Below are 57,671 nucleotides of genomic sequence, written 5' to 3'. Positions count from 1 at the left end.
TGCCTGCATAACGCCATTGGCTAAAGGCTTTTGCATATCTAACATCTTGTTGACCACTTTGCTCAAACGCTTTGTAAGGTAAGAATAGATAGCCCTCTACACGCAAATCGAGGTTTTTTTTCAGTTGAAAAATATTTTTTAATCCGCCAGCAAGATAACTGGAAGCTCTAAATTTTTCTAAAAACAATGATCTGCTGTCTTGTAAAGGGTAAAATGCAGGTGCAGCCAACAAAGTCGAATAATAGTTGGCCAGCAGTGGCTGATTTGAAATTACGCCCTCAACCAGGTAACCTAAAGTATATCTGTTAGAGTGGAAGAAATAGTGTTCATCACTTAGTTTGATATGGCCCCATTCTCTAAATTTTCTAAAAACAGGAAATTGACTAATGTCAGCTTTTCCAGTATACGTATTGCCAGGAGTATAATTTTCTTTACCAGTAGAATAATTAACACTTAACAAAAAGCTATGGCCCCTGGTAGGGTATTGTTTACGGTTCAATGAATTTTGCTCAAAAACCAAGCTCCCTCTTAATCCATTGTAAATTGTCTTGTCTAAAATATCGCCAATGGCGAAACTATTGGTAGGGCTATATTTATCATTGTTGTTGATAAAGGATGTGCTTAAAGTAATTCTTGCATTGCGATTTAAAGGCATACCCAGTTTAATGTCTATTTTCCTGTCGGCCTGTTCAATATAGGTAGGGTGTGGGTTCTCTAAAAAGATCTGACTAGTATTGTAATAATTCCAGTGGTTGTAGGTAACATCGGCGCCAAGAAAAAGAGGTAGACCAGATGGGTAATCTACACGACCACTCAATTGAACAGATTCGTAAAATCTGCCCGAATAAAAATTGGTTCCAAATGTATAGGCCTTTTTATTGAGGTAATTGTATTGTAACCCTAAATAAACATTGCTAATTGGTCTCGACGAAATATTACCTCCAAAATCGATCTTCAAACTTTTTTTAGGTTGAGCTACAATTTCGAAGTTGTAACTGTCTGTTTCTGGTTGATAGGATATTTTAGGATAAACCGTTTCAAATGTTTCATCAGCTACCAATTTATAATAACCACGCCTAATATCTGCCAAGTTAAAAGTAGGATTGTCGCTTTTAAACAATCTTTCTATGTATTTTTTCTGTTGAGAGTTTACACCTGTTACCGTTACATTGCTAAACATGAGGTCTGGTTTACGCTCATTAAATTTATTGCGTTTGGTTAACAGTTCCTTAGGGTCTACTCTTCTGGCAATTGCTTTTTTGATATTGTTCATATCGGCCATTGTAGCATCATAACCTCGTTTAATCAGTTCTTCTACAGGTGTAAAATTGGTTACACTAAAATTTGCCAGGTTAGGTTGGATGTAGATGCCATTTTCGCCAACCAAGGTAGAATCTGATTTGGATAAGAACATATAGACCAAAAATCTGTTCATTAAGCGGTCATCATCTTTTGGGTATTCGTTAAACGTTTTTGAAGATACATTTGCACCAATAATGAAGTCGGGCTTAAATTCGTTTTTCATAATGTCTGCCGGGAAATTATTATATAAGCCTCCGTCAAAAACATATTTATCTTCTAGTTTAATGGGTCTGTACACAAGGGGTACGGTCATAGTTGCCCTTACAGCCTCGGCCAAACTGCCTTTGCTTACCGTAATGCTTTTTTGCGAAAGCACATCAGAAACCATACAACGGTAAGGAACAAAAAGCTCATCGAAATTGTCTTTTGAAATAGCAGAAGCCTGCGAAAACAGTTCTAACAAAGCGAAATTTAAAGGAATATCATTTACAATGTTTGGTCTAAAACTTAACCTTAAACCTTGGTCAATTGATAATTTTGCCGTGAGAATGGAAGCATTGGCATTATTTTTCTGGAAGTAATAACTGTAATCGCTTTTGTACTTTCCGCCCACCCAATCTTGAAAATCAGAACTCAAAGCAATTTTTTCTATTTGGGTAGGAGAATAACCAGCGGCATACATGGCACCTACAATGCCGCCCATAGATGTTCCGGTAATGTAATCTATCGGAATATTGTTTTCTTCCAATGCCTTAAGTGTACCAATGTGTGCCAAGCCTTTGGCACCACCACCGCTTAAAACCAAGCCAACTTTTTGTGCCTTAACCTGTAGCACAAAAAGTACCAAGAACAAAACGAATAGCTTTTTAGGATAACTCACACCATAAAAATATCGTTTTCTTTTGTAATTAGTTTAAAATAAAAATAGAATAGGTTAAATAAGACGCAAAACTGACCCAAAGAATATAAGGTAAAAATAACCAACCCGCTACTTTATCAATCCTGAAAAAAATAAAGGCATTAATGATAATGGTCAATAATAATACCCCAATTTCTACCAAGGCGAAACCAATTTGGTGCTGATAGAAAAACAAAAAAGACCAGGTTAAATTTAAAATTAATTGCAGTACATAAATGCCTACGGCCCACCAATAGCCCGAAACAATTTTGCGTTTGCTCCATATCAGATAAGAAGAAATACCCATGATGATATAAAGTGCAGACCAAACAGGACCAAAAATTGAATTGGGTGGATTTAATGCAGGTTTATTTAAAGTGGGATACCAAGTTCTAACAGAATCGAAGGTTAAGAAACCACCAATTGCACCAATACTAAGGGGAATGATTAAGCAGAGCAGAAAAGGAAAAAATTGAAATTTCTTGTGTTGATTTGGCATCGAGCTTCTAATTTATTTGAACAATAACAATTAATCGTTACTGTTGTTTTTAGTGAAGTTCAATTTAATCACTATAACCAAATTAATGGGTGCCTAACAGGTAAATTTCTTATTACTTCCTCATTTTTTGGATCATGCTCAGCCTTTTTCCAAGTATTGAGCCAATCTTTTTGATGGAAGGCCACAGCGGAAAATAAAAGTGCTGGCTGTGCTACTGGCCAACTGTTCCAATGCATCACATCTTTTGCATAAGGCCATTTATTTTTATCAGCAAGAAATGGATAAAGGAAGCTCACGCCCTTTTTTATCCCTTTTCCGTCTGCAGTTTCAAATTTCCAAAGATTATCTTTTGTAGTGCTCAACAGCTGACAAATGGTGGCTAGCGCATCTAAATTAAAGATCGAATAACCAAAAGGTTTGGTGCGTTTAAGTTCTAAAGGCAAGCTGCCGTCTGCATCCATTTGTTGAGGTAACAATATCGTTTTGTAACGGTCAACACAAAAATCGATCAACTGTTTATTGTCGGTAAATTTGGCAAAACAAGCTACCTGCATTACCCAACAGGTACCATGGTTGTTTTTGGCGTTCATTTCGTCCTTGCCATATTGATGTGTAGTTAACCAAGTTAAATACGCCGAGAACCATGTTTTGGTACCATCAACTGTCGATTTTGCCATTGCCTTAGATTTCTGCATGGCGATTATTCCCTGCACTACTTCCATGAGTTGGATGGTGTCTATAATGCCTATTCCTCGCCCTGTAGCAATTCCTTTTATCGCTTGGGCATATAAGAGATTGGGGTTCATTTTTGTAGCTGGATCAATAAACCAAGCATTGAGATGTACCAATGCCTGTTTCACATATTTATCGTTACCCGTAATTTGATAAGCAGAGGCCAATGCACCAATAATCTGACTAAAACGGATCATTGCCAAACGGTGTGCTACAAAGTTTTGTGGATTGGTTAGTCCGTCTTTTTGGATATATGGACCATCTGGTTTTTCTGGATTTGGCCACCAATAATCGCCTTCAGAATAAAAATCGTTTTTACCTCCAGTACTTCTGCTCGAAGTTTCGGCAGTTACCGTAATGGGTTTTTGTTGCATGGCCCAATTTGCTTCTGCAATAACTTGCTTTCTAATTGTTGCTGTAATTTCTGCTTTAAAAGGATCATCAGTTTTCCAACTGCTGAACACAACGATAAAAAAGGTAACAAAAAGAAGCTTAAACAAATTCATTTTTTATTGATCTATGGTAATGGTAAGTATTGGAATTGATGAGTAACATTGTATGATAAAATAATGTAGATCAAAATTCATTTTAACAAGGTTGATAAGATCGCCCTCAATAAAAATTCTTATATTTCGTAAATATGTAATTAATTACCTAAAGTTGAAAATTGCTATCATTTTATGAGGTAATTAAATTTTTAAAACGCCAAAACATCCATATGAATTACAAACAATTGCAGGAAGAAGTGAAAGCGCATGTATTGGAATATTTCCATACCCATCACGATGCAAGATTGGTTTATCATAACTTAGAACATACGCAAAACGTGGTGAATGCCACCATGCAAATTGCCAATCATTATCAGTTAAACGATAAAGATTTTTTTATTGTAACTACTGGAGCTTGGTTTCATGATACAGGTTATTTTGAAGATGCCCAGAACCATGAAGCCAAAGGCGCCGATTTAGCAGTAGAGTTTCTGAAAAATAAAGCAGTGCCAGCAGAAATGCGAGACGCCATCATGCAGGTGATCCTTTCTACAAAAATGCCGCAAAGACCAACCAATCTTTTAGAGAACATTTTATGTGATGGAGACCTTTTTCATTTAGGTACAGCAGAATTTAAAGACAAGCGAAAACTGATGCACAAAGAAGTGGAGCTGCTTTACAATAAAGATATTGGTAAAAATGAATGGCGTAAAAAAGATATTGAGTTTTTAGAACAACAACACTACCATACCGATTATTGCATGTTGCTGTTAAATGAACAAAAAGAAAAAAACATTGAATGGTTAAAAAGCAGGGTTAAAGAAGAAAAGGAGATTGTTGTAGAAGAAGTAAGTAACACTGATGATGAAAAAACTGAAAAGTTACTGAAACAGAAAGACAAAGAGCGACCAGATAAAGGCATTGAAACGATGTTTAGGATTACTTCTTCTAACAACCAGCGTTTAAGCGATATGGCCGATAATAAAGCACAATTGCTGATTACGGTAAACTCCATTATCCTATCTTTAATTGTGAGTTTGGTGTTACGGAGATTGGAAGACAACGCCTTTTTAATTGTACCTACCTTTATTTTGTTAATGGTGAGTTTATCTACCATCATTTTTTCAATTTTGGCTACCAGACCATCCATTCCAGATGGGGTATTTACCGATAATGATTTGGAACGCAAAAAAGTAAATCTCTTGTTTTTTGGCAATTTTTATAAAATGGCCTTAAGCGATTATGCCAAAGGAATGGTAAAAGTGATGAACGATAATGAGTTTTTATATGGCACCTTAATTACCGATGTATACTCTCAGGGCGTAGTATTGGGCCGAAAATATAAATTGATCAGGATTGCTTACAACATTTTTATGTTTGGCTTAATTGCCGCAGTTTTAGCTTATGTAACCTCTTATATTGCCTACGGAAAACTAAATTAAGATGTCGGGTACAACAATTGAAAACGAATTTTTTGATAGGGATCTAAGTTGGCTGTCGTTTAATGAACGGGTTTTACAAGAGGCCGACAGCGCAACTGTGCCTTTGCTAGAAAAGATTAAATTTCTATCCATTTATTCTTCAAACTTAGACGAATTTTATAGGGTAAGGATGCCTGTGTTATTGGCTTTGGCCAAATTGAGCAAAAAAGAGAACAATGCCATCGCTGTAGCTGATGATTTGTTAGAAAAAGCAAATCAAGCCATTCAAAGCCAACAACAAGCTTATGGACGCATTTTAAAAGAGACCATTATTCCACAGCTTCAGCAGCAGCAGATCAATTTTGTATATGGTACGGCTATTCCAAAAGAATTGGAGGAAGAAGTTTGTAGATATTTTTTAAGTCAGGTGTTGGCTTTTCTACAGCCTGTTAATTTGGGCGAAGCCAAATCCTCATTTTTTCCAGATAATAACGAACTCTATTTTTTAATCGACTTGGTTCAAAATGGAGCACCGCAAACCATTATTTTAAATATCCCATCTAGCCATTTACCACGATTTTACAAAGTGATCAAAGGTAAAGAAACTTTTGTACTGCTTTTAGATGATATCATTAGGGCAAACTTAGCGGTACTTTTTAAAGATGCAGCGCTTAAGGGCTGTTATAGTTTTAAGATAACCCGCACTGCAGAAATTGACTTAAAGGACGAATATGCTGGCAATTTGGCAGAACAAATTGAAAAACAATTGCAGAAAAGAGATTTTGGCTTGGCTACCCGCTTTCTATATCAACCAGGTGTTCCGCAAGAAACCATTGCCTTGTTAACTGATAAATTGAATTTACAAAATGCCAATTTGGTGGCTGGTGGCCAATATCACAACCTAAAAGATCTATCGTCATTTCCAGTAAATATTCCAGACCTTTCCAACCCATCGTGGCCTAAAATATATTATCCTGCTGTAACAAAAGGAAAATCGTTGTACGAGGAGATTTTAGAAAGAGATATCTTAATTAATCCTCCGTATCAATCGTATGATAGTGTATTGCGCTTTTTTAATGAGGCCGCAACAGACCCTAGTGTAGAAGAAATTTATGTAACACTATACCGAGTAGCTTCCGATTCAAAGATTGTAAATGCCTTAATCAGTGCCGCCAAAAACGGCAAAAAAGTGTTTGTGCTGGTAGAGCTAAAGGCACGTTTTGATGAGGCCAATAACATTAAATGGGCAAAAAAGATGAAAGAGGTGGGGGTTGAAATTAGTTACAGTGTTACTGCACTAAAAGTACATGCCAAAATAGCACTGGTTAAACGAAAAATAGGTTTACGTAAAGTTTACACAGGATTGTTTGCTACAGGTAATTTTAACGAAACTACGGCCAACTTTTATACAGACCATATTTTAATGACAGCCCATCAGGAAATGTTGAGAGAAATGGAATTGCTCTTTATATTCTTGGCTAAAAGAGTAAAGCCAACTGATGCCAATCTCATTCAGTTCAACTATCTTTTAGTGGCCCAATTTAACCTGCAACAAAGATTTATCGAATTGATACAACGAGAAATTGAGCAGGCACAACAAGGAAATAGTGCAGCAATAACCATTAAACTAAATAACCTAGAAGAAAAAGTGCTGATTGCCAAATTGTATGAAGCATCGCAAGCTGGGGTTAAAATCAACCTGATTATTCGAGGTATCTGCAGGTTAATTCCGGGTGTAAAAGGAATGAGCGAACACATTCAAGTAAATAGGATCGTAGACCGCTATTTAGAACATGGCAGGGTATTTGTCTTTCATAACCAAGGTAAGGAAGAAGTGTATTTGGGATCGGCAGATTGGATGAATAGAAATATTTATAGAAGGATTGAAGTGTGTTTTCCAATCTTAGATGCACAGATCCAAACAGAAATTAAATCTATTTTAAAACTTCAGCTTGCAGATAATGTTAAGTCTGTAGTAATAAATGACAAAATGATTAATGTTCCAATCGTAACAAAACAGGAACCGATCCAATCTCAATATCGTATTTATGAATTGTTAAAAGCTAAATCAGATGATCAACAGCTCAAAAACTAAAACCCGGAAAAATTATGTGCTATTACTTGTGGTATTGGCATTTTTGGTCACACTAACCGGACTGTCTTGTGTAGAAAAGAAATCAAAGGGCGAAACAAGTCCGATGGGCTACAATTTAGATAAACCTTTAAAATACAGTATGCCCGATATTCTACAAGAAATTTCGGGTATCGCATTTGATAAAGGCGACAATAAAATCGTGTACGCAGAGATGGATGAAGATGGAAGTGTATTTAAATTACCATTGGGTACAAAAAATGAAACAGTTACCAAATTTGGTAAAAAAGGCGATTACGAAGATATCTCGATAGCGCAAGGTTGGGTAATTGTATTAAAAAGTAATGGCGACCTCTATTCATTGCCAATAAGCGAAACTAGCAAACCAGAGACTACAAATGTGCGAGAAACCAAAGGTTTGGTACCCAAAGGAGAGTACGAAGGAATGTTTGCTGATGAGGTTTCTGGAAATATCTATGTGCTTTGTAAAAACTGTAAACAAGACAAAGGCACCAAATTAACTAGTGGTTATATTTTGAGCTTACAAAAGGATGGTTCTATAAAACCAAAGGGAACATTTAGTGTTGATGTGAGCCAAGTAGATAAATTATCTGGCAAGAAAAAAGGCACTTTCCATCCATCAGCATTGGCTATTAATCCATTAACCAAAGAATGGTACATTGTTTCGTCGGTAAATAAGGCTTTATTGGTAACAGACCAAAATTGGAAAGTTAAAAATGTATATCATTTAAGTTCCAACACCTTCAATCAGCCAGAGGGGATTGCATTTGATAAAAATGGTAACCTCTATATTTCTAATGAAGGCAGCGAAACGCAACTGGGAAATATCTTAAGGTTCGATTATAAAAAACCATAAATTTGTTAAACATCAAACTATCAATATGTTAAAAAAGCTACTCTTTATTTTATGTTTACTTCAGGCTTTTGCTGGTTTTGCGCAAGACTCGATAAAGTATAGGGTAATTTTGATTGGTGATGCCGGAGAAATGAACGATGGCCAGAAAGAATCGCTAAAAAATGCCGCCAAACATGTCATCAAGGGTAAAACAACTACACTTTATTTGGGCGATAATATTTATCCGGTTGGTATGGCCATTCCGGGTTTTGGCGATTTTAAGGAAACCAGCAAGATTTTACAATCGCAGTTTCAGCCTATGCGAGATGCTGGTGCAGCGGTTTATTTTATTCCGGGTAACCACGATTGGGATAAATCGGGTCCGAATGGTTTGGCAAAAATACAAGCACAGAGTGATTATTTAGCTTCTTTTAACGATCCGCTTTTAAAACTCATTCCATCAAATGGTTGCCCAGATCCAGTTGCCATTCAACTGAGTGATAAATTGACCGTAATTGCTTACGATAGCGAATGGTGGTTATTTCCCTACAACAAAGCCAATCCAGGTGCAGATTGCGACTGCCAAACTAAAGACGAGGTACTTTCTAGAATGGAAGATTTGATGGAGCAGAATAGAGATAAAATTATCTTGTTGGCTTCGCATCATCCATTTCAGAGTTATGGTTCGCATGGCGGATATTTCACCTGGAGAAACCATTTGTTCCCATTAACCTTATTGAACAAAAACCTATATATCCCATTGCCAATAATTGGTTCACTTTATCCTTTTTTACGCTCTACCATGTTAAGTCCTGAGGATTTAAAACACCCACTTTATAAGGACATGATCAAGAGTATCAATGGTGTTTTTGGCAATAAACCAAATGTAATTTATGTGGCAGGGCACGAACATGGGTTACAGCTTATTAAAAGCAAACAATTGCAGATTGTAAGTGGTTCTGGTTCAAAAATGAATCCTAATAAATTGGGTAAAAATTCATTGTTCAATGAAATGAGACAGGGTTATGTCATTGCCGATCAGTTGCGCAATAACAACATGCGTTACGAGTATTACATCTACGCAGATACAGGTGTGGTAAAGGTATTTACGTATGTGCAACCTTATAAAGAGATCATGGCCAAGCAAAAAAGCGAATACAAGGTCATCAAAGCAGACAGCATTAGCATCAAAATCCATCCTTCTTATGATAGTGTAGGTAAATTTCACCGTTTTCTTTTTGGCGAAAACTACCGTAAAGACTACGCAATGGATACCAAAGTGCCTGTATTGCGGATTTCTGAAATACATGGAGGTTTAACACCCACACAATTAGGTGGAGGGAACCAATCCAGATCATTGCGTTTGAAAGATAAAAAGGGCAAAGAATGGGTATTAAGAAGTGTAGAGAAATATCCTGAAGTATTATTGCCGCAGGGATTGAGACAAACCTTTGCCAAAGACATTTTAAAAGACAACATGTCGGCCCAACATCCTTTTGGTGCATTGGTGGTACCTACTTTGGCCAAAGCTGTTGATGTTCCGCACAGTACACCAATTATTGGTTGGGTTTCTCCAGATTCTAACCTTGGCGATTATATGGGCGCTTTTGCCAATACCCTTTGTTTGTTAGAAGAACGTGAACCCATTGGCGATTCGGATAATACCGCCAAAATGTTTAAGAAATTAGATGATGACAACGACAATACCTACGATGCAGCCTTATTACTTAGGGGAAGGGCTTTAGATGTTTTATTGGGCGATTGGGATAGGCACGAAGACCAATGGAGATGGTTCCCTGAAAAGACCGAAAAAGGAAAGAAATATTTAGCTGTACCTAGAGACCGCGATCAAGTTTTTTATAGTTCTGATGGTTTTATCCAACGTTATGCCCAAGGTTCTTCATTGTTACCAATGATGCAGGGCTATGAGAGAGGGATTAAAAATATAGATTGGTTTTTGTGGGAAGGAAGAGCGATGAACAGCAGGTTAATGTCGCAGTTTACCGAAGCCGAATGGGATAAAGTGATTGCAGATTTTTGTGCAAAATTAACAGACGATGTTTTTGAAAAAGCTTTAAAAAGACTACCAGAACCTAATTACAGTTTGCGTCACGATCAGTTTTTAATAAGATTAAAAGAAAGAAGAGCATCATTGCCAAAATTGATGAACGAGTATTACCATTTCTTTAATCGGGTTGTAGATATCCAAACCAGTAATAAAAACGAACGTGTTTTAATTACAGATTCTGCCAACCAACATTTAAAAGTACAGATCAATAAAATTTCTAAAGAAGGCAATATCAAAGAAGAGATTTTTAGTCGAAATTTTGATCCGGCCATTACCAAAGAAATCCGTTTGTACGTAAAAGATGGAAATGACAGCATTTTAATAGACAACAAAACGGCTAACATTAAGCTGAGAATAATTGCTGGAGAGGGTAAAAAAGTTTATGATGTGCCAAATGCTGCAAGAGGTGTTCAGTTGTTTGGTAGAAAAAATGGCAACTCCACTTTTGCTGGCAATGATCAAAATAAACTCCGTAAAAAACTAGAGGTAGATACCAGTAATGTATCTTATTTAGGGAAAGACATGTATAGCAGAACTTCTACTTTGCTAAATGCGGGCTTTAATGCTGATGATGGTTTATTGTTGGGTTTGAGCTTTAAGATTACCAATCCGGGTTTTAGGAAACAACCTTATGGCAATTCGCAATATTTTTCGTTCTTACATTCATTTGCCACTACAGCATTCAGGTTTAATTATCGTGGCGACTGGTTAAATGCAGTAGGCAAAGCAGACATTACCTTAAAAGCAGATGCTTTTGCACCAGACAATACCCAAAATTTCTTTGGCGTAGGCAACGAAACCAAATTTGACGATCGGATCAAGTATTATCGGGCAAGGTTTAACATTTATCAAGTAGAATCTACATTGAGGTGGCGTAGACCAAAATCGACATTTAGCATTGGTCCGAGTTTTCAATTGTATAAATACGACCGTGAAGATAATGAAGGCCGCTTCATCACCAATACGGCTCAATTACATTCGTACGATAGTTTAACCGTAGCCCAAAATAAATGGTATGGAGGGGTTGTTGTTAACTTTATTAACAATACCAGAGATAACGAAATACTGCCAACCTTAGGCAGTTATATCGATTTTAAATGGTCGGCCTTTAAAGGTTTAAATAAATATGCCAGCTCGTTTGGTCAGTTTACAGGAAGTATAGCACTCTATAAAAACCTAGATGGCAGAGCTAAGTTTGTATTGGCAGATAGATTTGGTGGTGGAGTTACAGTTGGCAAACCAGCTTTTTATCAGAACCAATTTCTAGGTGGGCAGGGCAATTTATTAGGTTACAGACAATTTAGGTTTGCGGGGCAACATAGTTTCTATAATAATTTAGAGTTAAGGGCCAAATTAGGCGATTTTGTGAGTTATGTGTTGCCGGGACAAGTTGGGTTAATGGGATTTTATGATGTGGGTAGGGTTTGGAATAATAATGAAGAGTCTGACAAATGGCACCATGGCGTTGGGGCTGGCATATATTTTGCACCTGCATCTTTAACAATATTCCGTTTTGTGATGGGGCATTCGACAGAGGGATGGTATCCTTATGTGTCGATGAATTTTAGATATTAATTAGAGAAAGAGATGAATACTACGGTTGTTCAGATTAATAAAAACGAGCATATCAATTGCGAGATCAAGTTTACTTTGTCTTTTAGGCCATTGATTGCTTATTTAAAAGGTAGACTTAAAACAGAGCAGACCTTAAAGGTTGAGTTTTATCGCTTCTTGTTAGAAAAGATAGAACGAGAAGAAGCCTTAAGAAATGACATTGAAGTTGACGATCTGGCAAAATATAAGGATACCTTAGAACTGATCTTTACCATTTTAACGCCTTTAATGGCCAACGAAAAAGAATTGTACTGGGCATTAAGCACGCCTATTCCGAATAAGATATTTTTTAGTACCGATAGCTTTTATGAGTTTTTATTGTTGCACAAAGAGCAAAAAGAACGCAGTAATATGCCAGAGGACGAAAATAAGGAAAGGCAGCAGTTGCAGTTCATCTACAGGATGATTTTAGAGAAGTTCTATAATTATACCTCTATAGATAAGAATGATATCCTCTATGCCTATACCAATCCAGAAACAAACCTAACTACCTATTATAACATCAAAGCCTATAGCCAATTTATAGATATTAAATACGAGGGAAAAATACCAGCACTGAATTTCGAGCAGGTTGCAGCCGCTATTCAAGAAGGAAATGAAGTAGAATTGCTCCAAACGATCATTCCGTTATGCAATTTTAAGTTTGATGGTTTTAGTGTAATTACATTAACCGATGTTACCTTACAACATGCCATTGATGGAATTAGGAATGCTTTGGTTAACCATACCTATCAAGATGAAGCTTATGAGCATGTTATTCAGGCTTTAAAAACCTTAACCGGAAATGGCCGTATCGAATTTGGTTTATTCCCCTTTTTAAAGGTCAATAATAAATTTGTTTTCGATGATGAGCAAGACACCCAAAGTATCCTTTTAAACTCTAGTCGGAAATATAACCTACAACAAGAAGCTTTTGAGAGTTTGGCCAGTGAGTATGCAGAAAGTCCTAAACCAGTTTTCTTTAATAACCTTACAGATGATAAGATAGCGCAATTCCCATTTTTAGATGTACTGAGAAAAGAAGGTGTTCGTTCTTATTCTTTCCTACCTATCTATTACAACAACCAATTGGCTGGTATACTCGAGATTTATTCTAAAGAAGAGCTAGAAGTTGACGAAAGGTTATTGTCTAGGTTACATTCGGCCATGCCTTTGTTAGGGCAGCTGTTACAATACCGGATAGAAGAATTTAATGCGGTAATGGACGAAGTGCTGAAAGATAAATTTACGGCTTTACAACCTTCAGTGCAATGGAAATTTAACCAGGTGGTATGGGATTTTCTAAAAAGCAGTAAAGGCAAAAAGAAAGCACAAGATATAGAAATGGTAACCTTTAAAGGACTTTATCCCTTATTTGGTGCAATAGATATCCGCAATTCAACTATAGAGCGAAACTACGCCTTAAAAGAAGACCTAAAAATACAGATTGCCCTTTTATGTCAAACATTAAATGAGCTAAGGGTAATTATTCCACTAGATCTGATTGATAAAATTTTGTTCAATTGCAGAGATTGGCTCAAAAGGATTGAAGATTTTATCAGTTCAAGTGAAGAGGCATTATTGAATGAGTTTCTGGAATTGGAAGTTTACCCAATGTTAAAACACATTGAAAAAGGACATCCGCAAACCAGTGGGCTTATTCAATCTTATTTTGAAAGCATCAATACTGAAAATGGGGTAGCTTTTGAAAATAGAAGAACGCTAGAAACTTCGATGCAGTTTATCAATACCGCTGTGAGCGAGTATTTAGAGGATGCCCAACAAACTTTACAATCATCATACCCTTGTTATTTTGCAAAGTTCAGAACAGATGGGGTAGAATACGATATTTATATTGGTCAGGATATTGCGCCAGACGTCCCTTTCGATCTCTTATACCTCAAAAACATTCGCCTTTGGCAATTAACGGCCATGGTAGAAGTAGCCCGTTTAACCAATAGTTTGGTGAGCCAAATGCCAAGAGCTTTATTAACCACACAATTGATCTTTATCCATTCTAATCCAATAGACATTAGCTTTAGAAATGATGAGCGGAGGTTTGACGTAGAAGGGGCTTACAATATTCGCTATGAGGTGGTAAAGAAAAGAATAGACAAAGTGCTGGTTAAAGGAACTGATGAGCGTTTAACCCAACCAGGTAAAATTGCATTGGTGTACTTTAACAATTACGAGGCACTAGAGTATAGAGAATACATTAAATATTTACAGGAGCAAGGGTTTTTACAAGACGATCTGGAAACATTAGACTTAGAAGAGCTACAAGGTGTAAGTGGATTAAAGGCATTAAGGGTAGGTGTAAATTATATGGCTTGCGATTTCTTTGACGAACAGTGGACCAAGTTGAAGAAAACAATTAAAAAGAATCCAGAAAAAAGCATCAAGAAATCAATTAAAAGCACTTTATAAATTATCTGACAAATGGATGATATGCTTTTTTAAAAGTGTTTATACATTTGCTTAACAGTGTTAGATTATTTTATATCATTTAACAAATCATGGGAAGTAAGGAAAGAATACAGCGTCAGAAAGACGAAACCAGAAAAAGTATTTTGGACGCTGCTTTACAAATCGTAAAACAAGAAGGATGGCATGCCCTAAGCATGCGCAAAATTGCAGATGTAATCGAATACACTGCTCCAATTATTTACGAATATTTCTCTAATAAAGAAGGTATCCTAATTGAATTGACCAGACAAGGTTACATCAATCTAGGTATCAAAATTAAAATAGCAAAAGAAAGCGAAACAACAACTGCTGCACAATTAGAAGCCATGTGGGTTGCTTACTGGAATTTTGCTTTTGAAGAAAAAGAATTGTACAAACTCATGTTTGGCGTAGACATGAACTGTTGTGAGTTGCAAAAATCGTTACCAGAAGCAGAGTATACCACTAGGCTTTTTAATGAGGAAATTGCAAAATTGATTACCAAAGATCCAGTACCAGAAAATATTGTTTGTTTAAAGTATTATACTTTTTGGTCTGTTATTCATGGTTTAATTTCTATTAACCTGGTACAAAAGGGAACAGGCGAAGAGATCAATCAGCAAATCTTAATAGGAGCGATCAAAGCAATTATTGCTACTATAAACGATTAAAATTTTTTTCAATTTCTATTTAACACTGTTAGATTAATTTATTAACGTAAAGTAAACATTAAAATCCCCAATAATTATGAATAATATATCCAAATTTCTCTCATTATCTAACAATGTTAAATTATTTAACGAGTGGATAATCTTAGTTGCTATTACTATCGTTTTATTCTTGGCCAGTTGCAGCAGCAAACCTGAGCAAATGGCAGCAGCACCTGCACCAGCGTTACCGGTAATTACGGTAAGCGAAAGTTCAGAAAAAACTTTTGTAGACTATCCGGCAGCTATAGAAGGTGCTGCAGATCTAGAAATCAGACCACAAATTGCTGGTACAATTGATCGTATATATGTTAACGAAGGTCAATTGGTAAGCAAAGGCCAATTGCTGTTCCAAATTTCTGAATTGCCATTTAGAGCACAATTAAATAATGCCAAAGCAGCATTGCAAGCCGCACAAGCTGCAGTTTTAAATGCACAATTAGAAGTAGACAAGTTAATGCCATTGGTACAAAATAAAGTAGTATCAGCTTTTCAATTACAAACCGCCAAAACCGCTCATCAAATTGCGCTGGCAAATGTAGAGCAAGCCAAAGCCAGTGTAAATAGTGCACAAATCAACCTGGCCTATACCCAAATCAAAGCGCCAATTGCTGGGTATATTGGTAGACTTCCAAAAAAACAAGGAAGTTTAGTTGGCCCTGCAGATCCAGAAGCATTGACACAACTTTCTGATGTGCATGAAGTACATGTGTATTTCTCTTTGGCAGAAAACGATTTTATGAACTTTAATGCTAAATATCAAGGTACATCGGTAGCCGATCGAATTAAACATTTGCCTGCAGTATCATTGGTACTAGCAGATCAGACTTTATACCCGGTTGAAGGTAAAATTGACATGATTGATGGTCAGTTTGATAAAACAACTGGTGCCATTACTTTAAGAGCAAGTTTTACCAACAGCAAAGGTTTATTGAGGTCTGGTAATACAGGTAAAGTTAGATTAGCCCTTGCACACAACAACATCATGTTGGTTCCACAGGCATCAACTGTTGAAATTCAAGATAAAATCTTTGTGTTTGCCCTGGCAGATAGCAATAAAGTTAAAAAACAGGCCATCACTATTGTAGGTAAAAGTGGTATCAATTACTTGGTAAAAGATGGTATAAAAGCAGGAGAACAGATCGTAGTAAGCGGATTAGACCGTTTGCAAGAAGGTGCTGTTATTGTTCCTCAAAAAGCAATTGAGAAAGTTGCTAAAAATTAATCCCCAATTATAATCTAATAACGATCATGTTTAAAATATTTATACAAAGGCCAGTGTTGGCAACCGTAATCTCCATTATATTGGTGATTTTGGGTGTACTGAGCCTTACCAAATTACCACTCCAACAGTTTCCAGATATTGCACCACCTTCGGTTCTGGTTACTGCAAATTATCCTGGTGCCAACGCCGAAACCGTTTTGCGTTCGGTAGCCCCATCATTAGAAGAATCAATCAATGGGGTAGAGAACATGAGCTACATGAGCTCTACTGCAAGTAACGATGGTACATTGGCTATCACTGTTTACTTTAAATTGGGTACCAATGCAGATCAGGCTGCGGTAAACGTACAAAATCGTGTGGCACAAGCCACCAGTCAATTGCCAAGTGAGGTAGTGCAACAAGGGATCATCACCGCAAAACAACAAAATAGCTTTATCATGGCTATTGGCATGTACACCGAAGATGAGGCCAAATACGATCAAACATTTGTGGCCAACTATGCACAAATCAATATCATTCCAGAGATTAAAAGAATTCCAGGAGTAGGTGCGGCCAGTATTTTTGGAGGGGTTAAAGATTACTCAATGCGAGTTTGGCTTAATCCGGCTCAAATGGCTACCTATAAAATTTCTCCAAACGAAGTAATGGCTGCCATCCAAGATAAAAGTTTGGAAGCGGCTCCAGGTCGTTTTGGTGAAAAAAGCAATGAAGTTTTTGAATATGTAATTAAATACAAAGGAAAACTGACCAAAACTGATGAGTATGAAAATATTGCGATCCGTGCAAATGCCGATGGCTCTATTTTACATTTAAAGGATGTGGCAAGGATCGAATTTGGTTCTTACTCGTACAACAGTTTAACCCGTTTAAATGGTAAAAAAGGGATTGTAATTGGAATTATTCAGTTGGCAGGTTCAAACGCCAACGAAATTCAGATTGCCATTAATAAATTGATGGAAAAATCGGCAAAAGATTTTCCAGTAGGCATTAAACAGAATATCTTTTACAGTACAAAAGTTGCTTTAGATCAATCTATTGAGCAAGTAGAGCATACGCTAGTAGAAGCCTTTATATTGGTGTTCTTAGTGGTATTTGTTTTCTTACAGGATTTTAGATCTACCTTAATTCCTGCCATTGCCGTTCCTGTTGCTATTCTAGGTACTTTCTTCTTTATGCAGTTGTTTGGTTTCTCCATCAATTTGTTAACCCTATTTGCCTTGGTATTGGCCATTGGGATTGTGGTAGATGATGCGATTGTAGTAGTGGAGGCCGTTCATGCAAAAATGGAACACAAACGCTTAGACGCAAAATCGGCAACCCACGAGGCCATGCACGAAATTAGTGGAGCAATTGTGTCCATTACCTTGGTCATGTCGGCCGTATTTTTACCAGTAGGATTTTTAGAAGGTTCTACAGGTGTATTCTACAGACAGTTTGCCTTTACCATGGCAACTGCTATCATCATCTCGGCGATAAACGCATTGACCTTAAGTCCGGCGTTGGCTGCCTTATTTTTGAAAAGTAATCATGCTGGTCATGAAGATCAGCCAAAAACAAGCTTCAAAGAGAAATTCTTTGCAGGTTTCAATAGAAGTTTCAATGCCATGACAGGTAAATACGTTGGTGGTTTGAAATTTTTGATCAAAAATAAAGTAGTGAGTATGGGAGGCTTGGCTATTGTTATTCTGGCTACCATTTGGATGGTGAAAAGAACACCAACAGGCTTTATTCCAACAGAAGATCAAGGTTTTATTGCCATTGCCGTAAACACGCCATCTGGAACTTCGTTAAGTGGAACTTCTAGTGTAATGCAACAAGCAGAAGCAGAGCTCGAAAAATTAGATGCATCGAGATTTGTAACGGCCATTACTGGTTTTAACTTGTTAACCAATTCAACCAGTCCATCATCGGCTGTGGTATTTGTATTGCTTAAACCCGAAAAAGAAAGAGGTAAAGTCAAAGACATCAATGGGGTAATGGATTTAATTAGAGGTAAACTGGGTGCCATTAGCAAGGGCAGTTTCTTTGTGTTCAGTTTCCCAACCGTACCCGGATTTAGTAATGTGGAAGCGCTAGATCTGGTGTTGCAAGATAAAACAGGTGGTAAATTAGATAAGTTTAGCGGTATTGCCAATAACTTTATTGGCGAGTTGATGAAACGTAAAGAAATCGCGGTAGCCTTTACCTCGTTCAAAGCCGATTATCCACAACTGCAATTAGAGGTCGACGACAATAAAGCGAACCAATTGGGTGTAAATGTGAGGGACATTCTACAAACCATGCAAGCCTATTTCGGTAGTGCACAGGCCTCAGATTTTAATCGATTTGGTAAATACTACCGTGTAATTGTACAGGCAGATATTGCAGATAGGGCAGATCCAACTGCAATTGAACGTGTATTTGTAAAGAATAGATCGGGAGAGATGGTACCAATCAATACATTGGTTAAATTATCAAGAGTATATGGTTCAGAAACGGTATCAAGATATAACTTGTTTAACTCTATTCAGGTCAATGCAATTCCTAAACCAGGGTTCAGTTCTGGTGACGCCATTAAAGCAATTGAAGAGGTGGCCAAACAACAACTGCCTGCAGGATATGGATTTGAATTTTCAGGTCAAACAAGAGAAGAGATTTCTTCAAATGGCCAATCAACGGTAGTATTTATCTTGTGTTTGATATTTGTTTACTTCTTATTGGCTGCGCAGTACGAAAGTTATGTGTTGCCATTGGCGGTTATCTTATCTATCCCAACCGGAATTGTTGGTGTATTTATTGCCATCGGTTTTACAGGTATAGAAAACAACATCTATGTTCAGGTTGCTTTGATCATGCTCATCGGTTTATTGGCTAAGAACGCCATCTTGATTGTCGAGTTTGCGGCCCAGCGCCGAAGGGCAGGACAAACCTTAGTAGCAGCTGCAATTGAAGCTGCAAAATTAAGGCTCAGACCAATCTTGATGACCTCTTTTGCATTCGTTGTAGGTTTGTTCCCAATGAGCATTGCTACAGGCCCATCAGCACAAGGTAACCATTCTATTAGTATTGGAGCAGCAGGAGGCATGGTGTCGGGTATCCTACTCGGATTATTCATCATCCCTGTACTGTTTGTCATCTTCCAACATTTACAAGAAAAAATCAAAGGCGTACCTGCTGCGGTAGCTAATGCAAATCATCAAATTGAAGATCATGGACACTAATCAAAACACTTCCTCGTCAACTCAACAACCAACGGTTTTAAATGAGTTTTTACCCTTGGTAGCAGAGTGGTTAAACAAATGGTTCAATAAATAAATTAAGAAAATGAAGACAACTATAAATAGTGCTTTGGTAATGTTATTGCTAATTTTAAGTGGCTGTAGCATTACAAAAGACATCACAAACCCCATCAAAGATGTGCCTGTTAATTTTAGGCACAGCACTGTTACAGATACCAATAGCATTGGTGCTTTACCTGTAAAAGACTTTTTTGGTACACCTGCCATTCAACAATTGATTGATAGTGCATTAGTGAGAAATTTTGATCTACAAATAGCGATCAAGAATATTGATGCCGCAGAGCTGATCTTGAAAAGAGCTAAATTGGGTAATTTACCCCAATTGAATTTACAGGTTACGGCCAATTCGAGCAGACCATCTGATAATAGCATCAATGGTTTAAGTACTTCGCAGTTTCTGAAAACTACCCATATTGAAGATTACAATGCCAATTTGGCTTTAAGTTGGGAAGCAGACATTTGGGGTAAAATTAGTCGACAAAAAGATGCGGCTTATGCTACTTATTTACAATCGGCCGAGGTAAAAAAAGCGGTGCAAACAAGAATAGTGGCGCAAGTGGCTTCTGGTTTTTATCGTTTGTTGATGTTAGATGCCCAGTTAAATGTGGCCAAAAAGAATGTTGAGCTCAATGAAAATACCTTAAAAATGATCAAGATGCAGTTTGATGCAGGTCAGGTAACCTCATTGGCCATTCAACAGGCAGAAGCACAAAAACTAAGAACAGCTCAATTGATCCCACAACTTAGTCAAGAAATCAGCATTCAAGAAAATGCATTGAGTGAGTTAACCGGAAAATACCCAACAGCAATTGAACGTTCTACAACATTGGCACAATTAACAGTGCCAGAAAAATTGGCAACAGGTGTTCCGGCAACTTTATTGAGCATTAGACCTGATGTAAAAAGTATGGAACTGGGTTTAAGAATAGCCAATGCTAAAGTTGGTGTGGCCAATGCCAAACTCTATCCAAGTTTGACTATTTCTGCAAGTGGAGGTTTAAATTCTTTTCAGGCCAGTAACTGGTTTAACATTCCGGCTTCACTATTTGGTATTGTGGGTGGAGGGATAACCCAACCAATTTTTCAACGTAAAGAACTCAAAACTCAATTTGAGTTGGCAAAAGTAGAACGAGAGCAATCGGTATTGTTATTTAGGCAATCGGTAATTGCTGCAGTTGTAGAAGTAAGCAATGAGCAAGCGAAGATTGAAAACCTAAAAAATGAATATGCCATTGCTCAAAATAGAGTGGAGACTTTACAGTTGGCTGTTAAAAATTCTGACTTACTTTTTAAAAGTGGAATGGCCAACTATTTAGAAGTAATTACCGCACAAAGTAACCTATTACAAGGTGAACTAGATTTAACCAGCTTAAAAACAGCACAACTGAATGCTAGTTTAGGACTGTACAGAGCATTAGGTGGTGGATGGCAATAAGTTTATAGCCCTATCACTCCATCAAAAAGGTTTGCAAAGTCATTTGCAAACCTTTTTTTCTACAGTATCATAACAGTGCATTAATCCTGTGTTTACATTCATTTTCGAGTTTTGTGGTCAAGATGAGGTATGTTGAAAGTTGATCATGATTTAACATCTGTTGGATTCAATTCATTTGATTCCAAACAATTCGAACTGTTATACAATCAGTTGTACAGCTCACTTCAGCAATATGCGGTGTATTATGTGCATGATGAAGAAGCCGCTAAAAGTATCATCAACGACCTCTTTGTGCAGTTGTGGTTTAAACCACAAGAAATCCAAAATATCAAAGGCTATTTGTACCGATCGGTTAAAAATGCTTGCCTCAATTACCTCAGCCAACATCAAAAAAATCCGATAAGTTATGTAGAACAGGATGATTTGACCGAATTGTCCGATCTAATGACCGTACAGGAAGATGATGATTCAGAAACAGCTCATTTGGTATTCTTAAAGCATACCATTTCCTTGCTTCCCCAAAAACGACAATTGGTATTTAAAATGCATCGCTTAGCAGGTTTCAGCTATGCCGAAATAGCAGATCTGATGCAGATATCTCCAAGAACGGTAGAAGACCACTTGGCCAAAGCCATGCAGTTTATCCATACCCGTGCCAAACATTTTCTTTATACAAACTTAACAGAAGCTTAACTGGTAGCAACCCGTATTTAAGTCCATAATTATTGTCTTTACTCTTGAAAGCACATCATTATATGGAAGAAAAAATATGGAATTGCATAGTGAAACGGTTAAGTGGGGTAGAAACCATAGAGTCAAAAGAACTGTTAGACCAATGGTTGGCTGAAAATGAGCTGAACCAAGAAAAATACAATCAAAGCAAGTCAATTTGGGAACTGAGTGCGCATATCACACCTGAAGAACCGGAAGTTTCATTTCAGCAATTTTCAGCAACGCTAACGCCCTTAACTGTACATAAACCTGAAAAGACGACTTCATTCTGGAAATACGGAATTGCAGCATCTATTACAGCAATTGTATTGATGGGCGGGTTATTTGCCTACAAAAAAAATCAAACAAAAAATCAGCCAATAGATTGGATCGTGAAAAGAGCAGAGGCTGGCAAAATGTTGAAGATTATCTTACCAGATAGCTCTGCTGTTTGGTTAAATTCTGCCAGTGAAATCAGTTATGCTTCAACCTTCGCTGATCAGCCATCCAGATTGGTTAAATTGAGTGGAGAGGCTTATTTTCAAGTTAAACACGATCAAAAACACCCTTTCGTGGTTAAAAGTGGTGCTTTAACCACTACGGTATATGGTACAAGTTTTAGTGTTAGGGCTTATGTTAATGAGGCGAATACTTCTGTTGCCGTAAATTCGGGTAAAGTAGGGGTATTGGGAGCAGATCAAATACATAAAGATGCCCCGATTATGCTACTGCCCAATGATCAACTGACCTACAATCTCAAAAATAAAAAAGCAATAAAATCAACCATTGCCAATGGCGATGTAGATGCCTGGACAAATGGTGTGCTTGTATTTGAACAGACTCCTCTAACAGAAGTAGTTCAAACATTGTCCAGAAAGTATAAAGTAAATATTGACGCCTCAAAGATAGCTGGTTCTGGCTGTAGGTTAACCGCTAGGTTTAACAATCAGCCTATAACCGCTATTCTCAAAGCGCTTCAGCTCTCGCTACACATACAGTCAACACAAGTAGAACAAACTATTTATTTAAAAGGAGGGAATTGCATGTAAAAGTACTACCATAAAAAAACCGTTCCCTTTGTCCGAGAACGGTCTATGTGCTTAACCTTTTGGCGCCAACCAACTGGTTAAGATCGAATTAATTTAAATCCAGTTAAAAATTTAAACACTCAAATGTAGGAAAGCATTCTCATTTCAACAAACAAATTAGTTGACTGAATGCTTGCTCTTTTGAAAAAATAACCAAACAATGAAAAAAATGAATAGGCCCCAAGGCCTGATCAAACTAATTATGCGTACAAGCCTTATATGCAGCATCTTTTCTATTTTGTTCCTGAACTTTGTACAGGCATCACCTGCAAAGGGACAATCGGCACTCGATAAAAGTGTCAACATCAATTTGAAACAAGTTGCGTTTACAGATTTTTTAAAAGAAATTGAAAAAAAGACAGGTGTAAACTTTGTATACAGCAATAAAGAATTTGTAAATAGTAAAGTTTCGGTTAACGAAACCAAAAGCGCAAGGACGATCTTAATGCCATTGCTGCAAAAGAATAAGCTCTCTTTAATTGAAGAGGGGATGATGGTAATTTTAAAGCGGGTACAGTCGCAAGTTGTTGAAACAAAACCTGCAACTATTGTTGGTTATGTAAAAGATAAAGCCAACCAGCAGACCTTGCCTTATGCTACGGTGATCATTAAAGGAAGTAACCGTAAAGTATTAACAGATGTGAATGGTTATTTCGTTATCGGAAATATCAAAGAAAGCGAAGTGGTGTTACAGGTAAGTTATATTGGTTATTCGTCTAGAGAAATAAAGGTGGCCAGCCCGGCAGACCAAACTACGAAAGTGGAGGTTTTGCTAGATGGCCAGAATAACCAGATGAAAGGAATAACCATTAGTGGGATCAGAAGAGGTGAAGCAGTGGCTTTAAGTAACATGAGAAATGCAGACAATATTAAATATGTTTTGTCTGAAGAGCAAATTGAACGTTTCCCAGATGCAACCGTAGGTGAAGCCATGCAACGTGTACCGGGTATTGCCATGGATTATAGTTATGGATTACCAAGAAATATCATTATCCGTGGTTTAGACCAGAGCATGGGATCTGTTACCTTAAATGGAAACAGGTTGCCTTCAACCCAAACCAACTCTAGAGATATTGACCTGAATGGTATCTTGTCATCAACGGTTGAAGCCATTGAAGTAAATAAAACTTTAACTCCGGATATGGAGGCAGATGGAACTTCAGGTTCGGTGAACATCATTTCTAAAACGCCAAAACCAGGCATGCAACAACTATTGGCCAAAGGTTCTTTTGGTAATAACTTCCTTTTGGGTAAACAAAATTTTGATGGTGCATTCAGCTATGGACAACGTAAAAACAAATGGGCCTATCTTTTTGGAGTAAACTATAGCAATACCTTTCGTGGTGAAGACCGTGTACAAAAAGATTATGGTACCTATAAAATAGGCGGAATTGATCAGGTTAAACTTTCTAATCTTGAATTAGAAGGAACAGATTTGCACCGTCAAAATACAGGTATTCAAACTGAAATAAGCTTTTTCCCGAATGAAAAAAGTCAGGTTTACTTTAGAGGAGCCTACAATAAATTTTACGAACTGCAAACCAGGGGTACAAAAAGTTACAGTATTGGCGCTTATACAGATGCCACTAACGTAACCGGAATTACAATTGGCTCTTCAGGTTCGCCACGCGATTACCATAGAGATCTGTTAAGTTTATCGTTAGGAGGTAAAACAAACATCAATAACTGGATTGCCAATGTCGATTTTACTTTCGCCAGTGGCAAATACGATCAACCGATCTATTATGATGGTTATTTTACGTATGGTGGTTTAGCAGCAGCAATGGACATGAGCGACCCTCGTGCACCACAGTTTGGTTTTACAAACCCTAATGTGAACAATCCAGCCAATTATACCACATCATCTTATGTAAACAGACACCAATTTGCGAACGATAAAGATGGACAGGTTTCGTTAAATGTACAACGTACTTTCGAATTTAGCCCTAAAAATAAACTGATGTTCAAGTTTGGTGGACGTTATAAATACAAAGAAGACGACCATACCAGAAATTATTTTCAGTACACCCTTAAAACAGGGAAAGTTGGCATGGAAAATTTCTTGTCAGACTATAGTAGAACAAGTTACTTTAATGGTAAATACAACCTTTCAGGTGCAATTGCCAATGGTTATTTGATGGAACAATACTATCAAAATAATCTTTCGCTCTTCCAAACAGACGAAACCTATATCCGTCAAAATACCGATCCAGATTCTTACAATGGATCTGAAACCATGGGCGCAGGTTATGTAATGGGGAAATTAACCTTGAATAAATTAGATGTAATTGCAGGTTTACGTTACGAACGTACTGGTTTTGAATACAATGGAAATATCGTATCATTTGATAACACCGGTAAATATGTAAGCACAAATAAGGTAGCTGTAAACTCTGCATTCGATGGATTTTTCCCAAGCTTAAACCTTAAATATTCATTAAGTCAAAGTACCAATTTAAGGGCAGCAGTTACCCGATCATTATCTCGCCCGGGATATTATGATTTGGTGCCTTGGCAGGAAATTGAACCACGCAGAAAACGAATGAAAATTGGTAATCCAGACCTTGATCAGGCCACTTCAACCAATTATGATTTCTTGTTTGAACATTATTTGAATTCTTTGGGATTGATTTCTGGAGGTGTATTTTATAAAAATATCGACAACTACATTTTCCAAAGTATTTCTACTCGTCAAGGCGGAGAGTTTGATAAGTACCAAGTTACACAAACCGTAAATGGTGCTAATGCACATGTATATGGTTACGAAATTGCTTGGCAACAACAGTTGACTTTCCTTCCAGGATTCTTAAACGGTTTTGGTATCTATGGAAACTTTACGCAGATCCAATCGAAATTTACCGTGCCAGGTTCAGTAAGTGCAAGAACGGTTCGTTTGCCATCAATGCGTCCAAAAGTGGGTAATGCCTCACTTTCGTATGAAAAATATGGTTTCTCTGGTCGAATTTCATTGAACTTCTACGGAACATTTATCAATGAGTTGGCAGAACAAGAAAAAGACGATTTGATGGAACAAGGCAGAATGCAGTTAGATTTCTCGGCCTCACAGAAAATTAGCAAGAAGTTTACCGTGTTCATGGGTATCAGCAATATCAACAATGCACAAACTATTCTTGATTATGGCGATGGCAGACCAAATGACCATAAATATTTTTCAACTTGGGCCAATGTAGGCTTGAAATACAATCCTTTTAAATAATGACAATTAATCACACCACAGTTAAATCCAGTGCAGTTTTTGTAAAGCTCTTTTTTCTATCATTTGTAGTATTTATACAAACGGCAAAAGCGCAATCTTTTAAAGCTGGCCCGCTCCCTGATCGGATTATCCTCACTTGGAGCCAAGATCCGACAACAACCCAATCTGTAACTTGGAGAACAGATAGTACAGTTGCCAAAAGCTTTGCGCAGATTTTGGTAGAAGACAGTTCGCCAAAATTGGAAAAACCAGCAGCAAAGGAATATGTAGCTAGTATTTCCTCATTAAAAGGGAAGGATTATGGAACCGCCAATTACCACAGTGTTACTTTTAGTGACTTGCAGCCAGATCAGTTGTATACTTACCGTGTTGGCGATGGTACCAATTGGAGCGAGTGGTTTCAATTTAGAACTGCCCCAGCAGTTACGAAACCATTTTCTTTTATTTATTTGGGAGATGCCCAGAATGATATCAAGTCTAAATGGTCGAGGGTAATCAGACGTGCCTTTGCTACTTATGGCGATGCCAGATTTATTGTACATGCTGGCGATTTGATTAATCGTTCAAACAATGACAATGAGTGGGGAGAATGGCATTTTGGTGGTGGTTTTATCAATGGCATGATCCCAAGTATTCCATCATCAGGAAATCATGAATATTTTCGCGATGAGCAAAAGGTGTTGACCTTAGATCCACACTGGCGTGCCCAATACACCTTGCCCGAAAATGGGCCAAAAGGTTTGGAAGAATCTACCTATTATGTTGATTATGCCAATGTGAGGATCATCTCCTTAAATTCGCAAATGATTGTTTTGGATTCTAATTCGCTTAAAATTCAAGCCGCATGGTTAGAAGAAGTGCTTAAAAACAATCCTAAGCAATGGACCATGGTTACCTATCATCACCCTATTTATTCTACAGCAAAGGGAAGAGATAACAAAGAGTTCAGAGAACTATTCAAACCCTTGTTTGATAAATATCATGTAGATCTTTTAATGCAGGGGCACGATCATACGTATAGCCGTGGACAGAATTTGCCAACTGGTGTTTCTGGCAAAGTAGGTGGCCCAATGTATGTGGTTTCGGTTGCAGGACCTAAAATGTACAAAGTAGATGTTTCGCCCAAATGGATGGACATCTTTGCAGAAGATACCCAGCTTTTTCAAATTATCTCTATAGATCATGAAAACCTGGTCTATACCGCTTACAAAGCATCAGGAGAAGTATTCGACTCGTTCAAATTAAAAAAAGTGTCTAAAGATAAAGCCGCTGTATTTACCGATTTGAACAAAAAAAATTAAATAATAGCTTAAAGAAAAAAACGTCTTCATGCTCGCCCCCTTAAAGTAAGTTACTTTCTGGGGGCTCTTTTGTATGAAATTTTCTAATTGCCATAATTTAGGTATGACATAAAAAAAGGAAACACGATCTTCTCGTATTTCCTTTCAGTGTCCCCGACGAGATTCGAACTCATATCGATGGTACCGGAAACCATAATTCTATCCATTGAACTACGGGGACATAACTGCAAATATAGAAAAAGATTGTACGTAAGACAGCAAAGCAAAGCGATAAAATTGCATTAAGTTCAAAAAACGAAATAAATGTAAGTACAAGAATAATTTGCTAATAAAGATTTTACATCTTCACATAAATAATTGGCTTTTCTGAAAAGAAAAAGCCACTTTTGCAAAACGATATAAATAGGAAGAAACATGTAAATTTTAATTTGTTGAGTTATGGAAGAGCTGCTAGTAGATGAAGTATTACAATTGTTAGAAAACGAAAGTGATAGGCAGTTAAAGGTCTATTTAAATGAACTCAATATATCAGACGTTGAGCATTTAATAGATGAGCTTCCACAACATGCAGTTAAGTTTATCGAAACACTTTCTATCAAAAGAGCAGTTAACGTTTTTCGGATCCTCGATTTCCCGACACAAGAACGGATCATCAAAAAACTGCAAAGCAATAAATTAACAGAAATTGTAAGGCAATTGCCTCCAGATGATAGAACTGCACTTTTGGGTGAGCTCAAAGGTGATGCCGTAAAAAAACTGTTGATCCTTTTGCCCGATAACGATCGGATTGAAGCTTTACATCTTTTGGGTTACGAAGAAGATAGTGTGGGTCGATTGATGACCCCAGATTTTATTGCCGTAAAAATAGATTGGACGGTGAGTAGGGTACTTTCGCACATCCGCAGGTACGGTAAAAATTCGGAAACGATTGATGTGGTGTATGTAATTGATAAAGATGGGGTTTTATTGGATGATATCAGGATCAGGGAAATTCTCCTGGCAGATCCAGAAGTTAAAATAGGCGAACTGACCGATAACCGATTAATTGCCTTAAATGTAAAAGATCCACAAGAAGAGGCCATCAACGTGTTTAGAATGAATAATCGGGTGGCTTTGCCGGTTATCGACGATCAGAATATCCTTTTAGGTATTGTAACCATCGATGATATTTTATGGATTGCCCACGAAGAGTATACCGAAGACATGCACAAAATAGGGGGTACCGAAGCACTCGATGAACCTTATTTAGACATGCCGATTTTAAAACTGGTTAAAAAACGGGCCAGTTGGTTGATTGTTCTTTTTTTGGGAGAGATGCTAACCGCTACAGCCATGCAACATTTTGAGATTGAGTTGGAAAAAGCAGTGGTGTTGTCTTTGTTCATTCCATTGATCATGAGTAGTGGTGGTAACAGCGGTTCGCAGGCTTCAACCTTAATTATCCAGGCCATGGCATTGGGCGAAGTAACAATTGCTGCTTGGTGGCGGGTAATGCGAAGAGAATTAATTTCAGGTTTGTTATTAGGATTGATTTTAGGAACCATTGGTTTTGTAAGGATCTCTTTATGGCAAAACCTCAATTTATATGATTACGGAACACATTGGTTTTTAATTGCCTTAACCATATTCTTTACCTTAATTGGTATTGTGCTTTGGGGCAGTTTAATTGGTTCAATGATGCCAATTATCATGAAACGCTTGAAACTCGATCCAGCCACATCATCAGCTCCTTTTGTAGCTACCATGGTAGATGTTACCGGAATTGTGATTTACTTTAGTATTGCCGTATTAGTGTTAAAAGGCGTACTGCTCTAAATTCTTATCTTATTTAAACGCTGACAAAAAACCTTAATTTAGTATTAATGGAAAACAAAGCAATAGCCCGCACCTTAAAATTATTGGCGCAACTGATGGAGTTGCACGAAGAAAACCCGTTTAAGATCAAATCGGTAGCCAATGCTGCTTTCAAAATAGATAAATTACCTTTCCCAATTGCCAAAAAAGCTTTCGAAGATTTGGATAAAATTGATGGGATTGGCAAAAGTATTGCCGCTAAAATAATTGAACTGTTAGAAACAGGCACCATTCAGGAATTAGAAACTGTTTTGGCCCAAACCCCTCCGGGCATTGTAGAAATGTTAGGTATAAAAGGCATTGGTCCAAAAAAAATAAGCGTAATATGGCATGAGCTGGGGATTGAAAATGTTGGGGAGCTTTATTACGCCTGTAATGAAAATCGTTTAATTGAAGCCAAGGGTTTTGGTCTTAAAACCCAGGAAGAAATTAAAAAAGTCATCGAATTTAAGATGGCGGCAAATGGTAAGTTTTTATATGCCCATGTAGAAGGAACAATTAACCAACTTTTTACTGACTTAGCTGTAGGCCTGAGAAAAACAGGCGATGAGCAAGCTTTATTGGGTATTGCTGGAGATTTTAGACGTTTCATTGAAATTATTGAAGAAGCTGTATTTGTAATTGGAACAGACAAAAATGCCGATCTGATTGATCAGCTGCAATTGCATACAGGTTTAACTTTTACCATTAATGGTGATGAGGTATTTACTGCACAAACCGAAACCGGTTTGCAGGTAAAAATAGTGGTGGTACCACGATCAGATTTCTATCTGCATTATTTTACATTAACTGGTAATGAAGTTCATGTAAATGAAGTGTTGAAACTGGCTGGAAATGGACCATTTAAAGACGAAAATGAAATTTATGCCAAAGCTGGATTAGATTTTATTGTACCAGAATTAAGAGAAGGTTTAACCGAAGTAACGCTGGCTGCCCAACACCAATTGCCAAACCTGATTACAGATCAAGACCTTAAAGGAAGTTTACACAACCACTCTGATTGGAGTGATGGTGTGCATACCTTAGAAGAGATGGCGGTTTATTGTAAAGACAATTTAAAGTTAGAATATTTAGGGATCTGCGACCACTCTAAGTCTGCATTTTATGCCAAAGGTTTAACCGAACAAAGGGTATATGCCCAACACCAACAAATCGAAGAATTGAATGCCAAACTGGCTCCTTTCAAAATTTTTAAGGGTATAGAAAGTGACATCTTAAATGATGGCTCTTTAGATTATAGTGATGAGATTTTAAAAACATTCGATTTTGTGGTGGCTTCTGTACACAGCAATTTAAGAATGGAGGAAGAAAAAGCCACAGCACGATTAATCAAAGCGATAGAAAATCCATATACCACCATTTTAGGGCACCCAACTGGTAGATTGTTGTTGAGCCGAAAGGGATATGAAATTGATTATCAAAAAGTAATTGATGCTTGTGCGGCAAACCAAGTGGTGATAGAGATCAATGCAAACCCATTGCGTTTAGATTTAGATTGGCGTTGGCATCGTTATGCTTTAGAAAAAGGAGTTTTATTGTCAATTAATCCAGATGCACACAGAAAAGAAGGTTTTCATGATATGCGTTATGGTGTAATGGTTGGGCGTAAGGGTGGATTAACAGCAGTTAATTGCTTAAATGCCTTTTCTTTAGCTGAAATTACCAACTATTTTGCGAACAAAAGTGCCAACATTAAATAAATGGAGTTGATTTTATCTTTTAAAAATCGTTTCAATGTGTATAATCATTTAATAACTTTGCAGTATGATAAGTGAAATAGCCAATCAAATTTTTAATCAGGCCATAACCGATTACCATCAATTTGACAATATAGATCAAGTGGCAACGAACCCTCATGACAAGGGTAGTTTGGCGCATTTGCTTTACCTGAAAAATTGGATTGATACTGCACAATGGCACATGGAAGATGTGGTTAGAAACCCTTCAATTGACCCAGTAGAAGGGTTATCATGGAAAAGACGTATCGATGCCCAAAACCAGGTGCGTACCGATATGGTAGAGTTTATTGATGGTTATTTTCTTGACCTTTATAAAGATGTAGTAGCCAATGCCACTGCAAAAGTGAATACAGAAAGCCCTGCATGGGCAATTGACCGACTGTCTATCTTGGCCCTGAAAATTTATCACATGCAAGAGGAAGTAGATCGACCAAGTGCAACTGCAGAACACCGCCAGCAATGCCAACAGAAATTAACTATTCTATTGGCACAAAGAACAGATCTATCCACAAGTATCGACGAGCTTTTAGCAGATATTGAAGCAGGAAAGAAGTACATGAAAGTGTACAAGCAGATGAAAATGTATAACGACCCGAGTTTAAATCCAGTGTTATATAATAAAGTTAAATAAATGCCTCTAGAGGGTAAAATCATCGTTCTACGTTTTTCTGCCATGGGCGATGTTGCTATGGTGGCATCGGTATTGCGTGAATTTTCTGCCCAAAATCCGGCAGCAGAAATGGTAATGGTAACCAGAGAAGCTTTTAAACCATTTTTTGATGGGATTAAAAACCTGACTTTTCATGCCATCCATCCAAAAAGCCTACACAAGGGGGTTAATGGGCTGTATAAATTATACAAGGAGCTTAAAACCTATCAACCAGTAGCCATAGCAGATTTACACGATAACCTGCGAAGCCGAACGTTGTGTACATTTTTCCGTTTAACTGGTATTGAAATTGAAAGAATTGACAAAGGTAGAACCGAAAAATGGGCACTCACCAGAAGCAAGAACAAGATTTTTAAACCATTAAAACAAACAGTTGAGCGTTACGCTGATGTGTTTAGAGCCTTAGCTTTTCCATTGAGTTTAAGTCATGAGTTGGTGCATGCTCCGAAAGCACTCCCAACCTCAATTAAAGAATTGTTTAAAGCACCATCCACCAAAAAAATTGGAATTTCGCCTTTTGCGCAGCATCTATTTAAGGTTTATCCTTTAGCAAAAATGGAAGAAGTAATTGCAATTTTGGATACCATGGGTTATCAATTGTTTGTTTTTGGTGGTGGTAATGAAGAAAAGGAAATTGCCGAACGTTGGCAAGATCAATATAAAAGCGTTAGCAGCCTCATTGCTAAAGTTAAATTGCGAGAAGAATTAGATACGATTTCGAATCTCGACCTGATGCTGAGCATGGATTCTTCTGGTATGCACATGGCCTCATTAATGGGTGTTCCAGTGGTGTCTATTTGGGGTCCAACACATCCTTATGCGGGTTTTTTGGGTTACGGACAGTCTGAGTTAGATTGTATTCAAATAGACCATCCCAATAGGCCAAATTCAATTTACGGAAACAAACCATGCCTTTGCGGTGTTGATGCATGTATAGAACTCATTGAACCTCAAACCATCGTAAATAAAATAAAAGAAAGGTTAACCAATGGCTAAGCAATTATTGTTAATTAGACATGCTAAATCAGACTGGGGCAGTGCAAGCTTAACAGACTTTAACAGACCGTTAAATAGGAGAGGGAATACCAATGCCCCAGAAATGGCAGAAAGAATGGTTAAGCAACGAATTGTACCGCAATTGATCGTAAGTAGTCCTGCGGTTAGAGCGCTCACTACAGCACGTTATTTTGCCAAAACCTGGCATATTGCGAATGAAGATATTGTAGAAGAAAAAGCAATTTACGAAGCGAATGTAAAAACGTTATTAGGGGTAGTTAATCATTTACCCGATCAATTTGAGCAGATTGCCATGTTTGGCCATAACCCCGGCTTAACAGACTTAGCCAATTACCTGAGCAATGGCCATATTTATAACATGCCAACTTGTAGTATTATAATTATTGAGTTTCCATTTGAAAGTTGGAAGGAGATCAGTAGTGATACAGGTAAAGTGATGTTGTTCGATTATCCTAAAAATGAGGAAGATTAAATAGAAAAGAGAAACCACTAAGTTTCTCTTTTCTATTTATATATGAATTGCTGGTTTGGTTAGCAATTAAAACTTCAAGTGTTTAACTGTTAAACCACCATTGATCAATTGTTTTAAGGAATCGATTCCAATTTTAAGGTGACTTTCCACATAATTGCTCGTTACTGAACTGTCGCTTTCTGCAGTTTTTACACCTTCTGGTATCATGGGTTGGTCTGAAACCAATAACAAAGCACCAGTTGGAATTTTGTTGGCAAAGCCAGTAGTAAAGATTGTCGCCGTTTCCATATCTACAGCCATGGCACGTAAACTTTTAAGGTACTTTTTAAAATCTTTATCGTGTTCCCAAACCCTGCGGTTGGTGGTATAACAAGTTCCTGTCCAATAATCTCTAGAGTGATCTCTTATAGTTGTAGAAATTGCCTTCTGCAAAGCAAATGCGGGTAGGGCAGGTACTTCTGCCGGTAAATAATCATTTGATGTTCCTTCGCCTCTAATGGCAGCAATAGGAAGGATCAAATCGCCCAATTGGTTTTTCTTCTTCAATCCACCACACTTGCCTAAAAACAACACTGCTTTAGGGTTGATTGCGGTTAAAAGATCCATCATGGTTGCCGCTAAGGGGCTTCCCATACCAAAGTTGATAATGGTAATGCCATTTGCCGAACAACTCTGCATAGGCTTGTCTAAACCTAAAATTGGCGCATTGTCGTTCCACTCAGAAAACATGGTTAAATATTTACTGAAATTGGTCAATAAGATGTAACTGCCAAAGTCTTCTAAAGCTCTGCCGGTGTAACGAGGCAGCCAGTTTTTTACAATGTCATCTTTTGATTTTAATCCTGATTTTACTGGAGTTTCAATCTCTTTTACTTTTTTGGCTTTTGCCACCACATTTTCATCTTTTTTTACGTCTTTTTCTTCGTTCATATTGTACTCCTTTTTATAAATTCTTATTCAAACGTCACCGTGAACTTGTTTCATGGTCTTTTTAATCAGTTGCTAAAACAAATTCAGCAAGACGCGTATTTGTAAGTTAAAAAAAATCCCCTAGTTTAACTAGAGGATTTCATTTTTAGGCCGCTTTTAATTTCTTAAAATCTGCTTTTTCAAATTTTTCAATTGCATATTCTAACGTAATATGCAAGTCTTTTATTTCCTCATTCGATGGGGTGTCATACATGGCATCGAGCATAATTGCTTCGCAAATAGATCTTAGTCCCCTTGCACCCAATTTATATTCCATTGCCTTGTTTACGATAAAATCTAATACTTCATCATCAAATACAAGGTTTACATTCTCATATTCAAACAACTTAATGTATTGTCTCATTAATGAGTTTTTAGGCTCTGTTAAGATATTTCTTAAGGCCTGTATATCTAAAGGATTAAGGTGTGTAAGCACTGGTACACGACCAATGAGTTCAGGTATCAATCCAAAAGCTTTTAAATCCTGAGGTGTAATGTATTTGTACAGATTTTTTAAATCTAAATCTGCTTCGTCTTTTTTAACCTTGTAACCCACCGCTTGTGTACGTAAACGGTTGGCTATTTTGCGTTCTATCCCATCAAATGCACCACCACAGATAAATAAAATGTTGTTGGTATTTACCGGGATCATTTTTTGGTCAGGGTGTTTTCTTCCGCCTTGTGGTGGAACATTTACAATTGTTCCTTCCAGAATTTTCAAGAGTGCTTGTTGTACCCCTTCGCCAGAAACATCTCTGGTAATAGAAGGGTTATCGCTCTTGCGGGCAACTTTATCTACCTCATCAATATATACAATGCCTCGTTCTGCAGCAGCCACATCGTAATCTGCAGCTTGCAACAAGCGGGTTAAAATACTTTCTACATCTTCGCCTACATAACCAGCCTCAGTTAAAACGGTAGCATCTACAATACAAAAAGGTACGTGTAAGATTTTGGCAATGGTTTTGGCCAAAAGTGTTTTACCGGTCCCTGTTTCGCCAACCAACATGATGTTTGATTTTTCAATCTCTACTTCATCTTTGTCAATTTTTTGGCTTAAACGTTTGTAGTGGTTATATACAGCAACAGAAAGTACTTTTTTTGCATCATCCTGACCGATTACATATTGGTCTATGTGTGCTTTAATTTCGGCAGGTTTTAACAATCTAAACGAATCGTCAAATGCCTTACTTTTTTTGTTGCCCAATTCTTGAGCGAGCAAAACATTAGCCTGCGTTACACATTTGTCGCAAATGTATGCGTCCATTCCCTCTATCAGCATTAAAGTTTCCTGCTTTGGAGAGTTACAAAAAGAGCAACGCGAATCTTTATTTTGTTTAGCCATTTTTTTATGTTAAAAGTTATGGGTTGAAGGTTATCAGTCTGTTTGTCTAATAGGTGTGAGCTTAGACATTTAACTTATAACTTATAACCCACAACCATTCTTACTTGTTTGCCCCTAATACCTCATCAATCATACCAAAATCTTTAGCTTCGTCAGCTTTCATCCAGTAATCACGATCTGAGGCTTTCTCCACCCATTCGTAACTTTGTCCTGAGTGTGTAGAAATGATATCGTATAATTCTTTTTTCAATTTTAACATTTCTCTTAAGTTGATCTCCATATCTGAAGCCACACCTTGTGCACCGCCAGATGGTTGGTGGATCATTACTCTTGAGTGAGTTAAAGCAGCACGTTTACCTTTTGCTCCAGCAACCAATAAAACTGCACCCATTGAAGCGGCCATACCGGTACAGATGGTAGCTACATCTGGTGTGATGTATTGCATGGTATCATAAATACCTAAACCTGCATAAACCGAACCTCCTGGAGAGTTGATATAGATCTGGATATCACGATTGGCATCGGTTGATTGTAAGAACAACAACTGAGCTTGAATAATGTTCGCATTTTGATCATAGATTGCATCTCCTAAAAAGATGATACGATCCATCATTAAACGAGAGAATACATCCATTTGCGCCACATTTAATTGACGCTCTTCAATGATGTAAGGTGTCATTGATTTAGGCGAATTATTTGTTGCAGATATAAATCTATCAACGTTTAAGCCATTAATTCTATGGTGTTTAACTGCGTATTTTCTAAATTCTTCTTTATCTATTTTCATGCTATTTGCGTTTAGCGTTTGGCGTAAAGCGGTTTGTGGATAACTCGACTTCCAAACTGGATTTATAATTTTAATAAATATTTTCTGAGATTGGTTAATTTCCGTGCCAATTTATCTAATTCTTCTAGATAATAAGTTAACTGAATGTCTGAAATTAATTTTCTTCTTTCTAATACTACTAAAATATTTGCGTTCTCAAATGTAGAACGATGTGCAATGTTCAGATAATGAGCAAATTCCTTATTAGAAACCGAGCCAGAGCCTTCTGCTATATTATTGGATATGCTAAGAGCAGCCCCATTGAGCTGCTCTGCAAATCTATATCTTTTATCTGCTGACAATTGGTCAGCTATATCAAGCAATTGATCGGTAAGTTCTATCGACAACTGCCAAACCTCGAGCGATTGGAATTTAAATTGTGCCATTGTTAAATATAAACAATCGAACAATAAAACGCTCAACGCCTTACGCTTATCGCTTACTTCAACTCAATAAACTTGTTATAGTCTATGTCTTTTTGGTCTAAAGTTGCAACAGATTGGATGTGTTCGAATACCTTTAAGGCCTTCACCTCATCGAAAATACGGTTGGCATTTTCTTTTTCTTGCAAGAAGTTGGCAGTATACTGTGCCAATTGATCTTCAGGCATTGGTTGTGGGCTGTACATTCTAAACTGCGCATCTAAACGTTGTTTTGCAGTTTCGAAAACATCTTTATAATCGATTTTAATTTCGTTATCAGTAATGATCTTGTTTTCGATCAAAGTCCATTTCAGGTTCTTTGCGAAATCAGCATAACCTTGTTCCAATTCTTCATCGGTTAATTTCTCGTTGGTGGCTTTTAACCATCTACGTAAAAATTCGTCAGGTAATTGCATTTTAGTTTGCTCAGTAAGCTTGGTATAAATATCGTTTTGTAATTTACGATCTGCATCCTGCTTAAACATGCTCTCTACTTCTTCAGTAATTTTAGCTTTAAAGCCAGCTTCATCACTTACTACATCTGCACCAAATATTTTATCAAAGAACTCTTGATTTAAATCTGATTCTTCTAAACGGTTTACATTTTTAACCGTTACCTGGAATTTTGATTTCAATTCTTTAGCATCTTCTTCGCCAATGTTTAACAATTTAGCAATTACTGCTTCATTATTGTCAAAAGCTTTTTGGATGTCTAATTCCAACACATCGTCTTTCTTTACACCTACTAAAGATTTTAAAACTTTTTTATCAGTTACCAAATCTAAACGGATAGAACCTGTGCTATTTATTCCTCCTTCAAAAACTGAACCATCAGGAGAAAGTTGTGCCAATTCAGCATAAAGTACATCTCCTTCTGCCGAAACTTCAGGGTTTGTCATTTTGCCATAGCTTTTACGGATATTTTTGATACGAGCTGCTAAAGTCTCATCGTCTGCTTTAACATTGTATTGAACAAATTTGTCTTTAGAAGTAACTTCAACATCAACCTTTGGTGCTAAACCTAACTCATATGTAAACTCAAACTCGTCAGTATTGTCCCATTTAAACTCTTTGGTGTCGTCCATTACTGGTAAAGGCTGACCTAAAACTTCAACTTTGTTGTCTGCTAAGTGTTTAGATAAGGCTTCGCTCAACATGTTGTTGATTTCTTCAACCAAAATGCTTTTGCCATACATTCTTTTCATGTGGGCAACTGGAACCATTCCTTTACGAAAACCAGGTAGATTTGCTTTTTTAGCTTGCTCTTTTAGGGCTTTATCAACTCTTGGACTGTAATCTTCAGGGGCGATAGTCACTTTAACTACGGCGTTTAAATCGTCAATTTTTTCCTGTGTGATGTTCATTCTATTCTAGATCTGAGTATGGAGATATGGATTTCGAGACAGTTAACCGCTCTTCATACACATCTGGATTTATATTCTTTTCTAAATAAATCCTTTTAAAATAAAACCGTTCCAATTTGCATTGGAACGGCCTTTATCTTTTTGTGCGGAAGAAGGGACTCGAACCCCCACGCCGTGAAGCGCCAGATCCTAAGTCTGGTGCGGCTACCAATTACGCCACTTCCGCAGTTAGGATTTATTAAGGACTGCAAAGATAGCGTTTTGCATCAATTATCAAAAAGTAAAATGATTTATTTTTAATAAAAATTCGTCATTTTGATAAGAACAGAATTCTCTTTTGTTTATTATTCTAATTATTAAGGTTTTAGCTCGTCTTGTAAATGAAAGAGATAGTTTACCGCTTTAACCAACCTGCTGCCATACCACGAAAACATTTCTCCATCTACCAACATTACTTTTGCTTCTGGTAGCATAGATTTGATTTCTTTGAGGTGTTTTTCTTTAAAAGGGTAGGGCTCTGAAGAGAGGAAAACCAGTTTGCAGTTTGCAGTTTGTAGTTCTTCTAGTGCAATTTCGGGATACCTACTTTGGGTCATTACATTTTGCAAGCCAATTTTACGTAAGATATCATCAATAAAAGTATCCCTTCCGGCAAACATGTAAGGGTCTTTCCAAATTAAATACGCTACGCTTTGATGAATACCTTTTGTTAAGGCTAAAGTTTGCAGGTCTGTAAAACCAGCATTGATTAAATGATTTAAATAAGCAGCTTCTGGTTCTCGATTTACAATTTCGCCAATTTGTGTTATGGTAGTCATGGCCTCTTCCAGATTACTGATGTCGCTCATCCATACCGGAAATTCTTCCATCAGTAATTCTACCTCATGTTGCGTGTTTTCTTCTTTGTTGCCAATAATCAAATCGGGCTGAAGGGCCCTAATTTGATCAATTCTTAGTTTTTTGGTACCCCCAACTTTTGTTCTAGTGGCAAATTTTTCTATGGGATGGATGCAAAATTTGGTAATGCCGATTACTTCTTCATCCAAGCCCAAATCAAATAACAGCTCAGTTTGCGATGGAACGATCGAAACAATTCTTTGAGGTGGGTAATTGATGGTTACCGTTCTGTGAAGTTGGTCAACAAAAGTTCTTTGCATTGTGCATTAATCTGCCAATTGATCTACAACGATCTTAATTTCACTATCTGTAACCGTAATGACCCGCTCTTTGTATAAACCACCAATTGCCTTTTTAAATGCACTTTTGCTAATCTGGAAACGTTCATAGATTTCTTCAGGTGTACTTTTGTCGCCCAATAGAATAACACCACCATTTTCTCTCAATTCTTTTAAAATTACTTCTTTGGTATCGAGGATATGGCCATAACCCATGGGTTGTAAGCTCAAATCTATTTTACCTTCAACACGCACTTTTTTTACCCAGCCTTTGCGTTGCTCACCAGGTTTTAAATTGGCAAATAGCTCATTGTGATAAAGTAATCCAGTATATCTGTTATTGATAATGGCATTAAAACCTAAATCAGTTTGTTCGCTGATCAATAAATTTACTTCATCACCTTCGTCCAGATCAAAATCATCTTCTTCAATAAATTTATCTAATCTGGAAGAAGCTAACATGCGCTGGTTATTCTCATCTAAATAAACATATACTACATAAGCTTCTCCTTTATGCATTGGTCTTTTTTGTTCGCGTACCGGAACATAAATGTCTTTGCCAATACCAAGGTCCATATAAGCGCCATCTTCGCTTGCGTCAACCACGGTTAAATAAGCAAAATCATCAACCTCAGCAAGAGCCTGTTTAGTAGTGGCAATTGTATTTCCATCTTTATTTACAAATACAAACGCTTTGATGTTGTCGCCCAGTTCTGCATTTTTAGGTACATCAAGGTAGGGCAATAAAATTTCCCGTTCACCATCAGATAAACTTAAACCATCACTATTTTTTGCTACAATTCTTAAGTCGTTGTATTTTCCTATTTCAATCATTTTATTAATCTTAAACCAAACTGTTGCTTCATGTCGACACAAACCAACAGTTTGGAATTACAAAGGTAACAATCTTTAAGCGGGAAAGCTGTGCGTTTTGTGCTGTTCTAAATAAATTGTGATTTTAACAATAAAGTTGATTTCTGTATGAGATAGATGTTCTTCCTAAAAGAAAGGTAATTTGTCTCGATCTATAGTTAAGGACAAGTTCTGTGCCTTACCTCAAAAACAGAGTTGCTAATTTAGCCTACCACAAACAGGAATAATGATTTGTGCCCAACCTCCATAAAATACATTTAAGTATCACCTATAAAACAAACCAATGATGGCAAATTTAGCAGCAGAACAAATTGATTTAGGTCCAAGTAAGGTAGCCAATGAGGGCAAGGCTTTTGTGCTTCCACACCCCGAGTGGTTGGGCATCCAGACTTTTATAAGTACGGCACAGCAACTACCTACCACCAAAGCTACAATGGATGCCACTTTACCTGCTAAACCATCGGGTACGGATGCTTTATTTGCTAAATTGTTAACTGCTTATAAGACACTAAAAACCTCTTGCGACCAATTCGAAAAAATAACACTGCCAGATAGCGTAACCTGCGCCAGCAATGTGGTTACCTATAACAATAAGGTGCAAACCTATTACCCAGCCCTGATTAAAGAACTAGAAAAATACAATGAAGACGCTACTACTGCAGCAGAAATTGCAGCGAATGAAACGATAATGAAACGTTTTGCAGCCGTTTGCGATTTGTTGATCAGGGAGGCGGCCAAGCATCATGAACATGCCCAAAAAGTATACAATGCGCTAAAAAGTTTCTCAGCCGAAACCTTAGTGAGCAGACAGGATATTGTGAATTTACACCTTGAATTTAGCAACGAATTTGATACCGAAGAAGGGGTGATAGCCAAACTGGAAAAAAGGATAAAATTTATTAAAGACCTGATAGATGAGCTACAGAAAGAGTACGAACATGATGTAATTGTAGCTGCAACCTCGGCAACCTATGCCTTCATGCCGCCATTTGGCACCATCGCTGCTGCCATTGTAATGGGCGTTTATACCGATAAGGCCATTAAAATTAAAGCGCAGATAGAAGGTTATGAAGAAGAGGCAGATAAACTGAAGGGTACCCTAGCTGCTGATAGGATTGTGTCGGCAACTTTAGCCAGTGTAAAACAAGACTTGGTTAACCTACAAAGTAAAATTGATGCAGCACTACCGGGCATTGGCAAAATACAAGGGTTATGGTTTAGTATGGAACATTCGTTAAAGGAGGCCAAAACAATTCTTAAAGATAATGTACAGGATTTGCCAGCATTTATGGCAACATTGGGGCTCGAAAATGCACAATTGGAATGGAAAACAGCCAGTGTTGCGGCTGCAAAATATACCGAAATTGCCTTTATTAAAGTGATCCCGGCAGCTAATACCAAAAAACTAAGCAGAGCTGCTGATGAATTTATGCAGCACCTAAAAGTTGTACACCTGGCCAAATAAATATTGAACCAATTTACATTTAACCCAATTGTTGGTCTTCCTAAATCAAATTAATACATGGAATTTTCTCCTTATCCCGATCAAATAGACTGGGCAGCAAAATATGAATTGTTGCAGCTCAAGTTAAAAGCACCTTATACCAGCTCAACTTACCAAGAGGGAGCTTATTATATTTGCCGCGAAGCGGTGGTAAAGCTAGATGCATTGATAGAGAAAGTTAATGCACTGCCTAAAGCACCGCTATTTGTGGTGATCATTGCCGATGTGGTTTGTTTTCCGAAAAGGATTAAAATTGTAAACCAGGCTTATATTATCATTACACGCCTTGTTAAATACCAGCCCTTAAACGATGCGGGCTCACAGTTAGAATTTTCGCCAACAGACAAACGATTGGCGTCTTTAAGTGTTTACAGTGCCGAAGTAGGGGGTGTACTTTATGCCAATATTTCTCGTGCGCAGGGCGGAAGCGAAATTTTAGATGCCGGAGACTATAAAACAGGGGTTGGTATTCAGATTTCGAAAGACTCAGACCAGCACCTTCAATTTAAAATCCTTCAGCAAGCCAGTCTTATTTCGCTCTTAAGCAAAGGTAAAGTACCTACCCTTATTGCCAAGGAGCTAGAAATGTCGCTTTCCATCCTCTACCAAATGGCTACCGCCATGATAGGTAAGGATACGGTCACAGCCAGAAAGGTATTACAGGGCATTAAAACATTCAGTACAGATTCGCCAATGTTTTACGACCAGTATTTACAGAGCAGTGCTTTATTGGCCGAGTTAAATTTAGAAGGGGCTCAGCTTAATTTTGTTCCGGTTTTAAATGCACAGACCTATAAGGAAGTTGCGGTTGGCTTTGTAACGGCATTGAAGGCTTTTGAAGACAATTATAATCATTTTGATGCTGCGGTAGACAATAAGGAAGACCAACTGAAGTATGGGCAACTAATGCTCGATAACCTTAAAACCAGCCAAGCATTTACTGCCCGTTTAATTGCACAGGCCGAGAACAATATGAAGATTGCAGAAAACGCACTCGAAAATACCCAAAAAAATATGCGTGATGCTTCACTTGCTGCCACATTTGCCGGCGGAGATTTTAATGTAGGCATTAAGGTTTGGGTAGCTAAAGAAAAGCTGAGTGCTGCTTTTAGCATTTGTACCGCCGTAATTACTTTCGCCCCACTAATGGGTAGAATGTTTATGGGCGATGCCACTGCAGCCAGTGGTGCAGGTGCCGCCGCCGCACAAGCAGCCAATGCAGCCAATGCAGGAGTAAAGACCATTTCTGCTTGGGAGAAGTTTGATAAAATTATGCAAACATTAGCCAAATCTATGGAAAACCTAACCAAGGTTGGGCGGCTTTTGGGCGGACTGTCTGTATTTATCAATAAGGTTAGAAAAGCAGCTGAAAAGATTTCGCAGGCCGAACATATTGGTGATTTCGTGATCCCTTCTAGCGACAATATTACCGCCCAAACCGAGTGGAACATTTTTAGAGAGCAAGTAGATAGTATGCTGGCTTTTGTTGTAGAAGAAAATATTGATGGGGCCAGAGAATATAGGTTAGCATTGGCTACACTTTCTATTTATGGTAAGGCCCAAGCAGAATCCCAAGCGGCATTGCTACAGGTTACACAAGAGGCGGCCCGTTTATACCTGCAACAAGCGGCCGATCTGGAGATGGAAACGACGATTAAAAAATACCTGACTAGTTTAAAAGACGATCAACAAGCCTATGGCAAGGCAAAATATGAAGCCTTCGTAATGATCATGAACATTAAACGTAATATGTTTAACGCCGAACGCAACTATATAAGGGCCTATAAGTATTGGGCACTAAGAGAATCGACAATTACACCTTCTATTTTAAAATCGGCAAACGACCTCTTGATTGATATAGGCAGAATGAACCTCGATTATGCAGATGCCTTGGCAGGTTTTGATAGGATTCCGCAAGATTTTGGCAATCAAACCGGTAGCAATGCCACTGTAGAAATCATTTCGCCCGACATTTTAAAATCATTTAAAGAAACAGGTAATGTTAATTTTGCCATTAACATTAACGATCCCTTTTTAAAATCTTGGAACCGGGTGCGGATTACCCGCATAAGGGTTTGGTTGTATGGTTTGCCCACTACCGAAGTAGAATTGACCATTTCAAACTCTGGCCAATATGCCGATAGAAATGGAGCAGATACCTATCGTTTTAGCAGCAAGCCTACCGAACTCAACTTCTCTTATAATGAACCAGCAGGTCAGGTATCAGGCATTATCATGGATGGCGAAATAGCTAGCGAATTAACTGGGAAATACTTTGAACCTACACCTTATACCGAGTGGAACATTAGCGTTCCTAAAACCGACGAATTTAAAGCGCATTTGAAATCCATTCAAAAAATAGTGGTCATCTTTTCGGGCAAGGCCATTCCTGCCAAGATTAAAGGGACAGCTCATTTGTCAGAAAACATAGCTCCTTTTCAGCTCACTTAATTCTAAATAGATTACAAATGGGTAAAATTGATTACAACCAAAGCCTGATAGGTGAGATTTTTCCACTTACCGATAATGCCAATGAAATTGGGCACATGGGCTTTCTCTATAGTTTTCCGCTAAACGATTACCAAACCAGAAAGGTTTACTATTGGGTAGGTACTACCGATAAAGAACTGAAGTTGAAATTTAAGTGGAAAGTTACACCCTTAAATAACCGCGAAGTATTGATCAGTTGTTCGCACCCAAAAAAGGCTTTTAATGGAATATTGAGCTTAACCAATTTAAATAATAGGTTAATGCTCATTGTAGAAGAAAAAGCGTTGCCGGCCAATGAGGAAGAGGTGCCAGCAGCTTCGCGCTTTAAAGTAAAATATATTGAGGGTAGCCCATTGTTTTTCGAGATAAATTCATCTACCGGCCATTACTGTATTCCTGATCGCTTTAATTCTCCCTATAAGATTGACGATGTTCCGTTTAACCTTGTACAATGTGGCGAAATTGATGATGCCTTTAGGAAAGCTTCCGATTTGCCTTTTCGCTATTTTTCTTGGTTTTTAGTTATAGACGAACAGGCCACCAGCAAAGAAATGATCAACAGTCTAAGGGATGCCAAACCGCTTCGGGCCATTTCAGAAAAACTGGGGATCACCATTGATGAGTCCTATCTGCAAAAGCTAAAGCGTTAAGTTGAGCTCTCAAACTAGTACCTATTAGATCACAAAAAAATATTCCTAATGTCAATATCTTTTCAACCTTTAATTACAACAGATTTAAGTGGGGTATTTGCACTTAGTGAGGATGATTTTAAACAAATTCAGTTGCGAGTAAATTCATGTGATGTAGGTGAAGTTGCCATACAAACCATTTGTAGAAGTTTACCCGCATTTAGGGGCGCAGTAGCTGCAGCGGCCGAATGGAAAAGTACCCTGTTGCCTGAACTAAAAAAGCTAGCCAAAGAGCTGAATGCTTTTACCGAACAAACCATCTCCGCATTTGTTCTCGTAGAAGACCAAATTGAAGCTTTACCAGAAAGTACAGCTATCTTGCCCATTGAACTTAAACAGGAAACAAAAAAAATGATTGATAATTTAGGCCAAAACTTGAAACCTTTATACACGCGTTTGGAAACATTAAATGCGGGTTTGGCTACTTTTGTGGTTGCCAATGCAGCCCTTGATTTTCAGATTGCGAGTAAAAAATTGGGTTTTATGATGCAAACGATTACTGAAAACCTCAATCGTTTAGAAGCAGCCAATAGCCGAATAAGAGGGCGGTGGTTTACCCTATACAATGAACTGCGAGATTATGCTACTTTAGAAAGTGATATAGACATGGCATTTATCATGGGCCTACAATTAAAAGCCGCCATTTCTGGTTGGAGAAAACTAGAGGCTGATACGGCTCGTTTTTTAACTAATAATTAATTATTGAGTTGCTGAGCTCGTTAAATTTTAATGGGCTTATTCATATTTAAAACTTTTAAATACCAGATTATTTTTAGAGATTTACTTTTTGCATTAAATTTTTATTGCTAAATAGTTAAAAATCAGTCTTTATGCCAATTCATCGCTCTCAGCAGGCAAGTGAAGTTCAGGTTAACTATCTTATTGGATTAATGGATAGTATTCACCCTATAAGTGATTTGCTTAAAAGCGAAATTAGAACCCACATTGTTGCCTTTCAATTCAAAAAAGACGAACTCATTGTTGAAGATAATGGTTATTGTCATTACATGTACTTTATACAAAAAGGTGCATTGATGGGAAGAACGATCTACAAGGGAAAGAAAATTGTTACCTATATCTCGATCGAAAATGAATTTGTAAGCTCGATTTCTGGTCTGTATGCAAAGAATGTTTCGAAAGAGGAAATTACGGCCATAGAAGATTCGGAAGTATTGGCGCTATCTACAGATACCCTACAGCAACTTTTTTTAACACATTTTGATTTTAACTTTCTGTTCAGGATCATTTTAGAACAATATTATAAGGATGCCCAAGAGCGTGCACACATTGTGCGGGTGGGCAGTGCAAAAGAGCGTTACCTCTATTTTGCACAAACCACGGTTGGGTATATGGAACGTTTACCTGTTGAGTACGTGGCGGGTTTGTTAGATATGACCCCTTTAACCTTTGCCAAAATCAAAAAACAATATGAGTTGTCGAGAGAGAATGATAAAGAGATTGAAAAACTGTGCAAACAGCTTGAAATCTGCATGATCGAAAAGGAGGTGTTTAAAGACAGGGATTTGAGTCTCAATAGCCTTTCTAAACAATTACATTTATCAACGCATCGATTATCCTCATTGCTCAACAACCAGTTTCAGCAAAAATTCATGGACTTTGTAAATACTTATCGTATCAATTATATCAAAGCTCAGATTGCCACTCCTGGTATATTACATAATTACACCATCGAAACCATAGCCAATAATGCCGGCTTTTCATCAAGAAGTGCCTTTTACAATGCCTTTAAAAAAATAGTTGGCATGAGCCCTGTTGAGTATGTTAAAAGTTTAGCGCTTATTGAGGTTCCAGAAATAATGATGGCAGATTATGCCAGTGCTTAACCTAGAATAAAAATTCGAGATATTTTAAGGGATACATCATCCTAATAAATTTTGTCCGTAGTTATAAATACGGACAAAATTAGGTTTAAAGGCCACTGTTCATTTGAGAGAGGATAGTTACCTTCGGGCTATCCGCTCGCTCTCAATGTTATACCTCCTTGCTGGCGTTGCGCTTAACTTAACTATTAAAAATAAGAAAATGTAGCCCAAAGAATTGGCTGTGTTTTTATAGTGCATGTTTTTGAAACAATCAAATTTAAACCTATAAACTAAACAAACTCAATTATGGACATTTATCCTTTTGTAGGAGAGATCAGGCTCTATGGGGGAATTAACATTCCTATCGATCCGCAAAACCCCGACGCCAGGCCCTGGGTATTCTGTGATGGATCGCTATTGGACGTCAATCATTTTTATGAACTTTTTATTCAAATTGGCAACGCCTATGGTGGCGATGGCCATAGTACCTTTGCCGTACCCGATCTGCGTGGAAGGGTTCCAATTCATATTGGTACACAGCCAGGGGCGTTAAACCTAAACATGTTTGCGCAATTTGGGGGCGAATATACAGCCGTGCTGCCTACGCATATTCCTGTGCATAACCATGGGATGCAGGCTTCGAAGGCTGTAGCAGAAACCAATGTGCCAACCGATAATCTGATTGCCGTAGCTGAAACAGCTGTTTCCTTTGTAAGTGAAGCAAAAGTTGAAACTTTAGTAAAAATGAGCGACAAGAATGTGGCGCCTTATGGCTATACAGACAACACCATTTTGGTGATGCAAAATTACATGCCAATTAATTATATCATTTCAACTTCTGGACGCCCAGTTCGCCCACAATAACGCATAAATATGGAAAACTACGTAGGAGATATCAAAATATTTTCAAGTGATGCTGTGCCACCAGATTGGATTAAATGCAATGGACAGCTACTAAGGATCGCCGACTACAGGGATACTTTATACAAAATACTGCTTAACCAATATGGGGGCGATGAAAGCCAGGGTACTTTTGCGGTGCCCGATTTAAGAGGGGTATTGCCCATTGGTGCAGGCCAGAAAGTGGCGCCAGATACAGGAAGCCGTAAGCCTGGTGAAAAGACAGGTGCGGTAGGGATTACCTTAACGGTTGACCAGTTGCCACCCCATACGCACGATATAGCGGGTTCAGATAAGGATATTGTATCTGGTTTTGTGGCCAATGGTGTTTTTGCCAAAACAAAAACGGTCGACTCCGACCCTTCAAAAGAAGTGCCGATTAAATACTATAGTCCTAAGGGCGATAGTTTAACGAAAATGGATGACCGAACCATTGGTGGTCCCATTTCGGTTACGGGTAGCTCGGTTACTTTTGGTACACCTCTTCCCATTTCGCAAGGGGTAACTGGAATGGTGTATTGCATTGCCTTAAAGGGCATATTCCCTACACCAAGTTAATTTATCAATTTTTTTAAAAAACAATCAATATGGATGCATATATAGGAGAAATTAGAGTGTTTTTAGGTACTTATGTGCCAAGGGGTTGGCTGCGCTGTGAAGGCGACCTGCTGAACGTAAGCAGTTTTTATCCATTGTACAGGGTGATCGGGAATTTATATGGTGGAGATGCACAAAGGTTTAACCTGCCCGATTTAAGAGGCAGGGTAATGATAGGTGCCGGAGAGGCTCCCTCACATACCAAATATGTTGTAGGCAAACCCGGAGGGCAATCAAGCGCGGTTATTACAAAAGTACCTCCACATGGCCATGAAATGAAGGGCGCAAATGTTGCGGCCAACAGCACAAGCCCAGAGGGCAATATGTTTGCCAAAATGAATTCGAGAGAAGGTTATTACGGCACCTCACTCGCTACGGTGAATACAAAGCTTAAAACAGGTGCAATTTTACCAGTAGGTAAATCGGCCCCAGTTAGTATCGAACAAACTTCAGTAGCCTTAAGATATATTATTTGTGTAGACGGATATGCTCCGTTTTAACCATTAGACGCTATACTGATAGGCTATCTTCTCTTTGGGGAGATAGCCTATCCTATTTATCTCATCTCCTTATCCGAGTTTAACTTTCCGGTTTTTATGAAACTAAACTTCTACTTTCTTTTTCTTTTCTTGTTAATTTCAAAAGCCCTGTCTGCGCAAGTAACAGTGGTGTATAAAGATGGGGTGCAAACCACAGATGTAACGTTAACAAAAGATGCACAACTCTTTAATGGCAAAGTTGCCTTTACCGGAACTGGAACAGATTTTAGGGGGATAACTTTTACCTACCGGTTAAGGTGGTGCCCCAACTATAAAAACCTGGGTTTTGCTGCTTGGATGATCGGTGCCGACGAGGATGATAATGCAGGCTGCGCCGTAGGCAATGCCTATTGGTTTAACCGGGCCAATACCAGTGTGCCGCCCGGCCGTGATTATGGTGGCTGGGAACGACCTGGGGTTAGTGGGGTAAGCGCACCAAACAGTGGGGCCTTGTATGCTTCTGGTACGGGCACCTATGGCAAGGCCACCATTACTACAAGTAAACCTAGCGCTACAGGTTCTACGAGCGCCACCATGGGGCTCACCGTGGTTTCGGATGGGGGACAAACCTTGGATAAAGGGGTGATTTACTCAATCAGCCCCATTCCGGATAACGCCGTACCGGGAATAGGAAATACCAAAGTGGCCATTACAGGCAGCGGCGAGGGTGCATTTAGCAGTTTGGTTACTGGTTTAATACCTGGACGATACTATCTTGCGCGGGCCTATGCCATAAATGCCAGTGGCACTACACTTGGTGATCATGAATTTGTTACCATGCCCACGCCTGCTATTTCGGCCCCGAGTACAACTGGGGTAGGTAATACAACTTATGGTACGCCATCAGGATCGGGTAGTTTTACGTTGGCTGGGGCAAACCTGGAGCAGGGGATTTTGATAAGTGCACCAACGGGTTTCGAAGTGAGCTTAAGTAGTAATGGCACTTATACCAGTACGTTAACTGTAGGAGCTGCGGGTAACCTAAGTTCGACAAGGGTTTATGTGCGTCTTTCGGCAACAGCTGCAGTTGCTAGCTATTCGTCGAGTGTGGTGAACGTGAGCAGCGGTCCCTATGCGGAAGCCAAAACATCGGCAATTAATAGCGTTTCGGTTAGTGCCGCCCCTTTAACCATCAGGGCCGATGATGGGGCTAAAATTTATGGGCAGGCACTGAGTACAGGCAGTTCTACTGCTTATACCATCACCTCTGGTACTTTAAAAAATGGAAATACCATTAGCGCGGTTACCCTTACGCCCGGAAATGGAGGGGCGGCAAATGACAATGTAAATACTTATAACAATACTTTAATACCCTCAGCAGCTACAGGCGCCAATGGTTTTGTAGCGGGTAATTATAACATTACCTATGTGGGCGGTAACATTACGGTTAGTCCAGCTACTTTAGCTTATGTGGTCAATTCGGTAAACCGCATTTATGGTGCCTCAAACCCTACACTTACAGGTACGGTAACCGGCTTTGTAAATGCCGAGAGCCAAGCTACCGCGACTACGGGCACCTTAACTTTAAGTACAAGTGCTACCACTAGCAGTAACGTGGGTAATTATGCGGTTAATTGTAGTGGCTTAACTGCCAACAATGGCAATTATGTTTTTGTACAGGCTAGTACTAATGCTACTGCGTTTACCATTAGCCCTGCTACTTTAACTTATATAGCCAATTACGTTAGTAGAACTTATGGGACTGCAAACCCTGTATTTACTGGTGGGGTAACAGGATTTGTAAATGGCCAAACCCAAGCTTCTGCTACCACGGGTACAATCGTTTTTAGTTCGATTGCAACGAGCAGCAGTAATGCGGACTTCTATGCTATTAATGGCAGTGGCCTAACGGCCAATAATGGTAATTATGTTTTTGTACAACATCAGCAAAATGAATATATTTTGCAAATTAATCGTGCTACTTTAACTTATGTGGCCAATGCTGCCAGCAGAACTTATGGTACTGCCAATCCTGTGTTTACTGGTACGGTAACCGGGTTTTTATTGGGGGAAACCATAGCAACGGCTACTACAGGTACCTTAAGTTTCAATTCAAATGCTTCCATTACCACTAATGTGGCGCAGTCTGCAATTACTGGGAGTGGCTTGATCGCTAATAATGGTAATTATATTTTTGTACAAGCATCAGGTAACAGTACCGCATTAACCATTACACCGGCCAGCTTAACTTATAAGGCCAATGCTGCCAACAGAAGCTATGGTGCTGCCGACCCTACATTTACAGGTACGGTAACTGGATTTGTAAATGGGCAAAGCTTGGCTACTGCGACTTCAGGTACACTTGCTTTCAGTTCGAGCGCAACGAGCAGCAGTAATGTGGGGGCTTATGACATTACTGGTAGTGGCTTAACGGCCAACAGGGGCAATTACGTTTTTGTACAGGCCAGTACTAACGCTACTGCGCTTACCATTAACCCTGCTGCTTTAACTTATACGGCCAATTCGGTCAGTCGGCCCTATGGCACGGCCAACCCTACATTTACGGGTACGGCAACTGGGCTTGTAAATGGGGAAACCCTAGCTACAGCCACCACAGGTAGCTTAAGCTTCAGTTCTAACGCTACCAACAGCAGTAATGTGGGTACTTATGCCATTAACGGCAGTGGTTTAACGGCTAATAATGGGAATTATGTTTTTGCTCAAGCAGGAGGGAATAACACGGCTTTAGCCATTACACCTGTAGCCTTAACTTATACGGCCAATGCAGCCAGCAGAGGGTATGGAATGGCTAACCCTGTTTTTACGGGTACCTTAACAGGTTTTGCGCTGAGCGATAACCAGGCCAATGCCACTACAGGTACCTTAACTTTTACTTCCAGTGCCGATTTGACCTCGCCCACAGGGCAATATGCCATTAACGGCAGTGGCATAAGCGCAAACAATGGAAATTATACTTTTGCACAGGCCAGTGCCAATGCCACTGCGCTAACGGTTACCAAGACTGCACAAGTGATCAACTTTGCAGCCTTGGCAGCAAAGACCTATGGCGATGCCCCCTTTGCATTGACCGCAACAGGTGGGGGCTCTAGCCAAGCCATTACCTATATAAGCTCAAATACCAATGTGGCCACCATTGTAGGTAACACAGTTACCATTGTTGGCACTGGTAGTAGCACGATCACTGCCTCACAAACTGGCGATGCGCAGTATAATGCTGCAATTTCAGTTGACCAGACTTTAACGGTTAATAAGGCCACACAGTCGATTACCTTCGCTACATTAGCCAACAAAACTTATGGCGATGCGGCCTTTAATTTGACAGCTACAGGTGGTGCATCTAATCAAACAGTTACGTATGTAAGCTCGAATACCAATGTGGCCACTATTACAGGTAATACGGTTACAATAGTTGGTGCTGGCAATACTACGATTACTGCTTCACAGTTAGGTGATGGAAATTATAACGCAGCAACGGCGGTTGATCAGGTTTTGACGGTAGATAAAGCTGCCCAAACCATCACATTCGCTGCATTAACAAATAAAACCTTTGGCGATGCACCTTTTGCTTTAAGTGCTACAGGTGGGGCTTCCAATCAAACAGTTACTTATGTAAGCTCAAATACCAATGTGGCCACTATTGTTGGCAATATGGTTACCATTGTAGGGGCTGGTAACACCACCATTACGGCTTCGCAAGTTGGTGATGCCAACTATGCTGCAGCAACACCTGTTGACCAGACATTAACTGTAGCTAAAGCTACTCAAACGATTACTTTCACGGCATTAACAAACAAAATATACGGCGATGCAGCCTTTGCATTAACCGCCACAGGTGGAGCTTCAAACAATCCAATTAGCTATGTGAGCTCGAATACCAATGTGGCGACGATTGTAGGTAGTACAGTTACCATTATAGGTGCTGGCAATACCACCATTACCGCTTCACAAGCAGGTGATGCAAACTATGCTGCTGCAACACCTTTAGACCAGACGTTAACAGTGGCTAAAGCTACCCAAGTCATTACCTTTATCGCGTTAACGAACAAAACCTATGGCGATGCTGCTTTTGCATTGACCGCTACAGGTGGAGTTTCCAATCAAACCATTACCTATGTAAGCTCGAATACCAATGTAGCCACTATTGTAGGTAACATGGTTACTATGGTGGGTGCAGGCAGCACTATCCTTACAGCTTCGCAAGCTGGCGATGCGAATTATGATGCAGCAAGTCCTGTAGATCAGACATTGACTGTTGGTAAAGCTGCGCAAACGATTACTTTCGCTGCATTAACGAATAAAACCTACGGGGATGCAGCATTTGCCTTGACGGCTACAGGTGGCGGTTCCAATCAAACGATCAGTTATGTAAGTTCGAATACCAATGTGGCTACCATTGTGGGTAATATGATTACTATAGTTGGTGCTGGTAATACCACCATTACTGCCTCACAAGCTGGTGATGCGAACTACAATGCGGCAATAGCTGTTGACCAAACTTTGACTGTAGGTAAAGCTGCTCAAACCATCAACTTTGCTCCGTTAACGAATAAAATTTATGGCGATGTAGCCTTTGCTTTAAATGCTACGGGTGGTGGCTCTAACCAAACGATTACTTATGTAAGTTCAAATACCAATGTGGCTACCATTGTAGGTAATACAGTTACCATTGTAGGGGCCGGTAGTACTACCATTACGGCTTCGCAAGTTGGTGATGCGAACTATAATGCGGCAATAGCAGTAGACCAAACTTTAACAATTAATAAGGCCTCGCAGTCGATCACCTTTGCGGCATTGACCAATAAAATATACGGTGATGTTCCTTTTGCCTTGACGGCTACAGGTGGTGGTTCCAATCAAACCATTACTTACGTGAGTTCGAACACCAATGTGGCTAGAATTATAGGTAATACGGTTACAATAGTTGGTGCGGGTAGCACCACAATTACTGCTTCACAGCTAGGTGATGCGAATTATATGGCAGCAACAGCTGTTGATCAGGTTTTGACAATAGATAAAGCTGCCCAAACCATTACTTTCGCAGCATTAACGAACAAAACCTATGGCAATGCACCTTTTGCTTTGAATGCTACAGGCGGGGCATCTAACCAAGCCATTACTTATGTGAGCTCGAATACCAATGTGGCTACTATTGTAGGTAATACTGTAACGATTGTGGGTGCTGGCAATACCACCATTACAGCTTCACAAGCAGGCGATGCCAATTATGCTGCGGCAAGTGATGTACCACAAACTTTAACGATTGACAAGGCCTCGCAGTCGATCATTTTTACTGCATTAACCAACAAAACCTACGGTGATGCAGCCTTTGCTTTAAGTGCTACAGGTGGGGCATCTAACCAAACGATTACTTATGTGAGCTCGAATACCAATGTAGCTACTATTGTGGGTAGCTTGGTTACGATTGTAGGTGCTGGTAATGCCACCATCACGGCCTCACAAGCAGGGGACACCAATTATGCTGCAGCAAATCCTGTTGATCAGGTTTTGACCGTAGGTAAAGCTGCACAAACCATCAGCTTTGCTCCATTAACGAATAAAATTTACGGTGATGCACCTTTTGTTTTAAGTGCTACAGGTGGTGGTTCCAACCAAACGATCACTTATCTAAGTTCTAATACGAACGTGGCAACTATTGTTGGTAATACAGTGACTATTGTAGGTGCTGGCAATACGACTATTACGGCTGCTCAGGCTGGTGATGCCAACTATAATGCGGCAAGCCCTGTTGATCAAGGATTGACTGTGGATAAGGCCACTCAAACCATCACTTTTGCTGCATTAGCAAACAAAACTTATAACGATGCACCTTTTGCATTGACCGCTACAGGTGGCGGTTCCAACCAAACGATTACTTATGTCAGCTCGAATACCAATGTGGCCACCATTGTGGGTAACCAAGTTACGATTATAGGTGCAGGCAATACGACGATTACCGCTTCGCAGGCTGGTGATGGAAATTACAATGCGGCAAGCCCTGTTGATCAAGCCTTGACCGTGGGTAAAGCTAATCAGACCATTACTTTCACGGCATTAACGAACAAAACCTATGGCGATGCAGCCTTTACTTTAAATGCTACGGGCGGAGGTTCAAATCAAACCATCGCTTATCTAAGCTCAAATACCAATGTGGCGACCATTGTGGGTAACCAAGTTACGATTATAGGTGCTGGCAATACTACCATTACCGCTTCACAGGCTGGCGATGGAAATTACAATGTAGCAAGTTCTGTTGATCAGGTTTTGACCGTGGATAAAGCTGCCCAAACCATTACTTTCACAACATTAGCGAACAAAACCTATGGCGATGCGGCCTTTACTTTGACCGCTACAGGTGGTGGTTCCAATCAAACCATCACTTATCTAAGTTCGAATACCAATGTGGCTACTATTGTAGGTAACCAAGTTACGATAGTAGGTGCAGGCAATACAACGATTACGGCCTCGCAGGCTGGTGATGGAAATTACAATGCTGCAAGCCCTGTTGATCAGGTCTTAACGGTGAACAAAGCAGCTCAGTCAATTACTTTTACTGCATTAGCGAACAAAACCTATGGTGATGCGCCTTTTGCTTTAAGTGCCACAGGTGGCGCTTCAAACCAACCTATCACTTATGTAAGCTCGAATACCAATGTGGCCACCATTGCGGGTAATACGGTTACCATTGTAGGTGCAGGCAATACCACCATTACCGCTTCACAAATTGGGGATGCCAACTATGCTGCTGCAACGGATGTGCCACAGACTTTAACAATTAACAAAGCTTCGCAGTCGATCATTTTTACTACATTAACCAATAAAACCTATGGCGATGCAGCCTTTGCTTTAAGTGCCACAGGTGGTGCTTCAACCCAAACCATCACTTATGTAAGCTCGAATACCAATGTAGCCACTATTGTTGGTAATACAGTTACGATAATAGGGGCAGGCAATACGACGATTACAGCTTCACAAGCTGGTGATGCCAACTATAACGCTGCAACACCTGTTGACCAAGTTTTGACGGTAGGTAAAGCAGCTCAAGCCATTACCTTCGCTGCATTAGCGAACAAAACTTATAACGATGTGCCTTTTACATTGACGGCTACAGGTGGTGGTTCAAACCAAGCTATTACTTATGTAAGCTCAAATACCAATGTGGCTACCATTGTTGGTAACCTAGTTACGATAGTAGGGGCAGGCAGTACGACGATTACCGCCTCGCAGACTGGTGACGGAAATTACAATGCGGCAAGTGCTGTGGATCAGACTTTAACAGTAGGTAAAGCTAATCAGATCATTACCTTCACAGCATTAACCAACAAAACTTATAACGATGCACCTTTTGCATTAACGGCTACAGGTGGCGGTTCCAACCAAACGATCACTTACATCAGCTCAAATACCAGTGTAGCAACTATTGTTGGCAATATCGTTAGCATAGTAGGGGCAGGTAATACCACCATTACCGCCTCGCAAGCTGGCGATGGCAATTACAATGCGGCAAGTGCTGTTGATCAGGTTCTGACAGTAGGTAAAGCTAATCAGACCATTACTTTCACGGCATTAACCAACAAAACTTATGGTGATGTGCCTTTTGCATTAACGGCAACAGGTGGCGGCTCCAACCAAACGATTACTTACATCAGTTCGAATACCAATGTAGCCACTATAGTAGGTAACCAGGTTACGATAGTAGGTGCTGGTAATACTACCATTACTGCCTCACAGGTTGGTAATGGAAACTACAATGCGGCAATAGCTGTTGATCAGGTCTTAACGGTGAATAAAGCAGCTCAGTCGATTACTTTTGCTGCACTAGCCAATAAAACCTATGGCGATGCAGCCTTTACTTTAAATGCAACGGGTGGTGGTTCAAATCAAACGATCACTTATCTAAGCTCAAATACGAATGTAGCTACTATTGTAGGAAACTTAGTTACTATCATTGGTGCAGGCAATACTACGATTACTGCTTCACAAGCAGGTGATTCAAATTATACTGCGGCAATTCCTGTTGACCAAACCTTAACGGTGAACAAAGCTGCTCAAACCCTTACCTTCGCTGCATTAGCCAATAAAACCTATGGTGATGCTGCCTTTACTTTAAGTGCTACAGGTGGCGCTTCAAACCAGACCATCACTTATGTGAGTTCTAATACCAACGTGGCTACTATTTTAGGTAACCTAGTTACGATTGTAGGTGCTGGTAATACCACTATTACTGCTTCACAAGTAGGTGATGCAAACTATGCCGCGGCAACTTCAGTTGACCAGACTTTGACCGTGGGTAAAGCTGCTCAAAGCATCATCTTTACTGCATTAACGAATAAAACCTATGGTGATGCTGCCTTTACTTTAAGTGCTACAGGTGGGGCTTCAAACCAAGTGATCACTTATGTGAGCTCGAATACCAACGTGGCCACCATTGTTGGTAATCTAGTTACGATTGTAGGTGCAGGTAATACTACGATTACAGCATCACAAGCTGGAGATGGAAACTATAATGCATCAAGCCCAGTTGACCAAACTTTGACGGTAGGTAAAGCTGCTCAAGTGATCACTTTCACTGCATTAGCAAACAAAACTTATAATGACGCGCCTTTTGCACTAACCGCTACAGGTGGTGGTTCAAATCAAACGATTACTTATTTAAGTTCGAATACCAACGTGGCCACCATTGTTGGCAACCAAGTTACGATTGTTGGTGCTGGCAATACTACGATTACGGCTTCACAAGCTGGAGATGGAAACTATAATGCAGCAAGCCCAGTTGATCAGACTTTGACAGTGGGTAAAGCTGCTCAAGTGATCACCTTCACTGCATTAGTGAACAAAACTTATAATGATGCACCTTTTGTATTGACAGCTACTGGTGGTGGTTCAAACCAAACCATTACTTATGTAAGCTCAAATACTAGCGTGGCTACCATTGTGGGTAACCTCGTTACCATTGTAGGCGCTGGCAATACCACCATTACGGCTTCGCAGGCTGGTGATGGGAATTATAATGCGGCAACACCTGTTGATCAGACCTTGACGGTGGGTAAAGCTAGTCAAATTATCAGCTTTGCTGCATTAGCAAACAA

Annotated in this window: 37 protein-coding genes and 2 tRNA genes (1 of these 39 running past the window's edge); 27 read left to right on the top strand and 12 right to left on the bottom strand. The window is 38.9% G+C overall.

Annotation, left to right across the window (positions count from 1 at the left end):
- From AQF98_RS04565 to AQF98_RS04555, 3 genes are all read right to left on the bottom strand, one after another.
- Positions 1 to 2,182: the 5' portion of a patatin-like phospholipase family protein gene (locus AQF98_RS04565; protein ID WP_055130749.1), read on the bottom strand. Its footprint begins 134 nt before the window's first position; only the first 2,182 of its 2,316 coding nucleotides appear in the window; its start codon is at positions 2,180 to 2,182; its stop codon lies beyond the left edge, outside the window.
- A 28-nt stretch (positions 2,183 to 2,210) separates the two neighbouring features.
- Positions 2,211 to 2,699 (bottom strand): TspO/MBR family protein, encoded by a 489-nt coding sequence (locus tag AQF98_RS04560; protein WP_055130748.1) that lies wholly within the window; start codon positions 2,697 to 2,699, stop codon positions 2,211 to 2,213.
- A gap of 71 nt (positions 2,700 to 2,770) precedes the next feature.
- Positions 2,771 to 3,937, bottom strand: a complete 1,167-nt coding sequence (locus AQF98_RS04555; RefSeq protein WP_055130747.1) for an alginate lyase family protein — start codon at positions 3,935 to 3,937, stop codon at positions 2,771 to 2,773.
- Positions 3,938 to 4,149: 212 nt separating this feature from the next.
- Between AQF98_RS04555 and AQF98_RS04550 the strand changes: the two genes are divergently transcribed.
- The 13 genes from AQF98_RS04550 to AQF98_RS04490 all read left to right on the top strand — a co-directional run bounded on the left by AQF98_RS04550 (position 4,150) and on the right by AQF98_RS04490 (position 27,356).
- A complete protein-coding gene (locus AQF98_RS04550; RefSeq protein ID WP_055130746.1) occupies positions 4,150 to 5,361 on the top strand; it encodes a Pycsar system effector family protein in 1,212 nt (403 codons plus the stop codon).
- 1 nt (position 5,362) lies between these two features.
- Positions 5,363 to 7,435 carry a polyphosphate kinase 1 gene (ppk1, locus tag AQF98_RS04545; protein WP_082434904.1) on the top strand — a complete coding sequence of 691 codons (2,073 nt, stop codon included), beginning with the start codon at positions 5,363 to 5,365 and terminating at the stop codon, positions 7,433 to 7,435.
- Positions 7,413 to 8,309: an SdiA-regulated domain-containing protein gene (locus AQF98_RS04540; RefSeq protein WP_055130745.1), complete on the top strand. Its 897-nt coding sequence runs from the start codon at positions 7,413 to 7,415 to the stop codon at positions 8,307 to 8,309. The genes ppk1 and AQF98_RS04540 overlap by 23 nt, the downstream gene beginning before the upstream one ends.
- Positions 8,310 to 8,334: 25 nt before the next feature.
- A complete protein-coding gene (locus AQF98_RS04535; protein ID WP_082434903.1) occupies positions 8,335 to 11,931 on the top strand; it encodes a BamA/TamA family outer membrane protein in 3,597 nt (1,198 codons plus the stop codon).
- A gap of 12 nt (positions 11,932 to 11,943) precedes the next feature.
- Positions 11,944 to 14,376 carry a GAF domain-containing protein gene (locus tag AQF98_RS04530; RefSeq protein WP_055130744.1) on the top strand — a complete coding sequence of 811 codons (2,433 nt, stop codon included), beginning with the start codon at positions 11,944 to 11,946 and terminating at the stop codon, positions 14,374 to 14,376.
- Between the two features lie 89 nt (positions 14,377 to 14,465).
- Entirely contained in the window at positions 14,466 to 15,065 is a 600-nt protein-coding gene (locus tag AQF98_RS04525; protein WP_055130743.1) for a TetR/AcrR family transcriptional regulator, read from the top strand.
- A 76-nt stretch (positions 15,066 to 15,141) separates the two neighbouring features.
- A complete protein-coding gene (locus tag AQF98_RS04520) occupies positions 15,142 to 16,326 on the top strand; it encodes an efflux RND transporter periplasmic adaptor subunit (protein ID WP_055130742.1) in 1,185 nt (394 codons plus the stop codon).
- Between the two features lie 26 nt (positions 16,327 to 16,352).
- The gene (locus tag AQF98_RS04515) at positions 16,353 to 19,526 is read left to right on the top strand and encodes an efflux RND transporter permease subunit (RefSeq protein ID WP_055130741.1); all 3,174 of its coding nucleotides are present in this window, start codon (positions 16,353 to 16,355) and stop codon (positions 19,524 to 19,526) included.
- A gap of 103 nt (positions 19,527 to 19,629) precedes the next feature.
- Complete coding sequence (locus AQF98_RS04510) at positions 19,630 to 21,039, top strand: efflux transporter outer membrane subunit (protein WP_055130740.1); 1,410 nt, start codon at positions 19,630 to 19,632, stop codon at positions 21,037 to 21,039.
- Between the two features lie 129 nt (positions 21,040 to 21,168).
- The gene (locus AQF98_RS04505; protein ID WP_055130739.1) at positions 21,169 to 21,732 is read left to right on the top strand and encodes an RNA polymerase sigma-70 factor; all 564 of its coding nucleotides are present in this window, start codon (positions 21,169 to 21,171) and stop codon (positions 21,730 to 21,732) included.
- A 32-nt stretch (positions 21,733 to 21,764) separates the two neighbouring features.
- Positions 21,765 to 22,799 (top strand): FecR family protein, encoded by a 1,035-nt coding sequence (locus AQF98_RS04500; RefSeq protein WP_152969633.1) that lies wholly within the window; start codon positions 21,765 to 21,767, stop codon positions 22,797 to 22,799.
- Between the two features lie 199 nt (positions 22,800 to 22,998).
- Positions 22,999 to 26,055 carry a TonB-dependent receptor gene (locus AQF98_RS04495; protein ID WP_055130737.1) on the top strand — a complete coding sequence of 1,019 codons (3,057 nt, stop codon included), beginning with the start codon at positions 22,999 to 23,001 and terminating at the stop codon, positions 26,053 to 26,055.
- A complete protein-coding gene (locus AQF98_RS04490; protein ID WP_082434902.1) occupies positions 26,055 to 27,356 on the top strand; it encodes a metallophosphoesterase family protein in 1,302 nt (433 codons plus the stop codon). Before AQF98_RS04495 ends, AQF98_RS04490 begins: the two co-directional genes overlap by 1 nt.
- 148 nt (positions 27,357 to 27,504) lie before the next feature.
- Here the strand turns inward: AQF98_RS04490 and AQF98_RS04485 are convergent.
- Positions 27,505 to 27,576: transfer RNA gene (locus tag AQF98_RS04485), tRNA-Arg, on the bottom strand.
- A 218-nt stretch (positions 27,577 to 27,794) separates the two neighbouring features.
- On the opposite strand from AQF98_RS04485, the gene mgtE reads away from it, so the two are divergent.
- From mgtE to AQF98_RS04460, 5 genes are all read left to right on the top strand, one after another.
- Positions 27,795 to 29,171: a magnesium transporter gene (gene mgtE, locus AQF98_RS04480; protein ID WP_055130736.1), complete on the top strand. Its 1,377-nt coding sequence runs from the start codon at positions 27,795 to 27,797 to the stop codon at positions 29,169 to 29,171.
- Positions 29,172 to 29,218: 47 nt separating this feature from the next.
- On the top strand, positions 29,219 to 30,910 hold the full coding sequence (locus AQF98_RS04475) for a DNA polymerase/3'-5' exonuclease PolX (protein WP_055130735.1): 1,692 nt from the start codon (positions 29,219 to 29,221) through the stop codon (positions 30,908 to 30,910).
- Between the two features lie 64 nt (positions 30,911 to 30,974).
- Positions 30,975 to 31,580 (top strand): DUF4254 domain-containing protein, encoded by a 606-nt coding sequence (locus AQF98_RS04470; protein WP_055130734.1) that lies wholly within the window; start codon positions 30,975 to 30,977, stop codon positions 31,578 to 31,580.
- Positions 31,581 to 32,615, top strand: coding sequence for a glycosyltransferase family 9 protein (locus AQF98_RS04465; protein ID WP_055130733.1), 1,035 nt, complete (start codon positions 31,581 to 31,583; stop codon positions 32,613 to 32,615).
- Complete coding sequence (locus AQF98_RS04460) at positions 32,608 to 33,108, top strand: histidine phosphatase family protein (RefSeq protein ID WP_055130732.1); 501 nt, start codon at positions 32,608 to 32,610, stop codon at positions 33,106 to 33,108. Before AQF98_RS04465 ends, AQF98_RS04460 begins: the two co-directional genes overlap by 8 nt.
- A 66-nt stretch (positions 33,109 to 33,174) precedes the next feature.
- Here AQF98_RS04460 and AQF98_RS04455 read toward each other — a convergent pair whose 3' ends face one another.
- From AQF98_RS04455 to AQF98_RS04420, 8 genes are all read right to left on the bottom strand, one after another.
- Positions 33,175 to 34,038 (bottom strand): AMP nucleosidase, encoded by an 864-nt coding sequence (locus AQF98_RS04455; protein ID WP_055130731.1) that lies wholly within the window; start codon positions 34,036 to 34,038, stop codon positions 33,175 to 33,177.
- Positions 34,039 to 34,183: 145 nt separating this feature from the next.
- Positions 34,184 to 35,422 (bottom strand): ATP-dependent Clp protease ATP-binding subunit ClpX, encoded by a 1,239-nt coding sequence (clpX, locus tag AQF98_RS04450; RefSeq protein ID WP_055130730.1) that lies wholly within the window; start codon positions 35,420 to 35,422, stop codon positions 34,184 to 34,186.
- 100 nt (positions 35,423 to 35,522) lie between these two features.
- Positions 35,523 to 36,209, bottom strand: coding sequence for an ATP-dependent Clp endopeptidase proteolytic subunit ClpP (gene clpP, locus AQF98_RS04445; protein ID WP_055130729.1), 687 nt, complete (start codon positions 36,207 to 36,209; stop codon positions 35,523 to 35,525).
- 62 nt (positions 36,210 to 36,271) lie between these two features.
- Entirely contained in the window at positions 36,272 to 36,634 is a 363-nt protein-coding gene (locus AQF98_RS04440; RefSeq protein WP_055130728.1) for a four helix bundle protein, read from the bottom strand.
- A 53-nt stretch (positions 36,635 to 36,687) separates the two neighbouring features.
- Complete coding sequence (tig, locus tag AQF98_RS04435) at positions 36,688 to 38,034, bottom strand: trigger factor (protein ID WP_055130727.1); 1,347 nt, start codon at positions 38,032 to 38,034, stop codon at positions 36,688 to 36,690.
- Between the two features lie 144 nt (positions 38,035 to 38,178).
- Positions 38,179 to 38,260, bottom strand: a tRNA-Leu gene (locus AQF98_RS04430).
- 130 nt (positions 38,261 to 38,390) lie between these two features.
- Entirely contained in the window at positions 38,391 to 39,191 is an 801-nt protein-coding gene (locus AQF98_RS04425) for an ABC transporter substrate-binding protein (protein ID WP_055130726.1), read from the bottom strand.
- A 6-nt stretch (positions 39,192 to 39,197) separates the two neighbouring features.
- The gene (locus AQF98_RS04420; protein ID WP_055130725.1) at positions 39,198 to 40,043 is read right to left on the bottom strand and encodes a S1 RNA-binding domain-containing protein; all 846 of its coding nucleotides are present in this window, start codon (positions 40,041 to 40,043) and stop codon (positions 39,198 to 39,200) included.
- Between the two features lie 322 nt (positions 40,044 to 40,365).
- Between AQF98_RS04420 and AQF98_RS04415 the strand changes: the two genes are divergently transcribed.
- The 9 genes from AQF98_RS04415 to AQF98_RS04375 form a co-directional block, all read left to right on the top strand.
- The gene (locus AQF98_RS04415) at positions 40,366 to 41,547 is read left to right on the top strand and encodes an alpha-xenorhabdolysin family binary toxin subunit A (RefSeq protein ID WP_055130724.1); all 1,182 of its coding nucleotides are present in this window, start codon (positions 40,366 to 40,368) and stop codon (positions 41,545 to 41,547) included.
- A 57-nt stretch (positions 41,548 to 41,604) separates the two neighbouring features.
- Positions 41,605 to 44,037 (top strand): hypothetical protein, encoded by a 2,433-nt coding sequence (locus tag AQF98_RS04410; RefSeq protein WP_055130723.1) that lies wholly within the window; start codon positions 41,605 to 41,607, stop codon positions 44,035 to 44,037.
- A gap of 17 nt (positions 44,038 to 44,054) precedes the next feature.
- Positions 44,055 to 44,726 (top strand): hypothetical protein, encoded by a 672-nt coding sequence (locus AQF98_RS04405; RefSeq protein WP_055130722.1) that lies wholly within the window; start codon positions 44,055 to 44,057, stop codon positions 44,724 to 44,726.
- 48 nt (positions 44,727 to 44,774) lie between these two features.
- Entirely contained in the window at positions 44,775 to 45,464 is a 690-nt protein-coding gene (locus tag AQF98_RS04400) for a hypothetical protein (RefSeq protein ID WP_055130721.1), read from the top strand.
- A 131-nt stretch (positions 45,465 to 45,595) separates the two neighbouring features.
- Entirely contained in the window at positions 45,596 to 46,609 is a 1,014-nt protein-coding gene (locus AQF98_RS04395) for a helix-turn-helix domain-containing protein (RefSeq protein WP_055130720.1), read from the top strand.
- 285 nt (positions 46,610 to 46,894) lie between these two features.
- A complete protein-coding gene (locus tag AQF98_RS04390) occupies positions 46,895 to 47,452 on the top strand; it encodes a phage tail protein (RefSeq protein ID WP_055130719.1) in 558 nt (185 codons plus the stop codon).
- Between the two features lie 9 nt (positions 47,453 to 47,461).
- Positions 47,462 to 48,046: a phage tail protein gene (locus AQF98_RS04385; RefSeq protein WP_055130718.1), complete on the top strand. Its 585-nt coding sequence runs from the start codon at positions 47,462 to 47,464 to the stop codon at positions 48,044 to 48,046.
- Positions 48,047 to 48,075: 29 nt separating this feature from the next.
- Positions 48,076 to 48,585, top strand: a complete 510-nt coding sequence (locus tag AQF98_RS04380; RefSeq protein WP_055130717.1) for a phage tail protein — start codon at positions 48,076 to 48,078, stop codon at positions 48,583 to 48,585.
- A 96-nt stretch (positions 48,586 to 48,681) separates the two neighbouring features.
- A partial coding sequence (locus AQF98_RS04375; RefSeq protein WP_055130716.1) for an S-layer family protein occupies positions 48,682 to 57,671 on the top strand: 8,990 nt, incomplete at its 3' end.

The sequence above is a fragment of the Pedobacter sp. Hv1 genome, from assembly GCF_001412215.1.
Taxonomy (GTDB): domain Bacteria; phylum Bacteroidota; class Bacteroidia; order Sphingobacteriales; family Sphingobacteriaceae; genus Pedobacter.
The sequence above is the reverse complement of the archived record's forward strand: the minus strand, read 5'-3'. Positions and strand labels throughout refer to the sequence as shown.

What these genes read in the sequence shown, in the direction of transcription:
- AQF98_RS04390 (WP_055130719.1), top strand. Translation starts at nt 46,895, where the DNA reads ATGGACATTTATCCTTTTGTAGGAGAGATCAGGCTCTATGGGGGAATT.
- AQF98_RS04385 (WP_055130718.1), top strand. Translation starts at nt 47,462, where the DNA reads ATGGAAAACTACGTAGGAGATATCAAAATATTTTCAAGTGATGCTGTG.
- AQF98_RS04535 (WP_082434903.1), top strand. Translation starts at nt 8,335, where the DNA reads ATGTTAAAAAAGCTACTCTTTATTTTATGTTTACTTCAGGCTTTTGCT.
- AQF98_RS04425 (WP_055130726.1), bottom strand. Translation starts at nt 39,191, where the DNA reads ATGCAAAGAACTTTTGTTGACCAACTTCACAGAACGGTAACCATCAAT.
- ppk1 (WP_082434904.1), top strand. Translation starts at nt 5,363, where the DNA reads ATGTCGGGTACAACAATTGAAAACGAATTTTTTGATAGGGATCTAAGT.
- AQF98_RS04520 (WP_055130742.1), top strand. Translation starts at nt 15,142, where the DNA reads ATGAATAATATATCCAAATTTCTCTCATTATCTAACAATGTTAAATTA.
- AQF98_RS04415 (WP_055130724.1), top strand. Translation starts at nt 40,366, where the DNA reads ATGATGGCAAATTTAGCAGCAGAACAAATTGATTTAGGTCCAAGTAAG.
- AQF98_RS04550 (WP_055130746.1), top strand. Translation starts at nt 4,150, where the DNA reads ATGAATTACAAACAATTGCAGGAAGAAGTGAAAGCGCATGTATTGGAA.
- AQF98_RS04515 (WP_055130741.1), top strand. Translation starts at nt 16,353, where the DNA reads ATGTTTAAAATATTTATACAAAGGCCAGTGTTGGCAACCGTAATCTCC.
- AQF98_RS04460 (WP_055130732.1), top strand. Translation starts at nt 32,608, where the DNA reads ATGGCTAAGCAATTATTGTTAATTAGACATGCTAAATCAGACTGGGGC.
- AQF98_RS04505 (WP_055130739.1), top strand. Translation starts at nt 21,169, where the DNA reads ATGTTGAAAGTTGATCATGATTTAACATCTGTTGGATTCAATTCATTT.
- AQF98_RS04525 (WP_055130743.1), top strand. Translation starts at nt 14,466, where the DNA reads ATGGGAAGTAAGGAAAGAATACAGCGTCAGAAAGACGAAACCAGAAAA.
- AQF98_RS04475 (WP_055130735.1), top strand. Translation starts at nt 29,219, where the DNA reads ATGGAAAACAAAGCAATAGCCCGCACCTTAAAATTATTGGCGCAACTG.
- AQF98_RS04555 (WP_055130747.1), bottom strand. Translation starts at nt 3,937, where the DNA reads ATGAATTTGTTTAAGCTTCTTTTTGTTACCTTTTTTATCGTTGTGTTC.
- AQF98_RS04465 (WP_055130733.1), top strand. Translation starts at nt 31,581, where the DNA reads ATGCCTCTAGAGGGTAAAATCATCGTTCTACGTTTTTCTGCCATGGGC.
- AQF98_RS04410 (WP_055130723.1), top strand. Translation starts at nt 41,605, where the DNA reads ATGGAATTTTCTCCTTATCCCGATCAAATAGACTGGGCAGCAAAATAT.
- AQF98_RS04510 (WP_055130740.1), top strand. Translation starts at nt 19,630, where the DNA reads ATGAAGACAACTATAAATAGTGCTTTGGTAATGTTATTGCTAATTTTA.
- tig (WP_055130727.1), bottom strand. Translation starts at nt 38,034, where the DNA reads ATGAACATCACACAGGAAAAAATTGACGATTTAAACGCCGTAGTTAAA.
- AQF98_RS04440 (WP_055130728.1), bottom strand. Translation starts at nt 36,634, where the DNA reads ATGGCACAATTTAAATTCCAATCGCTCGAGGTTTGGCAGTTGTCGATA.
- AQF98_RS04455 (WP_055130731.1), bottom strand. Translation starts at nt 34,038, where the DNA reads ATGAACGAAGAAAAAGACGTAAAAAAAGATGAAAATGTGGTGGCAAAA.
- clpX (WP_055130730.1), bottom strand. Translation starts at nt 35,422, where the DNA reads ATGGCTAAACAAAATAAAGATTCGCGTTGCTCTTTTTGTAACTCTCCA.
- AQF98_RS04490 (WP_082434902.1), top strand. Translation starts at nt 26,055, where the DNA reads ATGACAATTAATCACACCACAGTTAAATCCAGTGCAGTTTTTGTAAAG.
- AQF98_RS04540 (WP_055130745.1), top strand. Translation starts at nt 7,413, where the DNA reads ATGATCAACAGCTCAAAAACTAAAACCCGGAAAAATTATGTGCTATTA.
- AQF98_RS04560 (WP_055130748.1), bottom strand. Translation starts at nt 2,699, where the DNA reads ATGCCAAATCAACACAAGAAATTTCAATTTTTTCCTTTTCTGCTCTGC.
- mgtE (WP_055130736.1), top strand. Translation starts at nt 27,795, where the DNA reads ATGGAAGAGCTGCTAGTAGATGAAGTATTACAATTGTTAGAAAACGAA.
- AQF98_RS04400 (WP_055130721.1), top strand. Translation starts at nt 44,775, where the DNA reads ATGTCAATATCTTTTCAACCTTTAATTACAACAGATTTAAGTGGGGTA.
- clpP (WP_055130729.1), bottom strand. Translation starts at nt 36,209, where the DNA reads ATGAAAATAGATAAAGAAGAATTTAGAAAATACGCAGTTAAACACCAT.
- AQF98_RS04530 (WP_055130744.1), top strand. Translation starts at nt 11,944, where the DNA reads ATGAATACTACGGTTGTTCAGATTAATAAAAACGAGCATATCAATTGC.
- AQF98_RS04420 (WP_055130725.1), bottom strand. Translation starts at nt 40,043, where the DNA reads ATGATTGAAATAGGAAAATACAACGACTTAAGAATTGTAGCAAAAAAT.
- AQF98_RS04380 (WP_055130717.1), top strand. Translation starts at nt 48,076, where the DNA reads ATGGATGCATATATAGGAGAAATTAGAGTGTTTTTAGGTACTTATGTG.
- AQF98_RS04495 (WP_055130737.1), top strand. Translation starts at nt 22,999, where the DNA reads ATGAAAAAAATGAATAGGCCCCAAGGCCTGATCAAACTAATTATGCGT.
- AQF98_RS04470 (WP_055130734.1), top strand. Translation starts at nt 30,975, where the DNA reads ATGATAAGTGAAATAGCCAATCAAATTTTTAATCAGGCCATAACCGAT.
- AQF98_RS04405 (WP_055130722.1), top strand. Translation starts at nt 44,055, where the DNA reads ATGGGTAAAATTGATTACAACCAAAGCCTGATAGGTGAGATTTTTCCA.
- AQF98_RS04395 (WP_055130720.1), top strand. Translation starts at nt 45,596, where the DNA reads ATGCCAATTCATCGCTCTCAGCAGGCAAGTGAAGTTCAGGTTAACTAT.